34 protein-coding genes and 1 pseudogene (1 of these 35 running past the window's edge) are annotated in these 57,671 nt (G+C 32.4%); 21 read left to right on the forward strand and 14 right to left on the reverse strand.

Annotation, left to right across the window (positions count from 1 at the left end):
• Complete coding sequence (locus tag OXU93_RS00005; RefSeq protein ID WP_267383794.1) at nt 1-2,253, forward strand: ribonuclease R family protein; 2,253 nt, start codon at nt 1-3, stop codon at nt 2,251-2,253.
• A gap of 27 nt (nt 2,254-2,280) precedes the next feature.
• The gene (locus tag OXU93_RS00010) at nt 2,281-3,078 is read left to right on the forward strand and encodes a DUF3153 domain-containing protein (protein WP_267383795.1); all 798 of its coding nucleotides are present in this window, start codon (nt 2,281-2,283) and stop codon (nt 3,076-3,078) included.
• Nucleotides 3,079-3,758: 680 nt separating this feature from the next.
• On the opposite strand, the gene OXU93_RS00015 is transcribed toward OXU93_RS00010, so the two are convergent.
• Nucleotides 3,759-5,243: a site-2 protease family protein gene (locus OXU93_RS00015; RefSeq protein ID WP_267383796.1), complete on the reverse strand. Its 1,485-nt coding sequence runs from the start codon at nt 5,241-5,243 to the stop codon at nt 3,759-3,761.
• 540 nt (nt 5,244-5,783) lie between these two features.
• Here OXU93_RS00015 and OXU93_RS00020 point away from each other — a divergent pair.
• Together OXU93_RS00020 and OXU93_RS00025 are read left to right on the forward strand one after the other, a co-directional pair.
• A complete protein-coding gene (locus OXU93_RS00020; RefSeq protein WP_267383797.1) occupies nt 5,784-6,128 on the forward strand; it encodes a hypothetical protein in 345 nt (114 codons plus the stop codon).
• 135 nt (nt 6,129-6,263) lie between these two features.
• Nucleotides 6,264-6,644 (forward strand): hypothetical protein, encoded by a 381-nt coding sequence (locus OXU93_RS00025; protein ID WP_267383798.1) that lies wholly within the window; start codon nt 6,264-6,266, stop codon nt 6,642-6,644.
• 158 nt (nt 6,645-6,802) lie between these two features.
• Here the strand turns inward: OXU93_RS00025 and OXU93_RS00030 are convergent, their stop codons facing one another.
• Nucleotides 6,803-7,531, reverse strand: coding sequence for a precorrin-2 C(20)-methyltransferase (locus OXU93_RS00030; RefSeq protein ID WP_267383799.1), 729 nt, complete (start codon nt 7,529-7,531; stop codon nt 6,803-6,805).
• 1,590 nt (nt 7,532-9,121) lie between these two features.
• Between OXU93_RS00030 and msrA the strand changes: the two genes are divergently transcribed.
• From msrA to trmFO, 3 genes are all read left to right on the forward strand, one after another.
• Entirely contained in the window at nt 9,122-9,784 is a 663-nt protein-coding gene (msrA, locus tag OXU93_RS00035) for a peptide-methionine (S)-S-oxide reductase MsrA (protein WP_267383800.1), read from the forward strand.
• A 1,451-nt stretch (nt 9,785-11,235) separates the two neighbouring features.
• Nucleotides 11,236-11,766 carry a translation initiation factor IF-3 gene (infC, locus tag OXU93_RS00040; RefSeq protein WP_267383801.1) on the forward strand — a complete coding sequence of 177 codons (531 nt, stop codon included), beginning with the start codon at nt 11,236-11,238 and terminating at the stop codon, nt 11,764-11,766.
• Nucleotides 11,767-12,478: 712 nt separating this feature from the next.
• Entirely contained in the window at nt 12,479-13,825 is a 1,347-nt protein-coding gene (gene trmFO, locus OXU93_RS00045; RefSeq protein WP_267383802.1) for an FADH(2)-oxidizing methylenetetrahydrofolate--tRNA-(uracil(54)-C(5))-methyltransferase TrmFO, read from the forward strand.
• A 323-nt stretch (nt 13,826-14,148) separates the two neighbouring features.
• On the opposite strand, the gene fmt is transcribed toward trmFO, so the two are convergent.
• A complete protein-coding gene (gene fmt / locus OXU93_RS00050) occupies nt 14,149-15,144 on the reverse strand; it encodes a methionyl-tRNA formyltransferase (RefSeq protein ID WP_267383803.1) in 996 nt (331 codons plus the stop codon).
• A 940-nt stretch (nt 15,145-16,084) separates the two neighbouring features.
• Nucleotides 16,085-16,909, reverse strand: a complete 825-nt coding sequence (locus tag OXU93_RS00055; RefSeq protein ID WP_267383804.1) for an acyl-CoA desaturase — start codon at nt 16,907-16,909, stop codon at nt 16,085-16,087.
• Nucleotides 16,910-17,144: 235 nt separating this feature from the next.
• Here OXU93_RS00055 and OXU93_RS00060 point away from each other — a divergent pair, with 235 nt between their 5' ends.
• The 3 genes from OXU93_RS00060 (at nt 17,145) to cimA (ending at nt 23,300) form a co-directional block, all read left to right on the forward strand.
• Nucleotides 17,145-18,368, forward strand: a complete 1,224-nt coding sequence (locus OXU93_RS00060) for an aminotransferase class I/II-fold pyridoxal phosphate-dependent enzyme (RefSeq protein WP_267383805.1) — start codon at nt 17,145-17,147, stop codon at nt 18,366-18,368.
• Between the two features lie 480 nt (nt 18,369-18,848).
• Complete coding sequence (gene nblS, locus OXU93_RS00065) at nt 18,849-20,813, forward strand: two-component system sensor histidine kinase NblS (protein ID WP_267384877.1); 1,965 nt, start codon at nt 18,849-18,851, stop codon at nt 20,811-20,813.
• Nucleotides 20,814-21,707: 894 nt separating this feature from the next.
• Entirely contained in the window at nt 21,708-23,300 is a 1,593-nt protein-coding gene (gene cimA / locus OXU93_RS00070; protein WP_267383806.1) for a citramalate synthase, read from the forward strand.
• Between the two features lie 941 nt (nt 23,301-24,241).
• Here cimA and recN read toward each other — a convergent pair.
• A complete protein-coding gene (gene recN, locus OXU93_RS00075; protein WP_267383807.1) occupies nt 24,242-26,002 on the reverse strand; it encodes a DNA repair protein RecN in 1,761 nt (586 codons plus the stop codon).
• A 1,095-nt stretch (nt 26,003-27,097) separates the two neighbouring features.
• Here recN and OXU93_RS00080 point away from each other — a divergent pair.
• Nucleotides 27,098-27,841: a biotin/lipoate A/B protein ligase family protein gene (locus OXU93_RS00080; RefSeq protein ID WP_267383808.1), complete on the forward strand. Its 744-nt coding sequence runs from the start codon at nt 27,098-27,100 to the stop codon at nt 27,839-27,841.
• A 703-nt stretch (nt 27,842-28,544) separates the two neighbouring features.
• Here OXU93_RS00080 and OXU93_RS00085 read toward each other — a convergent pair.
• A complete protein-coding gene (locus OXU93_RS00085; RefSeq protein WP_267384879.1) occupies nt 28,545-28,733 on the reverse strand; it encodes a hypothetical protein in 189 nt (62 codons plus the stop codon).
• A gap of 963 nt (nt 28,734-29,696) precedes the next feature.
• Between OXU93_RS00085 and OXU93_RS00090 the strand changes: the two genes are divergently transcribed.
• From OXU93_RS00090 to OXU93_RS00105, 4 genes are all read left to right on the forward strand, one after another.
• Nucleotides 29,697-30,230 (forward strand): Fur family transcriptional regulator, encoded by a 534-nt coding sequence (locus OXU93_RS00090; RefSeq protein WP_267383809.1) that lies wholly within the window; start codon nt 29,697-29,699, stop codon nt 30,228-30,230.
• Nucleotides 30,231-31,034: 804 nt separating this feature from the next.
• The gene (locus tag OXU93_RS00095; RefSeq protein ID WP_267383810.1) at nt 31,035-32,597 is read left to right on the forward strand and encodes a glycine betaine ABC transporter substrate-binding protein; all 1,563 of its coding nucleotides are present in this window, start codon (nt 31,035-31,037) and stop codon (nt 32,595-32,597) included.
• 1,084 nt (nt 32,598-33,681) lie between these two features.
• The gene (locus OXU93_RS00100; RefSeq protein ID WP_267383811.1) at nt 33,682-34,350 is read left to right on the forward strand and encodes a glutathione S-transferase family protein; all 669 of its coding nucleotides are present in this window, start codon (nt 33,682-33,684) and stop codon (nt 34,348-34,350) included.
• A 13-nt stretch (nt 34,351-34,363) separates the two neighbouring features.
• The gene (locus tag OXU93_RS00105; protein ID WP_267383812.1) at nt 34,364-34,672 is read left to right on the forward strand and encodes a hypothetical protein; all 309 of its coding nucleotides are present in this window, start codon (nt 34,364-34,366) and stop codon (nt 34,670-34,672) included.
• 1,009 nt (nt 34,673-35,681) lie between these two features.
• Here OXU93_RS00105 and OXU93_RS00110 read toward each other — a convergent pair.
• The 3 genes from OXU93_RS00110 to murC form a co-directional block, all read right to left on the reverse strand.
• The gene (locus OXU93_RS00110) at nt 35,682-36,026 is read right to left on the reverse strand and encodes a YbaB/EbfC family nucleoid-associated protein (RefSeq protein ID WP_267383813.1); all 345 of its coding nucleotides are present in this window, start codon (nt 36,024-36,026) and stop codon (nt 35,682-35,684) included.
• A 96-nt stretch (nt 36,027-36,122) separates the two neighbouring features.
• Nucleotides 36,123-37,049 carry a UDP-N-acetylmuramate dehydrogenase gene (gene murB / locus OXU93_RS00115; RefSeq protein ID WP_267383815.1) on the reverse strand — a complete coding sequence of 309 codons (927 nt, stop codon included), beginning with the start codon at nt 37,047-37,049 and terminating at the stop codon, nt 36,123-36,125.
• Between the two features lie 141 nt (nt 37,050-37,190).
• The gene (murC, locus tag OXU93_RS00120; RefSeq protein ID WP_416378797.1) at nt 37,191-38,618 is read right to left on the reverse strand and encodes a UDP-N-acetylmuramate--L-alanine ligase; all 1,428 of its coding nucleotides are present in this window, start codon (nt 38,616-38,618) and stop codon (nt 37,191-37,193) included.
• A 384-nt stretch (nt 38,619-39,002) separates the two neighbouring features.
• On the opposite strand from murC, the pseudogene gap reads away from it, so the two are divergent.
• Nucleotides 39,003-40,018, forward strand: a pseudogene (gene gap / locus OXU93_RS00125) (type I glyceraldehyde-3-phosphate dehydrogenase).
• Nucleotides 40,019-40,653: 635 nt separating this feature from the next.
• Here the strand turns inward: gap and OXU93_RS00130 are convergent.
• Nucleotides 40,654-41,334, reverse strand: a complete 681-nt coding sequence (locus OXU93_RS00130; RefSeq protein ID WP_267383817.1) for a TIGR04283 family arsenosugar biosynthesis glycosyltransferase — start codon at nt 41,332-41,334, stop codon at nt 40,654-40,656.
• A 66-nt stretch (nt 41,335-41,400) separates the two neighbouring features.
• Nucleotides 41,401-42,141: a hypothetical protein gene (locus OXU93_RS00135; protein WP_267383818.1), complete on the reverse strand. Its 741-nt coding sequence runs from the start codon at nt 42,139-42,141 to the stop codon at nt 41,401-41,403.
• A gap of 1,252 nt (nt 42,142-43,393) precedes the next feature.
• Here OXU93_RS00135 and OXU93_RS00140 point away from each other — a divergent pair.
• Nucleotides 43,394-46,114, forward strand: coding sequence for a CBS domain-containing protein (locus OXU93_RS00140; protein WP_267383819.1), 2,721 nt, complete (start codon nt 43,394-43,396; stop codon nt 46,112-46,114).
• Nucleotides 46,115-46,292: 178 nt separating this feature from the next.
• Here the strand turns inward: OXU93_RS00140 and OXU93_RS00145 are convergent, their stop codons facing one another.
• Both OXU93_RS00145 and clpS read right to left on the reverse strand, forming a co-directional pair.
• Nucleotides 46,293-46,580, reverse strand: coding sequence for a DUF2103 domain-containing protein (locus tag OXU93_RS00145; protein ID WP_267383820.1), 288 nt, complete (start codon nt 46,578-46,580; stop codon nt 46,293-46,295).
• Between the two features lie 4 nt (nt 46,581-46,584).
• Complete coding sequence (clpS, locus tag OXU93_RS00150; RefSeq protein WP_324127513.1) at nt 46,585-46,878, reverse strand: ATP-dependent Clp protease adapter ClpS; 294 nt, start codon at nt 46,876-46,878, stop codon at nt 46,585-46,587.
• Between the two features lie 1,140 nt (nt 46,879-48,018).
• Between clpS and glnA the strand changes: the two genes are divergently transcribed.
• The 3 genes from glnA (at nt 48,019) to gcvT (ending at nt 55,243) form a co-directional block, all read left to right on the forward strand.
• Nucleotides 48,019-49,440: a type I glutamate--ammonia ligase gene (gene glnA, locus OXU93_RS00155; protein ID WP_267383822.1), complete on the forward strand. Its 1,422-nt coding sequence runs from the start codon at nt 48,019-48,021 to the stop codon at nt 49,438-49,440.
• 1,805 nt (nt 49,441-51,245) lie between these two features.
• Entirely contained in the window at nt 51,246-53,192 is a 1,947-nt protein-coding gene (locus OXU93_RS00160) for a cation:proton antiporter (RefSeq protein ID WP_267383823.1), read from the forward strand.
• 923 nt (nt 53,193-54,115) lie between these two features.
• A complete protein-coding gene (gene gcvT / locus OXU93_RS00165; protein WP_267383824.1) occupies nt 54,116-55,243 on the forward strand; it encodes a glycine cleavage system aminomethyltransferase GcvT in 1,128 nt (375 codons plus the stop codon).
• A 1,075-nt stretch (nt 55,244-56,318) separates the two neighbouring features.
• Here gcvT and OXU93_RS00170 read toward each other — a convergent pair.
• On the reverse strand, nt 56,319-57,230 hold the full coding sequence (locus tag OXU93_RS00170) for an ROK family protein (RefSeq protein WP_267383825.1): 912 nt from the start codon (nt 57,228-57,230) through the stop codon (nt 56,319-56,321).
• A gap of 431 nt (nt 57,231-57,661) precedes the next feature.
• Here OXU93_RS00170 and OXU93_RS00175 point away from each other — a divergent pair, with 431 nt between their 5' ends.
• On the forward strand, nt 57,662-57,671 hold the 5' portion of the coding sequence (locus tag OXU93_RS00175; RefSeq protein ID WP_267383826.1) for a CCA tRNA nucleotidyltransferase. Its footprint extends 1,262 nt past the window's final position; the window shows 10 of its 1,272 coding nt (coding positions 1-10); it begins with the start codon at nt 57,662-57,664; the stop codon falls past the right edge of the window.

The raw sequence follows: 57,671 nt of genomic DNA on the forward strand, positions 1-57,671 counted from the left end.
ATGGAATTTTCAATCGCTACACTTTTGTCCAATTTTACAGATGACAAATTGGTCGCGGCTAAATTTCTGGAGAAAAAGTTGGGATGTGAAAACGAAGAAAACATCGAAAAACTCCAAATAATTCTAGATATTTTAGAGAAAGTTGGAATTTTAGTTAAAGAGAGAGGTAAATATCGACGTTTTACAGAGAAAAATCTGGTTGAAGCTAAATTGCGTTGCTCAAGTAAGGGTTTCTGTTTTGCCATTCAAGATGAAGAAGACGCTGATGATATTTATATACGAGAAACCCATCTTAGCAATGCTTGGAACGGTGATCGCGTTCTTGTCAAAGTGATTAAAGAAGGCACTCGTCGTCGTTCCCCAGAAGGAGAAGTAAAACTGATTTTAGAACGGGCAAATCCATCTTTACTTGCTCAAGTGAAAAAAGATGACGGAAATTATAAAGCAATTCCTCTTGATGATCGCCTGTTATTTGAACTTCTACTTAAACAGAATGAAAATAGTTTAGAACAAGCAGTAAATCATTTAGTTCATGTCTCCGTGATACGTTATCCAATTGGGGAACATCCCCCGTGGGGGACTGTCACCCGTATTTTAGGAAGTGATGCAGAAGAAGCTGCTGATACGGATATTGTCTGTTGTAAACACGATTTACCCCAAGCTTTTTCCGAAGAGGTGGAACAACTAGCGGCATCTTTATCACAAACCGTTGATCAGGCTGAGATTGATAAACGAGTTGATTTACGTCAGAAGTTTACGTTCACTTTTGTTGAAGACGAACAACGAGACTACCCTCCTTTTGTTGAAACAGCTTTTACACTTGAGGAAATTGGTGATCAATATTGGCAACTAGGTATTCATATTACTGATGTTGCTCATTATGTTACCCCTGACTCGCTTGTCGATAAAACAGCAAAAAAACGAGGAACGACGATTTATTTAGGAGAGAAAGTTCTTCCCTTATTGCCAGAAGCCTTAATCGACTGTTGTTGTATTGTCCCAAAAAAAGATTGTTTAACAATCTCAGTATTAATTACTTTTGATAAAAACGGTCAAATAACTGAATTTGAAATTCAGCCAACTATTATTAATGTTAACGAGCAACTAACTTATCAAAAAGCTCAAAGGTTATTAGCTAATCTTGATCAAGTACCTACCGAACAAGAAGAGTTAGCCCAATGCCTCAACCAACTGTTTTTTACCCTTAGTCCCTTAGTTAAAGCACAACGTTTGCAAAGAGGAGGATTTGAATTAAAGTTAGAGCCGCGAGCACCTTATCAAGATGAAGGGCGTTTAGGAGTCATTATTGCTTCATCTAAAGTTCCTGTACGCTCATTGTTGATGGAGTTAATAATCCTAGCAGGAAAATCAGTAGCCGATCATCTTTACGCTTTAGGAATTCCCTCCCTTTATTGCGCTCAACCTGAACCAGATTGGGAAGAGTTAGAAGATTTACTGAGACTAGTAGATAATTTGGGAATAGAAGTACAATTATCTTCTGAAGAGGAGATTACCGCTCAAGATTATTACAATTTGACTCAAGGCTTTAATCAATGTTCATCAGTGCGCGTATTAAATTTTCTTCTGAAAGACACGCTGAAATCTGTTAAATATAGTAGTCACTCAGCTCCCCATTTTGGATTAGCCTATCATGACCGTTATACGCATTGTGTTTCTCCTGGTCAACGATATGGAGATTTGTTGGTACAACGTATGATCAAGTTGTTGTTTAGTCAAGGGCGTGATCGTCGTACAAAACAAACTAAAACGGGAGTAGATCTTCACAGCAGTCGTTGTCACATCGGCATTAACTGGAATGTTTTACCTCCTGCGATGCAAGAAAGTCTTGAAGAGGAATTTCACCTCTTAGTTTCCCATCTCAATGATCGTGAAAAACTAGCTGAAGACGCGGAAAAAGATCTCGATGGACTAAAAAAAGCCGAAAAAATGAAAGAACGCACGGGTCAAGTTTTTCGAGGATTAATTACGGGAGTTCAATCTTATGGTTTCTTTGTGGAAATTGAAGATTTATTAGTGGAAGGACTCGTTCATGTTAGTTCTTTAAAAGATGACTGGTATGAATATCGCGCTCGTCATGGTTGTTTAGTTGGGCGAAAAAATCGCATTGCCTATCGTTTAGGAGATGAAGTTGAAGTAGAAGTGAAAAGTGTGGATTATTACCGTCAGCAGATTGATTTAGTAACTGTCGGGGGGGGGAGCTCAGTTAGGAATGATGATTGGGATGATGACTAATGTTAATTAAAAGTTTAATAATTAATCGTGAAAAATAAAGAACATAATTTAAAGCCCAAAAGTTATAAACAGATATTTAAAGGTTTATTTCGGTGTTTTGTAATACCTCTAGCCATTAGTTTGTTAACTCTATTAAGTGGCTGTGTTCATTATGATGTGGGTGTAGATTTTTCTCAACAGCATAGAGGAGAAATTACACAATATATCAGCTTAGCTGAACAGTTAACTAACTTAAGTCAAACAGAAGCCGATAAATGGTTAGACAGTCTTAAAAAACGGGCAGAAAATCTCCACGGACAAGCTAAACGGATATCTCCTGAGGAAATTATGATAAAAATTCCTTTCGGGAATGGAAAGGAACTAACGGAAAAATTCAATAAGTTCTTTAATCCTTCTCCCTCTAGGTTGGCTCGGACTCTTAAAAATAGCAATTCAGATTTAGTAGATCTTAAAGCTAAGATATCTTTAAAACAAAGTAATTGGTTATTTATGGAACATAATTTACTCAATCTAGAAGTTGATTTACGGGCATTAGGAGTTCTATCTAATCAGGGGAATGTTATCTTTAGTACAGGGTCACTGATAGACTTAGAATTTATTTTAAAAGCTCCTTTAGGACTAAAAAATATTGTAAGTAATACTTCTTTTGAGCAAAAAACAAATCAAATTATTTGGAAATTAAAACCTGGTCAAATTAATACTATTGAATCATCTTTTTGGGTTCCAAGTTATTTGGGGATTGGAACTATTGGGATTATTTTGTTAATGTTGATTGGATTCTATATAAAGTATCGACATTTTCCAAAAATACAATTAGTGAAGTAAAGTATATAAATACTTAAATTTTTGTTAACTTATACTTAAGTCATAGTATTGTTGTGAATTATATTTTTTATAATGTTCTAATTTGTCATAGTAATCACAAGCCTGAGAATAAGTATTTATTCTTACTGAATAGACCAATAGACAACCATTAATAGTGATTTATTAACTCATAATTATCTATAAAATAAAAGTAAAGAAAGTAGAAAAACCTTCCTTACTAGCTGGTAAAAAAAGCTAAAAAATTAGTTGATAAGAATGAATAAATATTCATATTATTAATCTAAGTATAGTTTTTAAAAAACAGTAAATTACTAAATTTGGCGTTTAAACAATTATAAAAATATTGTTACTTATAGAGTAGTAATTGTTAGCTTAAAACAAAAATTTTAAATTATCTTCTGAACACAATATTACTGTTATTTCTGTATATTATCTTCTTGGTTAAGAATCACAAAAATGTGTAGTTTTATTACTGGTATGAAAATTTCTATGAGTAGGTTATCTACATATATCAGAAAACCATCAAAAAATATTAAGCTCTCTCGAGATTAATTAATGAATTAACTGTTATAGCCACTAATTTAACTTCTCTGTCTCCTAGCAATAACTTAAAAAAGTTGATTTATTTGAATTTAGTCTAATAAAGTTAATAACTCATTTGTCAATTTATTACAGCTGTACTAGAAAAGCCAAGGAATTAAAGTTGCCAACATAAGAAATAGAATTAACAACCCCAATATAGCGCGCATGTCATCAGGCTCAGTTAATTCATTTAAACTTGGTCTTTCTAAGTCTCGTTGTAGAAAAATGATTATAATTATCCAGTAAAGAGCAAGGGAGTTTTCTGGATTAATTAAAGTTACAATTCCTAAGACAACTAAGGATATAATTGTAGTTTGCTTTGCAATTTTTCGTCCATAAATAGACTGAACAATTCGTCCTCCGTCTAACTGACCTGCAGGTAGTAAATTGAGGGCATTTATAACTAATCCTAACCATCCTATAATCATTAATGGATGAACATTAATTAACGTTTTTTGTAGCTCTTCTCCTAATATCACCTGAGCTAAACTGTTAACTAAAATTGAGCCTTGAAGAAATTGAGTTGGTACTTGAAATAAACTTTCTGGACTGGAAAATACCAACCCTACTATTAGCAACACTAGGGATAAACTCCATCCCGCAGCTGGTCCAGCAAAAGCCACATCAAATAAGGCATTTCGATTAGACAATAAGGATTCAAAGCGAGTAATTGCTCCAAACGATCCAATTTGCCAGGTGGGAAGAAAAAATGGAACACTCAAGTACACATTGTGGCGTTTTGCAAGGAGACGATGGACAATCTCATGGGTTATTAAAATTGTCCAAAATCCTAAACTAAGAGGTATTATTTCCTTATAACGACTCCAATCACTGAATAAATCAAAACCTAATAAAATTCCTGATGCTTCTAAACTAGTTAAAATAGTTCCTATAAACAGAATCAAAGCGATATTTTTTTGCACTAAAGTAGTTTTTTGCGGGTCAACAATGCTTGGGAGAACTATTACTACAGGTTTTTCTTCTGTTCCTTCTACCAAAAAAAGACGGTACTTATCGGAAAAAATATCTTTTAATTTTTCTGAAAGGCTAGTATAAACCTTGTCAGCTTCTCCTCGTAAATTTCCTTTGAAAATTATTCCTTCTTGGTAAGAAATTGTTTCAGTTACAAAAAAAGTATCAATACTAAATATGCTTTGAACAAGTTTCAGCTCTTCTTTCGGAATAGGTAGAGTATCTGTTGTAATCTTTAGGTCAGAGTTAAGAGAAAAGTTTGGTGATTGATAAGTTTTAGACTTCTCAAGTCTACTCTGTTCTTGTAAATGTTTAGCAGTTTTTTTTTGGATAATTACATCTTGACCTTCAGCTTTTAGTTTTTTCCCTAGATATATATATACTGATAATGAAGTGACTAATAATAATAAAATTGCCACTAAATTTATATGAACTCCTGTAGCAAACAAACCGAAAAATACTAGCCAGGGAACCATCAATACCACTGACTGTAACTCAGCAAAAATAACTAATCTACCATATAATTTAGCTCGATTATAACCCCAGGCTAAAATTGCCAAGGCGACTAGAATAATGAAGAATATAGTAGTTGTCTCAGATGGGGTTAACATAATTTTAAGTGCTTATTATGATCGGGGCAGTAGTCTTAGATTTATTAGTTAAAACACCAACTATACTTAATTTATACATTTATTATAGAGTACTCAAGTACACCGCAATACTGCTAATATTTATCAAGTCTTATAGATGAACTTAAGTCAAGTTTTTATGGATCTGGATTGAGCGTAATCTAAACTAATGAAACCTATCAATTTATTATCCTCTTATTTCTTATATTCTGCTTCATTCAATATGTTGTGTTGACAATAAATTGCTTGAGATCTCAATTGAAATGGAAAACGTAAAAAACTTTTATGAACTACGATAGGTTAATCATAATTTATACAGTACGCTAATTTCTCACAAAAATCGTGAACTTTCTTTAAAAAATATAGACAAATAAAGTAGTATATGTTACCATCGCTCCGCGAGGAGGTATGCATAACTTAATCTGATAAAGAATTCATTTTCAATTAAGTAAAATTTACTTTCCCAATTAGAGAATATTCAGTCATTATAAGGGTATTCTTCGTATTATTCGTTTTTTATCAATGGTGCAACTGACATTAAACTTGATACAAGGGTCCGTTAGCTTTAATTTCAGTCTTGAAGCTGCTCGAACTCTCAAGGAAGAGATTAACGGGCTGATGGTGAGACTCAAGGCTGTTTTGGATCAGTCTGCCAGCGGCATTATACCCCGAACTCAAAGGGTTATGGAGTATACTTATAGGGGAGAGGTTTTTGTGGAACTGTTTTGTAATCCTAACATTTATTCAAATCCCTTTGCAGCTAAGGTTTTATTGACAGTCAAAGATGATAATGTCTGTCTGACTACAGAAGCTGAACTGACTCGTGTCATTGAAGATTTGGAACAATATCTTAAACCAATTTGCTAGTACTAAAACGGATTAATCAACAAACGGAAGTACTGACTAGGAAAGTTTAGGAATGATGAATATCGAAAACAGATTAACAATAACCTGTAATTGACTTAATTTAACGAAAACTATTTCTGAGACCATTAACTGTTTATGAATACACATGATATATTACAATTGTTGCGGCAAGGTTTTCAAGTTAGCATAGGTGCTGCTACTTCCCTTATAGAAGTCCTTCAAAATCTTCAAAAAAGTTCAGACAGATTTTCTGAACTCCAGATTCAATTGACACAAAAAGTTCAAGAATTAGCTCAAAAGGGGGAAGTTACTGAACAAGAAGTTTGTCGCTTAATGAACGAATGGTTAAATCAACAACAAGAGGAAAGATCGTCAACTTTTACAAATGAAAATAGTGATGGTAAGTTGACTTTTTCTTCAAATGGTAATAAAAATGCTCCTGAGACAATAAAAAAACTGACAGAACAAGTGATTGCCCTAAGAATAGAGTTAGAAAACTTACGGCAATCTGATTAAAACAATTAGAGCTTCAATTATGATTACATCGCTGACGATTATAGCTTTATAAAGCTACACTAAGACTAATCTGTTTATACACTAGAATATAATTGTGGATTAGTTGTGTAAGAAGTAGTAGTCAATCAATATAATTTTTATTATGGCGAAAGTTGTTATTAATAGAAGTCGGAAGGTGAAACATAAATAATGAGAAGAGAAAAGTAAGAAAATCGCAGGTTTGGCAGCTCTTCTAACTTATTGTAAATTACCTGTTCCGGTTGATTTGCCCGTTCCACTATCCAAGCACGTTTCAATAAATTTAATCGTCGTAAAGTTTCCCATACTTGAGGATAGACTGAACTAACTTTTAGCAAAACTACTACATCAGCCCACCCCAGTGCCTGTTCTAAGTACTCCAAAGAGTAAAGAGCAGGAAGAATAGCTAACCGTTGATTATTAACTGTTAAGGGAAGGTTCAGAATCGAAGTCACAGCCATCGGGGAACAAACGCCGGGAACGGTTTGAATTTTAACTGCAGGATGATGATGGGTGAGCATTTTGGCTAAATAAGTAAAGGTACTGTAAAAGCTGATATCTCCCTCACAAGCAAAAGCTACATCCTTTCCTTGTTTGAGATAATACCAGATCTGTTCAGCCGCCTGCCTCCAAGCTAAATTTAAGTCTGTTTCGTTTTGGATATAAGGAAAAAATAGGGGGCAAGTTTCCTGTTTAGAGGTTAACCATGGAGAGATAATCGTCTGAGCAATTCCAGGTTTATTCTCTATTCCCATAGGGAAAGCAACAACAGATACCTGTTGTAATATACGTAGCCCTTTAACTGTAATTAAGTCAGGATCTCCTGTTCCTACACTGATGCCGTATAAAATTCCGGTTTTCACTACCATTAGTTTACTTTTGTTTTTTAAAAAGCCGACCGTTCCCTAAAAGATAAATTGAGCTTTCATCTCTTAAAAACCATTAGACTTGTCGTGGTATTACAGCAAAAATATTAAATGATGTCTAACTTACTGTAATCCCACGACAAGTCTAACAGGGACTAAAACATGCTAATTAATCATAATTTTTTCTTTAGACAGTTTCACAAATTAAATAAACTTTTTATATTTCTATATATACTCTACATTTACTCATAAATAAAGTTTTAATAAATCTGTTTATAGTTAGTTATTATTGGGTGTTAGTCAATTATATATGGAATATTCTTTACTTATTGAGAATAAATTACTATCATTAATTATAATCATGGGTATTATGGGTAAAATAGAAACCACTTAAAGAACACTTTCTTATTTTATTTGAACTCTATTTTAAAAATGTCTGCCTCAGTATGGGCAGTATATACTTTTGTTTAATGATCAATAAAGAAATAATTTACTTATAAAATTATTTCTTCTAATAGTACTTTGTGAGTATACTTCATCGTGGACATTTTATGTAGAAGCTAATCGTAATTGTTTATAAGTTGATGTAAATAACAGCACTATACAAAAAATCAAAACTATTATGTTAGTATAGCATAAGCTATATTAACATAATAGTTTTGATTTAATAGATGTTAGTGTTTTTTTAACATAAACAAGAAAAAGGGAAAGTTAAAGTATTATATTGTTAGCATATTTATGCCGCAGAATCTAGCATAAGATATATGTAATTTTAGATAAAATTTAAATTTAAGCACATTAAAGAATATCAATTTTTCTAAAAAACAAGATGAGTTAAATTAAAAATTGCACGAGTAATATTTAAATATAGTCATAATTTTAAGTATTTATAAAACAAGATCTTTTTCAAAGAAATAGTTTAGTTGTACATAATTCTCACAAGCTATTTTTAATAATGCTATTAATGTTTACTATATAAATTATAGACAATTAAGTTTTTGAAATTATTTTTATAGTTAAAACCGTCATATCTATTACAAACTAGATAGCAGATATCTTGATCTATAAAATTATTTTATATTTATATAATTTTCAGACTCTCTACTTATAAATAGTAAAGTTTGTGTTTTGAATGAAAATTATATATACTTAGTCAACAAATAAATGTTTAAAATTTTTATTATTTCAGATGTAATTAAATATTTATTTGAAGTTAATTTATATTTATATACATTAATTACTTTCTATTAATTATCATACTTTTATGTGAATAAAATAAATATCGAGGCTAATTTAATAGAATCCTTAAGTTACAATAACTAGTTAAGCTGTATATGTTTTAGTATACTATTGTAGTAAAGGTATACTAAAATATATATAAAATATTATGTAAACAACATTAAAATTAATGATATATTTAATTGTAAAATTTTAATTAAGAGGAAAACTACGTACATAGATACAATATGTTTATTTCCTAATAAGAGAGGAGGATTGAATCATAGCCACAATAGTGATTATTAAACAAAAAGTTGAGGGAGCTATTTTTTTATTTAAGATTAAAAATGAGATATTTGTTTAGAGTAAAAAATTATGAACCTATTTAGAGTTGACAAAGTATTAACTTTACCCACTCCTAAGACAGCATTGCCTGGACGGAAAGAGAAAATGTCTATCTCAGCTTTTCATTACGTTTATGGCAATTCTATTAAACCTCCTTTCCCGAAAGGAATGGAAACTGCAATGTTTGGGTTAGGGTGTTTTTGGGGGGCAGAACGTAAATTTTGGCAAATAGAAGGAGTTTATACTACTGCAGTAGGATATGCAGCTGGTTTAACTCCTAATCCTACTTATAAAGAAGTTTGTACTGGATTTACTGGACATAATGAAGTAGTGCTGGTAGTTTTCACCCCTAAAGTTGTTAATTATAAACAACTGCTAAAGACATTTTGGGAAAGTCATGATCCTACTCAGGGAATGGGTCAGGGGCATGATGTAGGTACCCAGTATCGTTCAGGAATTTATGTTTATTCTCCCGAACAAAAGCAACAGGCAAAAGCCTCTAAAAAAGTTTACCAAAAAGCATTAACTAAAGCAGGATATAGTAACATAACTACAGAAATTTTGGATGCTCCTGAATTTTATTATGCAGAGGTTTATCATCAACAGTATCTTGCTAAAAATCCTGGTGGCTATTGTGGGTTAGGAGGCACTAATGTTAGTTTTACTATTGGGTTAGATATGATGGTTGATTAAATATTAGTTGATTATTTTATCTCAGGTATTAAATAAATATAAAGCTGGATTGAACTATTAAATACTTATTTTTTAAATCAATTGATTAAATAAAAAGATATATTCTACTTTAGAAATAAATATATTTAGGATAAAAAATTATTTTCACTTATCATATTTTAAATAAGTAAAAAATAGTTTTATGCATTGGCAAAGTAAGTTAAATTAATTCCTTTGATTAACAAATCGAGAGGACGAGACTCCTTCGCTATGAGCAGAAATTATTAGAATTTTGACTAACTCATTGGTAGTTGCTGGATACTATTTATAAGCCAATTTAACTAGATAATGAATGAAGCTAAAGTGACGTATTGTCATTAATAATCCCCTAAATTATAAGAAAAAAGTATCAGGTAGATTAATAACAATAATTCTTATTGTCGTACAAATATAGTACACTAATCTAAAAAGGATTGAATGTCCAATTGTAATGACAGGTTCATTAATAAAAGCCGGAGCAAAATAATAGGCTAATTATGTCTACAAATAGACACTGTAGTCTGTAGTTACTTGGTTGAGTTACCAGAATCTAGCTGTTCGGCGAAAGTAAGAATATTATTTTACCAACCACTCCGAATCTATGTAATCAAATTAAATGGGGATATGACTCAGTGCCATTGTTGTCTAATACGTTGCTCTCAAGATTTTATATTAAACACTCAACTTTTATTATTAGAAATATTTATATCTGTGTTATATAAAAAATAAATAGAAAAAGACATTAAACTTATTCTAATTATAATTGTCAGTAGTTTTTATTTAAATTGTTAATAAGTGCTAGAAGTGAGAAGCAAGTATAGAAGTATAGAAATAGTGTTTCTATACTTCTATACTTGCTTCTTGGTCTTAATATTAATGCTATAATTGCTATTACAATCTATTCAAAATTTTACATACTTACAAACTATAAATTTTATATAAAAACATCTAGAACTAGTCGCTTTATTTAAATACTTATTTATATAAAGTGACTATAAACAAAACTTTTTAAAAAATATCAGACGATATATATTTACTTATTTGTTTAGTGTCATATAAGCTTTTATTCAGTTGTAGTTGATAATGGTTCAATGGTTGATAGGTGATTGGTGTTAAAACAAGGAGGAATTTTTTCTTGATATTGACTATAATTTTATTTATAAGCATTTAAGCTAGAATCTAGTGGTTTGTCTATCTGTTCTAGGTAGTACATATTTTATTGAATTTGTCAATGTGTAACTTCTATATTCATCGAATGATAATCTACGTTGGTCAGTTAAAATCTTGTCTCGAGATGAATGATCACGAAACAAAAGTAATATTCATATTTAATATGGAACCTCGTTAAAAATTAGTAAAATAAAAATAGTCACTCTATTCACCTATATTCACTTAAGTTCATCCATCTATTTAAGATACAACAACAAACGCCTGTGATAGATAAAAGACGCTCCCAACGTGATCTCCCCAAAATCAACGAAAGAATTCGCTTTCCTGAAATTCGAGTCATCGATAGCGATGGCGCGCAAGTCGGTCTTCTAACTCCCGATGAAGCGTTAACTATAGCGCAAGAAAAAGAGCTTGATTTAGTCTTGGTGAGTGAAACGGCTAAACCTCCTGTCTGCCGAATTATGGATTATGGCAAATATAAATTTGAACAGGAGAAAAAGGCCCGGGAAGCCAAGAAAAAACAGCATACAGCCGATGTTAAGGAAGTAAAAATGCGCTATAAAATCGGCGAAAGCGATTATATGGTACGTATTAATCAGGCCAAACGCTTTCTTAAGTCTGGTGATAAAGTTAAAGCAACGGTTACATTCCGAGGGCGAGAAATTCAACATTCTAATTTGGCCTTGGACTTACTAGACCGTATGGCTAAAGATCTTAAGGATATTGCTGATATTCAACAAATTCCTAAACGTGAGGGGCGGAATATGATGATGTTCCTAACCCCCAAAAAATAAAGTAAAGACCAAAAAACTATTGATAATTTAGTCAAATTTAGGCAAAAAAATACAACAATCTCCTCAGGTCAAGGGGACTGTTGTATTTTTTGTTATAATTGGTCGAAATTATTATAGATATTTTAATGTCATCGTTAAATAACCGAGAATTATTTTTATTGTTAGATATTAGAGTAATAATTCTTGATTGTTTGGTGTATCTTCCTTGAATAGTTAGCTTTTTCTTTCACTACGAATATTTTTTGATCTTTATTATTTCACATTATTTTTCTGTTTTTTATTATTCTTGTTATTGTAATATTAAATATGTGCAGTATTATTACTTAACATTTCATTATTTCAGTATCCATAACACTTTAAATTTGTTAAATAATAAGATAGCTTTAATATTCTTATTTATAAAATTTTAGATAGCATGAATAGAAAAAGTATTGCGATACATTTTTTGTTTCCTGTTTTGTCAATGGCTTTTTTAATGTCTTAATCTACCGTTAAATCCCCAATTTTACCGTTACAGTAACACTAGAAAGAACAAGGATTCTGTGTGAACTATTTATTATTAATAGTTGACGGTTGAATAGTGTCAAATATGTAGTAATAATAAAAATTAGTCTTTTGAAATTCTTTAATCTTGTAGGGCTAGTAATACTCAGCTCACGATTATCATTTAGTCTTTAAGCCAAACTAAGCGAATCAGTTGGATTTAAAATGTATGCCTATTATTCAAGTTATTGGAGGAGGATTAGCGGGAACCGAAGCGGCCTGGCAAATTGCCCGAGCAGGAGTTCCTGTTATTCTCTACGAAATGCGTCCCAATAAAATAAGTCCAGCACACTATAGTGAAGAATTAGCTGAATTAGTTTGTAGTAACTCTTTTGGGGCAATGTCAGCTGATCGTGCTTCCGGACTTCTTCATGAAGAATTACGCCGTCTAGGATCAATTATCATTCAAACTGCCGATAAAAATTCAGTCCCCGCAGGAGGTGCATTAGCAGTAGATAGGAAAAGTTTTAGCCATGATTTAACTAGTATACTGACTGAAAATCCTCTAATTACTTTAAAAAGACTAGAAATATCTAAAATTCCCTCAGAAGGCATAATTATACTGGCCACTGGTCCGTTAACTACTCCCTCGTTAGCAAGAGATTTACAAAAGTTTACGGGAATGGACTATTTAAGTTTTTTCGATGCAGCTAGTCCTATAATTGTCAGAGACTCTATCGATTATGATATCGTTTTTTTAGCATCCCGTTATGATAAAGGAGAAGCCGCATATCTTAACTGTCCCTTCAATAAAAAACAATATCTGCACTTTAGAGAGGAATTATGCCAAGCAAAACAAATTAAATTAAAGGGATTTGAGGAAAAAACTGCTAAATTCTTTGAAGGCTGTCTTCCTATAGAAGAATTGGCTAAGCGTGGGGAGGATACCATGCGCTATGGGCCGCTAAAACCAGTAGGCTTATTTGATCCCCGCTTAGGAAACTACCGTGATCCTGAAAACACAAAAAAACGTCCTTATGGGGTGGTACAATTGCGACAAGAGGACAAAAACGGTAGTTTGTGGAATATGGTAGGGTTCCAAACTAATTTACATTGGGGGGAGCAAAAACGGATATTTAGATTAATTCCCGGGTTAGAAAGGGCAGAATTTGTTCGCATGGGGGTCATGCACCGCAATACTTTTATTAACTCTCCTCAATTACTTGAACCAACTTTACAGTTTAAATCTCATTCTACCCTATTAGCAGCTGGTCAATTAGTAGGGACAGAGGGATATACAGCGGCTACAGCTGGCGGATGGTTAGCCGGGACGAATGCTGCACGGTTAGCTTTAGGGTCCAATCCTATTACTGTCCCTAAAATGACCATGATGGGAGCATTATTTGAGTTTATTAGTAGTGCGTCTCCTAAATATTTTCAACCAATGCCGCCTAATTTTGGCATTATTCCGGAACTATCAAAAAAAATTCGTAATAAACGAGAGCGCTACCAACAATATCGTGATCGTGCTTTAGAAAACTTAGATCAATGGATCCTAGCCAAATATCAAGTATAGTTTTCTTTTTCTTTTTTGGGTTAAGGAAATTTTATGACTATGATTGAAGTTTAGAAAACAGTTGCTCACTCAAGTTTTGTATTGATCTTTCTCTTTTAGAAAGATCAATATATCGTATATTATCTATACTTAGAATCACTAAATGAATGCTAACAATTTTAAGGGATAACTCTATGTATCAATCCGTCTATTTCCTCTGATTATTGGCAATGAAACCACATACATAACCATGGTGACTATTTGTTGATTAGATATCATGCACTATTTAGTTAACAAAACCGAGAAATATTTTTTTGTGAGTACAGAAAATATCCACAATCCCATTAAAAAAATATTTCTCCCACGTTTACATGAGTTCCATTAAAAAAATCCCATCCTGATTGACGACGTTTTCCTGATAATTGTACTTCTTGTAAAAGAAGAAGTCCTTCTCCAGTCTGTACTACAGGACCCAAGTGTTTAAAGTTACTTAGAATTTCTCCTGGTTTCCCTTGAAGGATTAGTAAATTTTGGGATTGTTGCTGAAGAGGTTGAAACACTGAGGGTAAAGACTCCCAATCAATATCTTTTAATGGAACAGTCGCTATAATTTTCAGGGATTGATCGCGAAAATTAGTTATACAACTAGGATAAAATCCTCGTACTTGGTTATGAATAGCGATCGCCGATCTAGACCAATTAATCTCATAATCAGATTTTTTAATTAACGGAGCGTAAGTAGCTTCTGCTTGATTTTGAGGAGTGGCAATAATATCCCCAGCTTCTAGTTTTTGCAAGGTTTTTAACAATAAATCGGCTCCATTTTTAGATAGTTCCTCAGTTATTTGATGTGAATTCTCTAATAATCCAATAGATTTAACCGATTTTAGCAGTATATCTCCCGTATCCATTCCCTGATTCATCAAAATAGTAGTAATACCTACTTGTTTTTCCCCGTTATATATACTCCACTGAATAGGAGCCGCTCCACGATATTGGGGTAAAGTAGAACCATGAACATTAATACAGCCCAGTTTAGGTATAGATAAAATTTCAAGGGAAAGAATTTGTCCATAAGCCACTACAACAAAAGCATCCACTTGAGCTTCTCTAAGCTTAGATAAAATTTTCTGTGCCTTTTTGATTTTTTCAGGCTGCCAGACGGGTAAATTATGTTGTAGAGCAACTTTTTTAACGGCAGAGGGGATTAATTGATTACCCCGTCCCCGTCGTTTATCAGGTTGAGTGACGACTCCTATAACCTTAAAATCAGGGTGTTCTAGTAATCGTTGCAACGTGGGGACAGCAAATTGAGGAGTTCCAAAAAAAATAACCTGCATATCAAAAGGAATAGAAAAAAAAGGAGAAAAAATACTTCTAGTACAATCTTAAAGCCTATTTATCAGTGGAATGATAAACTTTAAGTGTAGGGTAAGTGAATGATTATTGTTAATTATAATATCTAATTAAAAAATATACTGTAATTTACTAGCTCAAATATTTTATATTGACCTTCAAAATTATTTTATCAATACTTTGCAAAATCAATAAGTTAATAAATATTTTTATCTTTTTAATAAAAAAAAATTTATATATACTAGGTGAAAACTTTAGAAAAGCTATGTATTTTAATTAGTTAATAATCAAATAGTTATTAATAGTTTTAGAACTATATAAATAAAGAATGTACCTCTCAGCTAGTTTTATTAAAAGTAAAATTAATTTAGCTTAATATTACTTAAGTATTTTGAGCTATATTTTGACAGCTTATAAATCATCTATGCAACAACTAAATTAAATCTAACTAAAATTGAGATAATTAAGTTAGACTCTAGATCTAAAGTTAAGGAAACGAAGTATAAAATCCTACTATCTTTTGAGAGTAAAAACTTATAGAACAAAGTATATATACTTAAATCATAACCAATGATTAATTGACTAAAAACATTTAACAACTAAATAGAGCAGCGTAGACTAATCATTACTTATGCGATAATTATTATAGATGTAATAAATAATTACAAACATTTATTGAATAGGCAAACAGTTAATACTTTTCTATTTACTAATACCTAAATTAATCTGGTTCCATTTATAGTTTCTACACTGAATGTTACCCTGTTTGATTTAATTAATTTAAAGTGAAGTTTGTGGGAAGTATCTTAATTAGGAAAATTTAGCAACTCACATTACCTGAAATTTATTATCAAAGACGATCTTGAGTCTTAAAAAACAGGGCAGACAACGTCTACCCTATATAATTTAGATAATCTTTAAAAATTAATGATTTTCCCGACTTGGAGCTAATTTAATGTTAGTTGCTAATCCCAATGTTTGTAACACTCGGATAGTCATCCAAGTGATATCAATTTCCCACCAAGCCAATCCATGTCGGGCGGAACATTGATAGGCATGATGATTATTATGCCAACCTTCTCCAAAAGTCAAAACAGCTACCCACCAACAGTTTTTAGAATTATCGTTAGATTCATAACTTTGATAGCCAAATTTGTGGGTAGCACTGTTGACAAACCAAGTAAAATGGAAAACCATCACTAAACGAACAAAAATACCCCAGATAACGAAAGACCATCCCCCTAAAAAATAAAGAAATAATCCCAACGCCATTTGAATCAAAATCATATACTTTTGGCAAAATTGATAAAAAGGGTCTCCTGCGATATCTTTAGTATAACGAGGGACTTCATTATCAGCAGCAATTTTATGTAGCATCCACCCCATATGACTCCACCAAAAGCCTAAATTGGAATCGTGAGGATCATTTGCGGTATCCGAATATTTGTGATGAAGTCGGTGCAAGCCCACCCATCGAATGGGACCGCCTTGACATGCTAAAGTTCCACAAAGAACAAGTATGTATTCCAGCCATTTTGGGGCTTTAAAACTAGAATGACTAACCATACGATGAAACCCTAAGGTAATTCCCAAAGCCCCTGTTACCCAATATAGAAAAAACGTTAAACCAACTGCTCCCCAACTGAAATTGCTAGGTAACAAAGACAGTAATGCTACTAGATGAATAGCAGCCATGTATATAATAACCGTCCAGTCGAGGGGAAGTTTTCGAGAGGTAGCAACAGTCATGTAGTAACCTAAATGAAACGTATTTAGACAAAATTATGCTAGGGTGCACTTAAAAGGCAACCTTCCAATCATCAAAATAATCAGTTGTGAAAATTGGATTATTAAATTTTTTACGGAAGCGATTATCGTCATATTTTACCACAATCAAATTAGTCTAGCTTTCTCTATTTGACAGAAACAAGCATCAGTAATGGAATTCAATGATCGGTAATAGAATCGTCCCTTTGGAGAACTAATGAACAGCAGAGCAATCATAGAAGAGGCCGAAAAAGCCCTTATACCCATCTTTTCGGAAATTGATGCCAAGGTCAAACATAATCTCAGAAAAGTTCTAAATGCTTTTCATCTTTATCGCGTTGGAGTCCATCATTTTGCTAGTATTAGCGGTTATGGACATAACGACCTAGGACGAGAAACACTAGATAAGGTTTTTGCGAAAATCATGGGGGCTCAAACAGCTATGGTTCGAGTACAATTCGTCTCAGGAACCCATGCGATTGCCTGTGCTTTATTTGGGATTCTTCGTCCGGGGGACGAATTGCTGTCAGTTACTGGTCCCCCTTATGATACTCTGGAAGAGGTTATCGGCTTACGAGGGAATTATCAAGGCTCCTTAAGAGAGTTTAATATTAATTACCGAGAGGTGTCGTTACTTGATTCAGGAACCCTCGACTGGGACACTATTAGAACTATTATTAGTGATAATACCAGACTGGTCCTGATTCAGCGTTCGTGTGGCTATTCTTGGCGTAAAAGCCTTTCAGTTGCAGAAATTAAAGAAATTATTGCCGTAGTTAAACAGCAAAACCCTAATACGATTTGCGTTGTGGATAATTGCTATGGTGAGTTTGTTGATACGATTGAACCTACAGCGGTAGGTGCAGACTTGATAGCAGGTTCTTTAATTAAAAATCCTGGAGGGACTTTAGTCACGACTGGAGGCTATGTTGCAGGGAAAAAAGAGTTGGTAGAAATGGCAGCTTGTCGCTTAACTGCTCCAGGGATTGGCACGGAAGGAGGAGCAACTTTTAATCAAAATAGGTTGTTATTTCAGGGATTATTTTTAGCTCCACAAATAGTGGGAGAAGCAATCAAAGGAAGTCATCTAATTGCCTATGTCTTTAATAAATTAGGATATCCCGTCAATCCGTTGCCATTGGTTCCCCGTTGGGATGTTATCCAAGCCATTCAATTAGGTTCTCCAGAGAAATTAATTGCTTTTTGCAAGGCAATTCAAGGCTGTTCTCCAGTAGATTCTTATCTGGAACCAGTTCCTGCTACCATGTCAGGATATGAAAGTCAGTTAGTGATGGCTGGGGGAACTTTTATTGATGGAAGTACTTTAGAACTTTCCGCTGACGGACCTTTGCGAGAACCTTACACTATTTTTTGTCAGGGGGGAACCCATTGGACCCATGTTTCCATTGCATTAGAGGCAACACTTGGAGCGATAATCTAAAATTTAATATTTTTGAAGAAGTTATTCCGTTTTCTCTTGTCTTAATTGACAATGACTTTATTGTTTCAATGTTTGATAAAAATTATATACTGTTTAACTCCGTATATATTGTTGAAAATAAATGAAGCAACTATTCCATAATAACTAGATTGACTTGAGATCAATTAATAATGATTGATTTTTTAAAAAATAAGAAACTATAATTTTAATTTACCTACAATGAACCTAAAAACAGACAAAGCTATTACCAAAGTTTATAAACTAAACTAAAGACTACTGTCTATAGTAAGAGTTGTTTGATGAAAGTCGATGATTTATAAAAGATAGCAAGTTACCGTTCTCCTAAGCTTAGAAGTCATTTACAATTTAGAATAAGATGGTAAAACTATCCATTTTGAGTCTATCTTGCTAATACTTTTGACGACAATTAAAGAAATTATTAGACGCTGGTGGTCAGAGTTTACCCTGCAAACCCGATTAATGGCAGGAGCTACTCTAGCTGTTTCTTTGTTCATGAGTGGGTTAACCTTTTGGGCAGTCAATAGCATTCAGCAAGAAGCCCAATTGAATGATACTCGCTTTGGCCGGGATTTGGGACTTTTATTAGCATCTAATGTTGCTCAGCTGATTGGAGAAGAGAACTTAACTGATGTTGCCCGCATTTCAAGTCGTTTTTATCACGGTACTTCCAGTGTTCGTTATATAATGTATGCTGATCGTGACGGTAAAATTTTTTTCAGTATCCCTTCTACCCCTAGAGCAGTTCACAATTCCCTAACTATTGAACGATATATTCAGTTACCTGGAACTGATATTGCTAATACTAATTTTCCTATCGTCCGTAAACATCTCAGTCCTAATGGGAAAGTGACTGATGTTTTTGTTCCATTAAAAAATGATGGTAACTATTTAGGAATTCTCGCTATTGGTATTAATCCTAATCCTACAGTAGTGAATTTCTCTAACCTTACTAGGAATGTTACAATTGCAGTCTTCGTCTCTATTTGGGCTATGGTTGTCTTGGGAGCTGTTTTTAACGCTTTAACCATTACCCAGCCAATTAAAGAATTGTTAGTTGGAGTTAAAAATATAGCTGCAGGAAACTTTAAACAACGGATTAATCTGCCTTTTGAAGGAGAATTAGGGGAACTGATTTTCAGTTTCAATGAAATGGCCGAACGTCTTGAATGTTATGAAGAACAGAATATTGAAGAATTAACTGCCGAAAAGGCTAAGCTGGAAACCCTTGTCTCAACTATTGTTGATGGAGCAATTCTTCTTGATTCCAACTTACAATTACTCTTAGTTAATCCACGGGCTAGACGGATGTTGGGTTGGGAAGGAAAAGATGTCATCGGAACCAATATCCTTGAACTTTTGTCCCCAGAATTAACCTGGCAATTGACGGCTCCCCTCCAAGAAATGGCTAAAGAAGATACTCATACAAACGAAGCTCAAAGCTCATACAAAATACTTTCTGAAATCTCTGAGAGCCATCATGGAGGATCTCCATGGGAATTTCGTATTACGCTAACTCAACCTACTCAACATATTATTAGGGTACTCTTAACTCAAGTTTTTGACCAACACCGTGAAACTCTCAAAGGCATTGCAATGACGGTTCAAGATATTACCCGCGAAGTGGAACTAAATGCGGCTAAAAGTCAATTTATTAGTAATGTTTCTCATGAGTTAAGAACCCCTTTATTTAATATCAAATCTTTTATTGAAACATTAAGTGAATTTGGTGAAAATCTAACAGAACACGAACGTAGGGAATTTTTAGAAACTGCCAACAACGAAACTGATCGCCTCACTCGTTTGGTCAACGATGTTCTTGACCTATCTCGCCTAGAATCCTCAAAAATTTATCATCTTGACAGAGTCAATATTAATCAGCTAGTCGAACAAATTCTACGTACTTACCAGCTAAATGCTAAGGATAAACAATTAACATTAACTCAAGAAATAGAACCAAATTTAGCTCCTATTTTGGGACACTATGACCTCTTGCTTCAAGTGATGACAAACTTAGTCGGTAACAGCTTAAAATTTACGGAAGCGGGAGGGCAAATCGTAATTCGAGCGTATCAACTGACAAAAATCTCAACCTCTAATGGACCTACTCATCTCTCTCCTCAGGTAAGAATAGAAATTGCTGATACAGGAATCGGGATTGATCCTGAGGACCAAGAGGCGATTTTTGACCGTTTCTTTCGCGTAGAGAACCGCGTCCACACACTAGAAGGGACAGGACTAGGGCTATCTATTGTCAAAAATATTATTGACAAACATCATAGCCAAATTCATCTAATTAGTGAGGTCGGACTTGGAACAACTTTCTGGTTTGATTTGATGATGTATCAGGAGAGTTGTGTCCTCCCCAATGAGGAACAATATACTGAAGGATCAACAGAGCCAGTCTCAACTTCTCTCGGAACTTAAATCCGTCAAAAATATTATTAAAATTACAATATAAGAGTTAATTTAAATATTTCCATTGAAACGGTTCATAACCCACCCTTACGACCTGGGGTCTATGCCTTAGTTTTATTTGGTTGATGTAGTTAACGTAGTTAACATCTCAGCAGGTGAGTCTATCCTCAACTTAACTGTAAAGGAAATAATCCGCTAGAAAGGTTCCGGCTAAAATAAGGGAAAGAGATATAATCTCCATATGGGTTCTCCTGCTTGAAACTAGACAATAAAAAATAAGAACGAAAGACTTTTATTCGGTGCCATGACCTATCAGTGCTGTTAGATCTCAAGCAGCCCTCACGATAACCAGTTTATAGGTCTAACTGTTTTTACACTTCCCCCAGATAGATCACCCATTTGGGTTAAATTATTAACCCCAGTGAATTTAATTAAACTCATCACCTTAGCTCGTGAGAATCTGTTTTTTTAATATATACAAAATAATCAGCAATATTAGTGCGATTATATAACGTTAACAACTTATGGACCGCTAATAACCCTAATTATAGAAATATCTATAGATCATATGAATGGCAATGTTATTTATCCAAAAAGGCACGAGTTAAATAGTTACATGCAATTCTGAATATAGAGAAACCTGTATCCTACAGTTATGTTATGTATCTGGATAAATATCAATTTAATTTTGATCTTTTCATTGATTAATGACCGAACCTCAACTTTTGGCTTATCATTGTAGGGCGAGGTGTTATGTAGTCCAAAAAACACAGCTGGGGTTATTTTAATATTGTGATCACAGACAAGCTCTTTGTCTTAAACTGTGATGGGTAAAACTAATTTCATTAATTCTGATTTGTTTGAAGTCGATAGATATTTATGGGTAGTAATAATTGTATAGGTATGGCTAATCAGGTTTTGCTTTACGATACCACCCTAAGAGATGGGGCGCAACGGGAAGGAATTGCTTTGTCTTTAGAGGACAAGCTAAAAATTGCCCACCAACTTGATGAGCTAGGAATTCCTTTTATTGAGGGGGGGTGGCCAGGGGCTAATCCAAAGGATGTCCAATTTTTTTGGAAGTTACAGGAAGACCCTCTTACTCAAGCCGAAATCGTTGCTTTTTGTTCGACTCGTCGTCCATACATTCCCTCTGATCGTGATCAGATGCTACAGATGATTTTAGCAGCTGGTACTCGTTGGGTAACTATCTTTGGCAAGTCTTGGGACCTTCATGTTACAGAAGGATTGAAGACTACTCTGGAAGAAAATATAGCAATGATAAAAGATACGATTGAGTATCTTCGCAGTCAGGGAAGAAAAATAATTTATGATGCAGAACATTGGTTTGATGGCTATACACGAAATCCTGATTATGCTTTACAAACCTTGAAGACTGCTAAAAATGCAGGGGCTGCCTGGTTAGTTTTATGTGATACCAACGGTGGAACCTTACCTCAGGAGGTTAGCCAGATTATTAAAAAAGTAGCACAGGAGTTGGATATAGATCCTGATGGAGATACTTTCCCTAAATTAGGTATTCACACTCATAATGACTCGGGAACTGCTGTAGCAAATGGATTAGCTGGAGTGGTAGAAGGAGTAAGAATGATTCATGGGACAATTAATGGATATGGAGAAAGGTGCGGTAATGCTAATTTGTGTACCTTGATTCCCAATTTGCAGTTTAAGATGGGATATTCTTGTTTGACGGATACCCAATTAACGCAGTTAAGCCAAACTAGCCGTTTAATTAGTGAAATTGCAAACTTAGCTCCGGATGATCATGCTCCTTTTGTAGGACGTTCTGCTTTTGCCCATAAAGGAGGAGTTCATGTTTCAGCTGTCCAGAAAAATCCTCTGACTTATGAGCATATTCAACCTGAAAAAGTAGGAAATAAACGACGTATTGTTATTTCAGACCAGTCAGGATTAAGTAATGTTTTATCAAAAGCAAAAGCTTTTGGAATTAAGTTAAAAAAAGAAGATATTGCTTGTCGTGACATTTTAGAACAGATAAAAAGGTTAGAACATGAAGGATATCAATTTGAAGCAGCTGAATCCAGTTTTGAACTTTTAATGCGTCAAGTATTAGGACAACGAAAAACTATGTTTCTACTTAAAGGATTTCAAGTCCATTGTGAAATGTTACAAGGAAAAGAAACGCCTTATAGTAATGCTTTAGCAACTGTTAAAGTTACAGTTAATGGGGAAGATAGATTAGAAGTAGCTGAAGGGAATGGTCCCGTTGCTGCCTTAGATAGTGCTTTACGCAAAGCTTTAGGAAACTTCTATCCAAAAATTGCAAAGTTTTACTTGACAGATTATAAAGTTAGAATTTTGGATGGCGAATCAGGAACATCTTCTAAAACAAGAGTTTTGGTTGAATCAAGTAATGGCAAAGAACGTTGGACTACTGTTGGGGTTTCTCCTAATATTTTAGAAGCCTCCTATGAGGCAGTTACCGAAGGAATTGAGTACGGTCTGCTTTTATAAAAGTCTATAGAAGAAACAGTAAAAATATAAAGTTTGATTAATTGTATGATTTATTCTTGGATTTTTATATAAAAAATTTTAGGATTCGGTGTATCTGTTTTTATTTAACTATAGTTTTATCACTCTAGACCAGTCCTAAAAATTTTATCTTTGCAGTATTACAAAATAATTATTTTGAAAACTTAAAAACATATCTATATTATTACGTTTTGCTTGTTTTATTAACTTAAATCTTTACGCTAAACGACATATAACATCTATTTTTTTATATAGATAAGTTAAGTACTGATTTTTAAGAAGAAGGTTTATTTTAAAACTACAAAAATTATCTCTACATAATAATTTTTGTAATTAAGTGATAAGATTATAAATTTTATTTACTTTTTACGGTATATTTAATTTAAAAATATAAAACATAATTTTTTATAGTTAAAATGAAATTATTTATAACAACTAACTTAAATAGATTAACTAATATTTTTTATTTTTAAAATCAATTACAATTCTTCTTAAGAAAGAGAAAAAACTAAAATATATATTGATAAATCACTTCAAGCATGTATTTTTACATATAAACAAAGTTGTTTTTAAAAATAAATAATTTATTGTCCAACAATAAATATAGTATAAAAAATAAATGAGTAAATAATAAGAGTATTGCAAATTTTTTTTATTTATACAATATAATACTTTCAAAACAAATTTAACTAGTTAACTGGAGCTTGTAATGTAATTAGAATATGATGTTCATCACTTCGCATGCTTTTATCTTTTTTAAAAAAATTAATGTTAACTAACACAATACGAATTGTAAAGATATAAATAATGTCTCTAAGGTCATTGGTATCTAAACACATCTAATTTTTTGTCTTTACTATTCCCTATTCTCTACTCTTAATTATTAGCTTTAATAAAATTATTTAAGTAATATCAAGGCTAGTTTAATCATTTTTTATACGATATGCATCTGCATCAACTAACAATGATTGAGCAAACTCAATCGCTTCTTGTTCTGAATGCCCTACTGTTAATTGAGCTAATTCTTCTTGTCTTGTCTGTCGATTATCTAAACTAGTAACTCGAATAACTGTCCTTATTTCTGGTAAACGTGGCTGTTCATTTTTTGATGTTTCAGTCTTAGAATATTCTTCTATAATTTGTTTAGTAACTCGAAAATGATTATCCGCCATTGCAGCTACTAAAGGTTGATGAGTTACACATAAAACTTTATATTTGCGGCTAAGTTTATGTAATTTTTTACCAATTGCCTGAGCAACTTTTCCTGAAACTCCTGTATCAATTTCATCAAAAATTAAGGTTTGGGGTCTATTTTCTGATTTAGCAAAACAGGTTTTTAAAGCCAATAATAAACGGCTCATTTCTCCACCTGACGCTGTACTAGAAAGAGGTTTTATTTTTTCTCCCTGGTTAGGACTAAAATGAAATACAATTTCATCACTTCCCGTTATTGTTGGTGAACAAGGTGTAATCTGGCAAAGAAAAATAACCTTATCCATTGCCAGTGGTTTTAATTCTTTGACTAATTGTTTTTCTAATTTTATAGCCGCTTCCTGACGTAACTCCGTTAACGTCTTACAAGTTCTATTAAGAGTTTCTCTAGCCGCTAGAGTACGTTGTTCTAACTGTTCAATAGACTGTTGATTTTCAATCAATTCTCCTAGTTCTTGCTTCAATTTGTGATAATAATTAATCACTTCTGCTAAAGAAGGTCCATATTTACGACAAATACGCTTTAATACATTAATCCTTTCTTCTATTCCCATTAATCTTTCGGGGTCAGCTTCCAATTTATCTCCATAGCCATTAATTTGCTGTCCTGCTTCTACTACTTGAGTGAAAGCGGATCTAACCATTTCTAAAATCGGCTCTATTTCCCCATCATATTCTGCTATCTTCGTCACCATGTTTTCAACATCTCCCAGTTGATCAGCGATTGAGGGTTCCCCAGTATCATTTTGATAGAGTAGTTGATAGGTCTGGTAACTTAACTGTTCTAACTCTCCTACGTGGGAAAGACGCTCACTTTCTTGATTAAGTTGTTCAAGTTCATTGTAATTAACTAATTTAGCTTCTTCTAATTCTTTTAGTTGATATTTAAGCATATCAAGATATTGTAGTCTTTCTTTCTCTGATTTACGATATTTATCAAGTACTTTATCCGCTAATTTCCATTTTTTATAATTTGACTCTACTAATTCCCGCTGTTTAAGGAGATTGATTCCTCCATACAAATCTAGTAATTCTCGTTGTCGGATAGAGTCCATCAGTTGAATAGTTTGTCCTTGGGCAGTAATCTCCACAAGGCGATCACGCAGTTTTCTCATGAGTTGTAAGTTCACTACTACTCCATTGATTCGTGAGCGAGATCGTATTGTTTCCCCTGTAAGGGTTAGCTCTCTATAGCATAATAAAGTTTCGTCTTCTAACGGTTCAATTTCTTGTTCTTTTAACCACGTTCGTAATGTATTGTTCATTTCAAAAGTTGCTTCAATAGAAGCTTTTTGCATTCCCTGACGAATTAAACAATGATTAATTTTTCCACCTAAAACAATATCAATAGCATCAAGGATAATAGATTTACCCGATCCAGTTTCTCCTGTAAGGACATTTAATCCTCGACCGAATTCTAAAGTGAGCTGGTCTACCAAAGTAAAGTTTCTAATTTGTAATAGAGAGAGCATTGAATAACCTTAACTTATCAATACTAAATACTTTTGTTTATCTTAACTCAAGGTTAATATTTTAAATATAAAGAATTGAATTTTATGACAAAAATTTTGCCTTAGTCTTTTTACTTCAATTGTCTTATTTTATTAGTAATAAATTTAAATTTTAAAAATATAATATTTTGTTTAAGATATTATATTTTTTTATGTACATAAGTCTTTTGTTTTCAAAATATATTCAAGGCAGTACATTTAAATAATTTGCTATTAATTTAATTTTTTGTTTAACAATCCTTAAAAAGCTAATAACAAAGTTAATAACTATATCTATGTAGATGGACAGAAAAATATTTTCATGCAATATAAATAATTATTAAATGTTTAATGCGATTTAATATTTACATATTATAGAAATTGTTTTTATGTTTAGTTTTGTAAAGCTAATTAAATAGTTATGTAATTGGGCTTTACTATAGCTAATAGATATCAATCGTATCAAATATATTTGCTGTATACAACAAAAGTTAATAATTTTAAAAAATACAAAAAATATAATTCGTGCAATTTGGATTAATAGCTATAAGTTTAGAACTATACAGGACTGTATACAAATTGACTATTTTTTGATATATAAGTAAAAAGTTATAGTAAGTTCAATACTTATGAAGTAGTTATGGAAACCATTAAATTTTTACTTATCAAAATATTATATTAGGTTTGTGGCTAGTGTATGCTAGTATAGGAGTTAACAAACTAGCCTTTTAATCTTTTTCATTATCAATGTTATCTTAATATACTTCAATTACTTAATAATCATAACCTGCTTCATCTTAGAGTCATACCTTTTCTAGCTAGAACATTTTTTGAGATGATTATTAATAAGTATTCTTCATTACTTTTTAAATTAGCTGCTTTTTAATTGTAAAGTAAAAATTTTTAGTGATTTATTAAATAATATTTTCAATTGTACTTATACAATCTAATAGAAAAATATGTTTTTATTAGATTAGCAGTTGAAATTATATTATGAATACTGCGATTAATATATTCTCATTCTATATAAAAATATTAGCGGTATTTTATAATTTTTATGAGGTAACTAAATTAATTATGAAATGGCGTTTGATTCCTCCTCTTGAATCATCAGGAATAATTCAAATGGCTATTGATAATTGGCTATTTATTCAACACGAAAGGGGGCAACATCCTCCCACACTACGCTTTTACACTTGGTCATCACCTACAATTTCTATCGGTCGTTTGCAAAAACAATGGCCTTTATCTTGGCATAATTTGACATGGGAAAAACGTCCTATAGAATTAGTGCGTCGTTCTACAGGAGGACGAGCAGTTCTTCATCAAGGAGATTTAACTTACGGGATAGTGGCCCCTATTGATAATAGGAAAACTTTAGAAATTTATCAACAAATTTGTCAATTTTTAATCAAAGGATGGTCATATTTTGGAATTGAGTTAAATTACGGAACAGCTAAACGTGGTTATATTCATAATCCTAGCTGTTTTAATATAGCTACTGTTTCTGACTTAATTACGTCTGATGGAAGTAAACTTATTGGAAGTGCACAACTAAGGGGAAAGCAGTCTATACTGCAACATGGATCTATGGTTTTATCAACTAATAAGACGTTATTCCAAACTATTTTTAATCAAACTGCACCTTGGGGTCTAGGACTTCTTGAACAATTACCTAAAAATTGTTGTTTAGAAACTATTATTGATATTCTAATTGAAACTGCAAAACAGTGTTTTGATATAGATTTTATTTTTCAACCTCTGTCCTCAGAAGAATGGCAGGATGTAATTAAGTTATCAGACAGCTTGAAAGTACAGTAAATTTAATTTTATTGTTAACTTTTATATCTTAATTAGCTTTACTTTAAATATTTAAAATAAGGATAAATATCAAATATTCAAGACTATATTAGTAAATAAATTATCAAATATTTAATTATTAAAAAATAATCTGTATTATCTCTTCAATTCATTTGAAATAGTTCCTCTGGCTAACCTATATGTCAGTTAAAGAAACTTTAAACCAACAATAATTATAAGTTCATGAACTATTTTTAGGTAAGCTTATGTTTGTTATTAATTGTTCTATGTTTTATCTAAAAATCTTATATTTTAGTATTTTTAAAGTTGAATAAAGAATTTTTTGAGAGATAATCTAGAATATCTTATTATTTTTTCTCTTATATTTTAGTAAGTGGTTTTTGTTTCGATACTTTTTTTTCTATTCCAGGCTTATCTAAGCTCATGTAACTATCAAAGTTACTGTCACTATCAAGAATAACCAGTATTAGAACAAAAAATTCTAAGAGTGGTTAATTTCATTCCTAATTAGATTAAAACCTAAAAAAATCTAAATAAATAACTCGTTAATTTTTGACTAGTTGATGATACATTAAAAGCAGATACAGAACCTGAATCTAAATCTAAATCTAAATCTAAATAGATAAATAGTTTTTTCTATCTCTAAAAAAGACTCTTTCACCTATCCTTAGTCTAATTTGTAACTGGCTTTTGTCTACCAAATTTAGTGATTTGTTTTGTATTTTTCCGAAAAAGTGAGTTCAAATTCATCAACTAACTCATCGAGTTCTTCAATAGCCTGCCTGATATCAACACTCAAAAACCCTAAATCTGGCTTGTTAAGAAGTTGGACTAAAAACTCTCGCTCACCCTCGATAGCTTTAATTTTTTCCCGAATAGTATTTTGATCCATTTGCATTTATTTGGTGTACACTTTTCATTCTAGCATAATTAACTATGTTTTTCCATATAAGTACATTAAATTTCTCCGTTCTACAAAAAGAAAATATTCCATTGGAATTAACCAGATAGTTAATTAATATAGTTTCCATATTTCGTCCCTTTGTTTTTCAACATAAAGATAATCACATTATATATATAATGTGATTATCTTATAAATTTTTCTCTGCATTTAAGTTTAATAATTATTAGTTTATAGCTTATAGCTTAGAGAATATTAGTATCAATTTAGACTGTTTTTATAGTACTTATATTTCTTGTTATGCAACTTTAGTTAAAGGTTATATTTTAATGGTATTTTTTTAGATCAAGACCTCATAACTATGAATATCTAATTACTTTTATTAAAAGCTAATAATAAAAAATAAATTTATAAATAACTATTTATAACTAACTATTAGTCGATCTTAAGCGTGAGGCAAATTCATTTAAAATAAAAAATAATATAATTTTATTCTTAGCTTTAATCCAAATAAAAAACGCAATACCTGACAGTTAAATCACCATATTTCTTGTCTATAAATACTTAAACATAAAGATGTATAATAATTGTTTATTTGATAAATTTATTAAATAAACAGAGATTAGAATTTAAATTAGTAATTAATATTAAAGTTATTTTGTTACATATACAAACTGCTTAAAACTTTCTCTCTTTAGAAAAAAAATTAAGCAAACACAAAGTTGCTATTTTGTAAGTCCAAGAATAAAGTTGAAATTTAAAATTCAACAATCCTTACTTGATAAATATAAATTTTATATTTGTATTTTTTGTTAAACACAATTTAAATTTAAAAAGTTTAACTGTTCCATTGAGAATATAATCTTAGTGATATTTTTAAGGGAATCATTGCTAATTAGAGTTAGAAAAGATTATGATTATGAATTAGAGAACATTATTTAAGAGTAATTTATTATGCATCCCTACACTTCTATATCTCTGAAAGCTGAGTTAAACGCAAGAGGTTGGCGTTTAACTCCCCAACGAGAAAAGATTCTTAATATCTTCCAGAATCTTCCCAAGGGCAATCATTTAAGTGCAGAAGAACTCTACGAACTCCTTGAAAAAAGAAAAGAAGAGATTAGTCTATCAACAATTTATCGTAGTATTAAGTTAATGTCTCGTATGGGAATTTTGCGAGAGTTAGAACTAGCCGAAGGTCATAAACACTATGAATTAAACTATCCTTCTCCTAATTATCATCATCATATGGTATGCATCCAGTGTAATAAAACTATCGAATTTAACGATAAGTCCATCCTGAGACATAGTTTAAAACAATGTGAACAACAAGGATTTCAACTAATAGACTGTCAACTGACAGTAATGACTGTTTGTCCCGAAGCAATTCGCATGGGGTGGCCGTCTTCTCTACCAAGTAATTGGGCTTGTACTCACACTGTTCCTAATAGTCGAGATCTGAGTTGTATCAATGAAAAATCGAAATAAAAATGTGATATTTAGTTTGTATATCGCTAGTGTAAATTTAAATTTTAGTAATACTTAAATTGAGATATTTTCAAGTAAATAAATTTTTATACTGATATATATTTTACTAAATTCAATATAATTCTTACAGCTATACATAAATAAACAAAGTTAGTTGCTCAAAAAATATTGATGAAGTTTGGAGTAAAGATCGTTAAGAAATAATTAACTACACCAATAATATTATCAGAAAAATATATCTATCTACACTATAAATACAACTCAACAGTTTATCCAAATAATTACAGACAAAAAACTTATTATCAATAATAAATAATTTATAAAAATACTGTATCTGAAATAAAAAATACTATATGGTGTTTGTAAAACTAAATCGATAGAAAGTAAAATTTAACTTGGTATATAACAGACCGCCATTTTCTAAAATTTTTATCAACTCAAATCAGGTTTTTGTAAAAAATCGAACTAAAAATCAAGAATGTTAAAATTAGATGATTTAAATAAAAAATGTTTATTACTATCGAGAAGATGTAAAATGTTATATAGATAATTAAATTAACTATTATCTAATATTGACAACAGTTAGTTCAATTATAGAAGAATAGAAGGTATTAATAATATATTTAAATAAGCTAAAATAACAATTTGTATAACTAAAACAATATCAGTTTTTAACTTGAAGAAATTTTTATCTGGATTTTAATTAACTAATTCGATACTATCGGGTGTGGTATCAACTTATTTTTTTGTTATTTTCTTCTTCTCATTAACCCTAAATTGTGTCCAACTACCGATCTATTTACAATGACTAATTTTTCTTTTACTTCCTTTAGTCCAGAACTTCTCCAGCGAATTGGAGAACACTTAATTTTAGTTTTCACTGCTATGAACATAGCAATTTTTATAGGTATTCCTCTCGGTATTTTGAGTACCCGATACCATAAACTAGCAAATTGTATTTTTTTTATTGTCAACGCTATTCAGACAATCCCTAGTTTAGCTATGTTCGGGTTTTTAATTACTGTTCCCGTGATAGGAGGAATTGGCAGAAAACCAGCTATCATTGCCTTAATTCTCTATGCTTTACTACCTATTGTTCGAAATACTTATCTTGGAATAATACAAGTTGATAAAGGAATAACAGAAGCAGGAAAAGCAATGGGGATGACAGGTCAACAAATATTATTTTTGATTGAAATCCCGCTTGCTGTGAGTATGATCTCAACAGGAGTTAGAGTTTCTGTGGTAATTTGTGTGGGAGTTGCCACTATTGCTGCGGCTATTGGAGGAGGAGGATTAGGAGTTTTTATTTTTCGAGGAATTTCAACAATTAATAATCAATTGATTTTATTAGGAGCAATTCCAGCAACTATAATTGCTTTAGTGGCTGACTGGGGAATTAGTTTATTAGAAAAATCTATGACTCAGTATAAAAAATTTCGTTCTAAATCTAAAAAAAATATTTTAACTATATGTACCATCATAATGGTAATTACATTAAGTTTATTGGGGATAATCAATAAACATTTATTTTTAGGAAATCAGGGAAGTAACACAATCGTTATTGGCGCAAAAAATTTCACAGAAAGTCTTATCCTAGGAGAATTTTTAGCTCAAAATATAGAAAAAACAACTAATCTTAAAGTGGAACGTAGATTTAATTTAGGAGGAACTTTTATATGCCATGAAGCAGTAAAAAACAGAAAAATTGACGGCTATGTTGAATATAGTGGAACTGCTTTTACAGCAATTCTTGCTCAAAAACCGATTAGTGATTCTCAAAAAGTTTATCAACAAGTTAAAGCAGCTTACAATGACAAATTTAACTTAGAAGTTATGCCATCTTTAGGATTTAAAAATACCTATGCTGTTTTAATTCGTCAACAAGATGCAGAAAAATATAATATAAGAACTATCTCAGAAGTTAGTAAATATACTCCTCAATGGCAAGCAGGTTTTGACCATGAATTTTTAGCAAGAGAAGATGGTTATCTAGGATTAGCTAAGACTTATAACTTAAATTTTCATCTTCCTCCTAACGTTATGGATCTAGGATTAATATATCGCGTTTTAGCTAATAAAAAAGTGGATCTAGTCGCTGGCAACTCAACTGATGGCTCAATTCCTATTTTAAAATTAACTATGTTAGAAGATGATAAAAATTATTTTCCTCCTTATGAAGCAATTCCTGTTTTTAACAAAGAAACTCTTCAACAATATCCTCAAATAAAAACAGTAGTTCAGCAACTAGCTGGAAAAATTTCTACATCAGCAATGCAGCAATTAAATTATCAAGTAGATTATAGTAGGAAGTCAGTTACTGAAGTAGTAAATAACTTTTTGATTAAAAATAAGTTAGATTCTTAATCTAGTTCTTTAATAATTTAAGTTATACTTACATCTATCGTTTAATACCAAAGTCTTACACACTTTGTTTATAGATTATTTCAGCATTTTCAAATCACTTATTGTTTTAACTACTACCAAATATATTTACTTTAGTAAAAAGTGTGTTTATTAGTCTTGGTATAATAATAATTAATTTAGGGTTATTCTATAGTATTTGTTACAATTTAATTTAAATGTTTTTTAAAATTATTTAAATTAAATTTTTGTTTTTATTGGATATAGACAATTTTTGACATTATTTAAATTTAAGCTATAGAACACCTCTAAAAATAATAATTACTTGTCTAAAGCTAATCTATATTATCAACATATCTGTTTATTAGCTATTAATATTGTAGTTGCCATTTATATGGATTCTTTTAAATCATTAATAAATAAAAAATATATCCTTTTAAAAAAAATAAAGAGAGTAAAGTTTTATGAAATTATTAATGTAAATAAATTATGAATTACCTATAAATTTTAAAAAAATTATCGCATTTTAATACGATTAAAATAAATTTATTAATTATTAATACAGGAAATACAAGTAATATAATTATATATCACATCAAGAATATTGTTTTTTCTTTTAAGTATTTAACTTCTGGAAACATTATTTTAAAACTGACAAAACAATAAAGTATTTATTAGAGTAAATATTTACTCTAATAAATAATATTTTACTACTCTATAGTTCTTTATTCCCCGTCTTTAATTTATAAAATAAAATTTTGTATATGTATAAAATTTTTAATGCTTTAGGGATAAATAATAGGGTATTTAAAAATAGATTGTTTCTGATTTTCAATTACAACTGCATTATCTTAAGTAGTGCAACGTATTATAAACAACAGTTTATAAACAACAGTTTTTTAAACTATGTTATAATGAAGTTTCCAAAATTAAAGTAACTTTAACTATAAAAGTGAAAGCTAAAATTAAAATAATTGTAGTTAATCTTTCTGAGATATTTAATTACCTTGATAGCACTTATTTTTTGCAAAATCAAGTTTTTGTATGGGTTTAATTCTTATATTTAAAATTTGTTACTAATCTATCTATGTTATTGTTACAATTCAGTACCTCTCATTATTGCCGTAAAGTACGATTAGCCTTGGGATACAAAAAAATTCCTTATCAAGTTAAGAACTTAACGCCGGGGTTACATCTCCTGAAGTTAAGATCCCTTACAGGATTAACAACAGTTCCTGTACTATTACCCCAAAAAATGGGAGAACCTCAAGTAGTTGCTGACTCAACTCAGATTTCTCAATACTTAGAAACCTATCAAAAAGATCCTCCATTAATGTTAACTGATACTACTGAACAAAACCAAGCTTTATTATTAGAAGATTGGTTGGATGAAAGTATTGGAACTGCCACTCGTTTTATTTATTATAATTTTCGCGCAGGAAAAGGTAAATCGATTGATGATTCCTTATTTAGTCAAATGCTAATTAATATTGTCCGTCGTCAATACAATATTACCCCTGCTACAGTAAAGTTAGCCTCAAAACGCTTAAACAATGCTATAAATGTGTTATCTTATTGGCGATATCGACCCTATTTAGTGGGAGAGCAATTAAGTATTGCTGATTTAGCAGCATCAGCTTTGTTAAGTCCTTTAGGGTTAATTCCTGAGTATCGTCGTAATTATTCTTGGTTATTTAACAAAATAATTGAAATTCATAAAATATGTGGAGAAAAGTTACCAGCAGGGTTAAGTTAACTTAAAAGTTGCTATGAATCATCATTTATTAAAATGGTCAGTTTTAATCAAAATCCTTGGACTAATATTTAGGTTAAATTTAGCATTTGCTTTACCTCCTCCTGAAGATATACCTGAAGAAATTTTGCGAACAGAGATTATAACTGAAGGAAGATCACCTATTGATGGAAAACCTTTGACTGCTGGAGAGTATGCTGAGATTAAAGCAAAATTAGCTGAAAGTACTTACTATTTTGAACTTAATTCAAAATTAGAGCATATTATATTTTTATTGAAGGTAAGAAAAATGTTAAAAACCTTTTTTCCATTAGAATTTTTTTAAAAGGTTTTACGGTATGAATATCATGAACATTAATAAGTTGACGAAATTTTTGATTTGATGTGCACCATACATTATAGCGATCCCATAGTCTTTTTCTCAAAAATAATATGATCTTTTGCAAGAACTCGTATTATATCAGCATGGGAAGATAAAGCTTATCTACTATACTAATTTTTAGGTATTAAAGTCTTGTTAAATTATGAATATTTCTTGTTTGGTTTGCTATTTCTTCTGACTTTTCTCCCTTTTAATAGGCTACTCTTATTCTGATGCTAGCTTATAAATAGTTAAATAGGCTTGAGAGCGGTTACTAAAGTTTTTTGTAAATACTATAACCATCAGTAATATGTTTGTTAACTTCTCAAGTAAGAACTGTGAAAAACAGTTTTTACTTGAGAAGTTACTTTTTATAGAAATAATTGTAACCAAAATTATTTTTGTAGGTTGGTATCCGGAATCTTGGCACGCGATAAGTATGCGTATAAATAAACGATTTGACTGAGTATTTTACTTTTAAGTCTAGATTAGTGACAATATAGCGTTTATTTTTTTGAAAAAATTCAATACTTTACCTATTATCCATTGACTTCCTTTAACTTATATTTGTTTATTGATTGACTTACTTCTATCAAATAGTTAACTTTGTTGGTAAGGTTTCAAGTTAGCTTAAATAATTATCGTGTTTACACAAAAGTAATAATTCTCAATATTGATAATAGAATTATAAAAAAATATATAACTAAATATTAAAGTTAATAAAAAAAATTACGATAAATTGGCTTCTTATCTTATAGTTGTTCTTAACTTAGTTTTATACTTTAGTAATTTTCATAATACCTTACTTTAATTTTAAGTTTCATTCCATATTCTGAGATGGATAGTAATTAGCTAAACAGTGTATTGTATGCTGTTTAGCTACTTCCAAGTAAAATCCAATAAACAAAAGCAATCACTATTAGAAAATAGAGATTGCTCAGATAGATTTATATAAACTATTGGCTATGAAGAATCACATTCCTGGAAGGTTCAAACCACTTGTGAGTTTTTCCATCTTAGTCCGCATTGTCTCAGCAGACTTAGCATAAGCATCCTTCATTGCCTCAGTAACTAATTGAGAAAGGCTCTCGGCTCCCTTCTCCATGGCATCTGGGGTAATTTCAACACAAAGAGGTTCCTGGTTGCCACTCATGATAACTTTAACCAATTCTCCCCCACAAGCTCCCTCGATCTCCATTTCTTCCAATTGCTTTTGAAGTTCTTGCGCTCCAGCCTGAACTTGTTGTGCTTTTTGGAATGCTTCTTGTAATTCTTTGATTTTACCTAATCCAAATCCAAATCCTTGTCCTTTTGTCATATTTTTTAAGAGTATTGATTCTAATGATAATGAGCTAGAGCCTAATGGAGAACTCCATTAGTTAATCTTAGTATCCCTGTGATATTTTCGATAGCCTTAGGAGGCGGAAAACTCACCTAATATTTTGACTTCTGGTTCAAGTAATAAGGACCAACGGGCTTCTACTTGTTCTTGAGCATGATAAATCAGACGAAAAATATCCTGCGCTTTAGCCTGACCACAGTTAAGAATAAAATTAGCATGACGATGAGAAATTTCTGCATTACCAATACGATATCCTTTTAAACCTAATTGTTCAATTAACCACCCTGCAGCATAAGAAGTTGGATTACGAAACACACTTCCACAACTAGGTTTATCATAGGGCTGAGAGTTTTTGCGTTGTTGGAGATTGTGTTGAGTAGTTGCCATGACGTCTTTACGACTGAATCCTGTCTCTAATTGAAAGGTGGCTTCTAAAACAAGTTTTTTAGCTCCTTGTAAAGAAGAGGTACGATAACTATAATTTAGGTCTTTTGAAGTTAAGGTTTCTACCGTGCCATCAGGAGATACTACCATTGCGCTAACTAAACAATCAGCAGCACACTTACGATGGGCTCCCGCATTCATTACTACAGCTCCTCCTACAGTCCCCGGAATACCTACCGCCCATTCTAAGCCACGCCAACCCCGTTTAGCAGCTTGCCAAGCAATCTTAGCAATAGGATCCCCGGTCGCTACGGTAATACGTCCTGTCTCCGGTTCAAAATTACGATAACGTAAATAGCGGGTGCTTAGCACCAAGCCATCGATTCCTTGATCGCTAATCAAAAGATTAGAACCTGCCCCCAATAGCATCAGAGGAATATCCTGCTTTTGAAACCATTCAAAGGTTGCTTGTAGAGCATCCCAAGTACGAGGAGCGACATACCATTGGGCTTCACCTCCTACACGATAGGAAGTTTGATTAGCTAGAGAGAAATTAGGAAAAATATGACAATCGGTAGCTGACAGTTGGATTGGAGAATATAGAGCTGTAATCATTAGTTTGCTAATTTAATGGGAGGTCAATTGAGAACGGTGAAGTAAAAATTATTTAAATTGTTTCCAAATACAAAGCCTAAAAAATGAAGTCAATACTAAATTTCACAAGAAACTCGAACCCTTAAGTATTGATGGGGTATTTTAAAAGGCGGCAATTACACGGGGAATAATTTGATTAAGATTGCCTGCGCCTAAAAACAGGACTAAATCCCCAGTCCGCAAAAGCTTAGGAAGAGATTCAATTAAAGCTTCTAAAGAAGGTTGATAAATTACCTCAGAATGATGACGTTTTACCTCATTTGCCAAGTCTTGACCTGTAATATTAGCAATATTAGCTTCCCCTGCACTATAAATGTCGGTTAAGACAATAAAATCTGCATCTTGAAAAGCAGTAGTAAATTCTTCTAAAAATGTAGCGGTACGACTATAACGATGAGGCTGAAAAATAGCAACCAGACGAGAGTTTTGTTCAACTTTAGAACGAGCGGCTGAGAGGGTAGCTCGGATTTCGCTAGGATGATGAGCATAATCATCAATAAACGTAATACCATGAGTTTGCCCCCTGTATTCAAAACGCCGTTTTGTTCCGCTAAAGGTGGCTAATGCCTCAGCAATTCTCTCAAACTCTAACCCTAATTTACGTCCTACAGCTAAAGCAGCTAAAGCATTACTAACATTATGCTTGCCCGGAATGGACAAGCATACTTGTCCTAAAAACTGTCCTCTTTCCCAAACTTCAAATGTTGTGTTCTTAACACTATAAGTAATTTCCTTAACTATGTAATCTGCTTTTTGATGAGGATCGAGACTATAGGTAATAGTGGGGTTTAGCTGTGTCCTTACAGTCTCACAGTCAATACAGCCTATTAATGTTTCACATTGAATTTCGAAAGTTTGGAAAGTTTTGATTACGTCTTCTAAACTTTTGTAGTGATCAGGATGATCAAGTTCAATATTGGTAACAATCCCGATGCTGGGGAAATGTTTTACCAAGGAGCCATCAGATTCATCGGCTTCAGCTACTAAGTATTCTCCATAACCAAAGTGAGCGTTACCATTCCAAGCATCTACTTCTCCTCCAATTATAATGGTTGGATCGAGTCCTGCTTTAAGCAGCACGTAACCTAAAAGACTACTGGTAGTGGTTTTACCATGAGTTCCAGCAACCGCGATACTCTTATAATCTTTGATTAAGGCAGCTAAAACATCAGAACGATGAAAAATTGGACACCCTTTTTTCTGGGCAGCTTGATATTCCGAATTATCTTTAGCAATCGCTGTTGAAAATATAACTTGAGGTAACTGTTTGGTTAAAGTTCTTTTTGTCCTCAACTCGCGATCATGTTCATTTTGATTGATCAAAGGTATTGTCGAATTATTGACTGAGGGTGGAACAAGTTCAGTAACCTGTTCATTGCCAGAATGGAAGAATTCTAAGTTAGTTGCTTCTTGACAACTGAAAATATGTGTCCCAACTTCTTGCAATTTTTTTGTAATATGACTTGATCGTAAATCGGAACCAGATACGGGAATCTGACGCTTAGCTAAAACATAAGCTAAAGCCGACATTCCTATACCGCCTATTCCGATGAAATGGAAAGGCCGTCCACTAAAATCAACCGTTTTCACCGTTACATCTCCTGACACACCGCACGATTACGGCAAAACGTCGTTGCTTATTAATTACGGGCTATGATATCAAAAACTGTCCACTTGGTCATTAATTATGATATATGGTGCCGTTTTTTAAAATTAAAGTAGCTAAGAAGGATTTAAAACTAAATTTAGTTTAGATCTTACTATTATTGTCTGAAAGCTTCTTACTCATAGTTAAATTTGTCTAGTTTAAAAAACTTCAATTTAGGTATCGATTTTCTTGGGTTTTGGGGTATGATTAGGTTCATTAATAAACATTTAATATGTTGATATTAAAGCGCAGAAAAAAATACAGTAATTAAAGTAGCTATTAACTGGTTTGGACGTATTGGACGTAACTTTCTGCGGTGCTGGTTAGAACGGGGAAATAGTCAGATAGAATTGGTTGGAATTAATGATATCTCTGATCTTAAAACCAATACCCATTTACTCAAATACGGTTCTATATTAGGTAAATGGGATGCAGATGTTCAATCTGACAAAAACTCCCTTATTGTTGACGGAAAAATCCTTAAATGTGTTTCTGAAAGCAGTCCTCTAAATTTACCTTGGACTGAATGGAAAGTCGATTTGATTATCGAATCTACTGGAGTCTTTATTACCGAAGAAAGTACTTCTAAACACTTGGTGTCAGGAGCTAAAAAAGTCTTGATAACTACTCCTGCTAGGGCTGGTAATGTAGGGACATATGTAGTTGGGATTAATCATAAGGACTATGATCATGATAAACATAATGTGATCAGTAACTCTAGCTGTACCACCAACTGTTTAGCGCCTGTGATAAAAGTCATTAATGATAATTTTGGCATCGTAAAAGGAACTATGACCGCTATCCACAGTTATATGGGAGATCAACGCATTCTTGACGCCAGTCACCGTGATTTACGTCGGGCACGAGCTGCTGCCGTTAATATTATTCCTACGTCCACAGGGGCTGCTAAGGAAATTGCTTTGGTCATTCCTGAGCTAAAAGGTAAGCTTAACGGAATCGCAATGCGTGTTCCTACTCCTAACGTTTCTGTTGTGGACTTAGTCGTACAAGTTAAAAAAAACTATTGCCGAACAGGTAAATGACGTATTAAGAGAAGCTGCTCAGAGTTATATGAAGGATATTATTTCATACAATGATCTACCCTTAGTTTCTTCTGACTATCGAGGAACTAACTATTCTTCTGTCGTCGATTCTAGTTTAACTATGTATGGTAATAGGTGGCGACATAGTAAAAATTGTTGCTTGGTATGACAATGAGTGGATTTACTCTCAACGGGTTTTAGATTTAGCTCAAATTGTTGCTTTAAACTGGAAAAGTTGATTATAGTTAGGCATAAACTAAGGACGTTAAAATTTGTTATTATAGTGCGAGAGAAAGGGAACTATTTGTAGTTTAGAGCACTTTGATCAATAGACGACAAGAATAAAAGTAATCTTTTTAATTTATTAAAACATTAAAATAAAATATAGAATAGTACTATAAACACGTATCAAATATATACAAACAACTTGTTTAAAACAATAAATTTTTATACTTCATGTTATGAATAACATAGTATTTAACTTATTAATCTATAAGTCATATTTATAATAGACAAAACCTATTTTTATTCCGAATTGTTAATATTTTCTCATAAATATTGAACTTTACAAGTGGAATAGCATAGTATTAAATTCTTTGAATACTAATTTCATAAATAAGATAAAAAATTACTTATATCTTAAACTTTTGCTATTGAATCTAACCTTAAATATTTTTTATCTTATTTATAAGATTTTTGTTTGATTTTGAAGAACTAATACTTATAAGACAACAATATTTAGTTTCTTTGTAATTATAATAAATAACAACTATATTATTTTTTGTAAAAAGTTTTTATTCTCCGGTAGTTTCTTTTTAGCAAAATTAATTATTGACAAAAAATTAATTTTGTATATATGTATCTTGTGTACACATCATTTTCCTCGATACCATTGTGCTAATTTTTTTGAAGAAACGCCTAAATAGTATCCTAGAATGATTAGCTGATTAATAAGTGTTGTTTTAACCACTCCTAATTTTTGCCAGCGACGGCCGGAAGTAATAACTTTAGCTGATAAGATAATAATCTTACCCTGTTTATTTAGTCTTTTTATAAAATTAAAATCTTCCATGATAGGTAAGTTAGTAAAGCCTCCCATTTCTCGAAATACTGAGGACCTAACAAAGATTCCTTGATCACCATAAGGAATTGAAAAAAGTTTTGATCGCCAGTTGACTAAAATCTCGATTAAACGAATTGAAAACATAGGAAGATTAATTTTTAATTTAAAGGCTCCTCCAACTATTTTTGAGTCTAAAAAACTGTTAATTATCAGCTCCCTATATCCTTGGGGCAGTAACGTATCTGCATGAAGAAATAAAAGAACACTTCCTGTAGCGAATAATGCTCCCTTATTCATTTGCAATGCTCGGCTAGCTTGAGTAGATATTATTAGTTTTACTCCCATAGTGCGTGCTAATTGAACAGTATTATCTTGACTTCCTCCGTCGACTACAATCACTTCAATAGTATTGTCTTTTTGTAAATTTTTTAGTGTATTTACAATTACAGTTTCTTCATTTAAGACAGGGATTATAATGCTAATTTTGATCATTTAAAAAAATAAAATAATGACTACTTCATATATAAAACTTTATATTATTTACAAATTAGGTAGTTTTTACTTCAGATTAATGGTTGTGTCTTTTCCTAAATTAGGCAATTGTTGCCACTCATTATACTTTGCTAATCCTTCTAAAATTTCTCGACGGATTAATGATTCTGTTTCTTGAGTTAACATTAGATTAAAATAATCTTTAAGTCTATGATGATAGTGATGCTCAAAGCACTGTTTGTACAAAAAATCTACCAGACTTCTAACAGCAATTAATCGTTTAAGAGGATCAGTGTTTGTTAAATCTAACACCAATTGATTAAGTTTATTTTCATCGTTCTTCGCCCGAACTTGGATAGCCTGCCATAGGAACAATCCAAGACTAAATATAGTTCCTATCCCCTGTATAATGAATCCTATAGCTAACCAATAATTCTCGGTAGTAGCCCAGATAGATGCAGCAATATAAACTACTATAGCCCCTAAACCTCCAGCACTAACTGCCAATATTAACTTGCCAGATAACCCGCTGAGAATTTCACGATAATATAACCATCGACTGTGCAAATTGCCTTCCTGAATTTGATATATTAAGACCATTAAAATGACACCAGTAATGGTAGCCAGTACTAGTTTCCAATCCCAAGCAACCATAAAGGTTACACCAGTCGATCCTATTAACCATAATCCTCTTTTTCGCCATCTTTTTTGTCTCATAATAGTCATCATTGAAATACTGAAATGTTTCAATGATGAAGGTGAGAGAAGATATTGAAGTTGTCTATACTGAAATGAAACCTGTGTCACCGAGATAGCCTAACGAAAAATTGTTCTGATGTTTACTATATCGTTATTGGTCAAGTTTTGTCTGACACTTTAAGTATTTTACACTAGCTGTTCCAATATTTTTCAAGGAGCATTTTACAAATAACTTATATTTAACAGAACTGATTTAGTTTTAACACTTTAGTACAAATAAATAGAATTACAAAATAAATTTATTAGTTACAATGGTTATATTATGCTTTTTGAGTGGTGCTATTCTTATCTATTATTTTAATGTATAAACTATAACCTACGTAATAAAGTCATAGATAAATATTCAGTAAATACTCTTGTTAGTTTATCAACATAAATAATTCTTGTCACTATAGATGAGATTCTAACTTTTAATAAAAATATCAATTTTGTATATTAGATATATCTTTTAGTATTTAACTAGATTTTGTTCAATAAGTCACTTTATTATACTGATATAATATTAAGAATCAACCAACAATATAGAATGTCAATATTTTATATATTAAATGACCAGGTAATTGACAGTAAAATACTGTACTATCTCTAATTAAGTAGATGTAAAAATAAAAACATATAAATATTAAAAATATAAAGAAATACCACAAATAGAATTGAATAAATGAATGTAAAATTCATTTATTCAATTCTATTTGTCAACCTATGTATTAGTCAATAATCAAACTTTACTTTATAAAAAAATATTTTGAAGATTAAAAGTATTTTACATAAAATACTTTTTTAAAAAGTTTATTCTCTTTGTGTCTTTATTAATTAATTTTCATAATTATAGAAAACTAAAAAGTAAGGATCAGTTACTAAGTATGACTCGTAGGCAAAGTCAACTAAATTACATTTTTGTTTTAATTACTGCCGAGGTATAATTAGGATTAAGATATTTCGAGAAAAAATATTATTAGTTTTTCTAAGTTGACTGCAACAAAACTAACAAGTACAAGTAAAAAAATAATTAATATCAGTTTAGTTGCCTCTAAATATTATATGTATAATAGTCGAATTTTTAAGAAAATAAAATATAGACACAACAAACTTATTAAAGTTAGTAAATACTGACTTGGTATATATTTTACTAAGTCTAAAAAATATATATTTACACATTTGATATTTTAATCTACTTAAGTTCATTGTTTTGTATTTGAAAATCGATAGCTAAAATAATTAAACTGATTATTGACCTCAATTGTTTAATAGTAGAGAATCTTAACTTATATTGATAAATATAAATATATCCAAGTTAACTATGGACTTAATCCTATGTCATCAAACCGTAGATTTTGACGCACTAGGGGCAGCAGTGGGACTTTCTCTCCTTAGGATAGATAGTCGAATTGTTCTTACCGGGGGTGCACATCCATCAGTTAAAGATTTTTTGTCTCTTTATCGAGATGAACTGGCTTTGATTGAACTGCGTAGCGTTAATATTGAACAAATTCGTTCTTTAACAGTAGTAGATGCTCAACAACGTGAACGGCTGGGAAGGGTTTCTGCCTGGTTTGATCTACCGCACATCACAAATATTGAAATCTATGACCATCACCCCAACACTACATCAGATTCAGATATACCTGCTACCTTCACTAAAATTGAACCTGTTGGGGCAACTACAACTATAATAGTCGAAATAATGCAACGAGAGTGCATTTATCCTAATCCTATCGAAGCAACAGTCATGGCATTAGGTATTCATGTTGATACGGGTTCTTTTACGTTCTCTCAATCCACTCCCCGTGACGTATATGCTCTCGCTTGGTTAATGGAAAGAGGAGTAAATCTGGAAACTGTTGCTGAGTATTGCGATCCTGATTTTTCTCCAAAATTACAACAATTACTGCAAGAATCATTAAACAATATCCAAAAAACTAATATTAAAGGTTACACTGTAACCTCTGTTTTATTAACAACAGAAACTTTTATTTCTGGTTTGTCTAATTTAACTCAACGATTAATGAAATTAACCAAAAGTGACGCTTTGTTATTAGGTCATTCTTATAAGAAACGTCGTAGTAATAAACCATATGAAAAGGGGCGTTTAACAATTATTGGCCGCACCAGGATTAAAGAGACTAATCTTAATCAATTATTTAAAGTTTATGGTGGGGGAGGACATAAACAAGCTGCTTCTTTAATATTACGGGAGGCAGAACCTAGAAAAACTTTAGATAATTTATTGCAAGAATTCATTGCTCAAATTCCTTATCCTCTAACTGCTAGAGATTTAATGTCTTCTCCTGTTAGGACAATTCGCCCAGAAACAACCATAGAACAGGCAAAAAAAATCTTACTCCGTTATGGACATTCTGGATTATTAATTGTCGATGATAGTAAACACTTAGTAGGTATTATTTCTCGTCGAGATCTTGAATTAGCCTTTCATTATGGACTAAGTCATGCCCCAGTCAAAGGATATATGGCACAGCAACTTAAAACCATTACTCCTGATACTACACTGCCTGAAATTGAATCAATAATGGTAACTCACGATCTAGGAAGATTACCTGTCGTCGAAGAAAATGGATTATTAGGAATCATTACAAGGACTGATTTACTACGGCAAATTTATAAAAATCGAAGAGAAAAACAAAATCAAAAAGATAAGAAAATTACTTTAATCTCTTCTTCTCTTTCTTTTATCAGTCAGCGTTTGTCCTCCCCCATTTGGAAGTTTTTACAATTTGCTGCAAAAGAAGCAGAAAAACAGGGCTGGCATTTGTACATAGTTGGTGGAGCAGTTCGAGATTTATTTTTATCGGAAGAAGAGAAATTTTTATTAGTACAGGATATTGATCTAGTCGTCGATGGATTTCGCCATTCAGCTGATGTGGGAGCTGGGGTTAAATTGGCTTCAATTCTGCAAAAAAGTTTTTCAAATACTAAATTATCAGTGCACGGAGAATTCCAAACGGCTACTTTGTTATGGCATAAAGATCCTCAATTAGGTTCCTTATCAGTGGATATTGCAACTTCAAGAACAGAATTTTATCCTTATCCTGCGGCTAATCCTAAAGTTGAAGCGAGTTCTATTCGTCAAGATTTGTATCGTAGAGACTTTACAATTAATTCTCTAGCAATTAGATTAACATCTCCAAGAGCAGGGGACCTATTAGATTTTTTCGGAGGAATGTTAGATTTACAAACTCGTAAAGTTCGAGTACTTCATGCTAATAGTTTTATTGAGGATCCGACCAGAATCTATAGAGCAGTACGTTTTGCAGTGCGGTTAAAATTTGATATCGAAACCCAAACAAAAGTCTATATTAGCAATGCTGTTAAAGGGGGTATTTACGAGCAGTTAATAAACAAAAAGTATGAAGTACCTTCCTTAAAAATTAGATTAAAAACAGAATTAAAATATATTCTAGAAGCTGGTTATTGGAAACCGGCTTTAAGATTATTAGCTGATCTAGATGCTTTAATGTGTCTACATTCTAAATTAGTATTAGATGCTATATCATGGTGGCAAATTCGTTATCTTTCTCGTTGGCTCAGATATATTGATTCTAAAAATAATTTAGAACATTGGTTACTCCGTTTAGAAGCCTTAATTAGTCAGTTAGACATAGCAGAATCAAGTAAAATTGCTCTCAATCTTCAATTGCCAAAAGATAGTATTCGACGCCTAAAAACATTATCAGAAATTGAATTAGACATAAAAGAAAATCTAATAAAATTAGATACAAAAAGTAAAATAACCAGGATGTTTAACTTTTACCAAGAGTCTGATTTAATCCTAATAGCAGTCCGTTCTTCTAAACGTATCCGTTATACAATATGGCAGTATCTCACAAAATGGTCGAAGATTAAGCCGCTATTAAATGGTAATGATTTAATAGCAATGGGTTATAGACCAGGACCTCAATACAAAATTATTTTAGACAGGTTGTTAAATGCTACTTTAGATAGAGAGATTACAACTAAAGAAGAAGCAAGAAAATTAGTCAAACACATGATGAATGATGATTGACTAATTTTTTTGTGTCTACTGATAAATCATACTTAATTATTACCAATCCAGTTTCTATAAACTAAATTACTAATTTTTATATTTATATTAGCTCTAAATTAAATATGGACACCTGCTGTTGCAATCACTAAAATATAATTTTTACCTAATTAATATTGTTCTACTTGATTATTTAATTTTAACTAAGAACTTTATTAATAACAGTTTCTAATTCTTGGCGACTTAACTTCGTAACGATAAAGACCTCTTGAACTGTTTTTCCTTGTCTAGCGATTATCTTATAACCACCGCGAACAGGGACGGAGATCCGTAACTTTAAGTAAGGGTAATGACTCTTGGAACGGCTAATCACACCAGGAGTGACTGTAGAAATTCCAGTATAATTAATCAACTTTTCAAGAACAGGAATTAGTCCTTGAAGATGAGTTGAATGGTTCCACACAAGTCTTCCTTTAGATTTTGGCATAATTTTAAGCCTCCTCTAAAGGAGCCATAGTTAATCCTTCTCTCCGTAATTGCTGGTGATAGAATTCAGCTGGTTCTTGAGGTCCGACCCAGACAATCGCCTGACCTTCATAGTGGACTTGATATGTTAATGTCCAAGCATGATCACTAGTCATCTTCGGTATGTACTTTATTAAACAATTAGAGACATGCTCAAAAGTATTAAAATCGTCATTGAGTACTATGATTTTATAGTTGGGGTAAGCATTATGTATAACCGAAGTTGACCCTTTGGGGGCTACTGGAGAGACAGCCACCATTAGTTTCAATTGAACTTCCACATACGGTCTTATACTCATTACTTTTCAATGCCCAAACTGGGTGCTTATCAAATAATTTCAGTTACGCTAAGTCTACATCCTAACAATCTTTTTTGATTTAGAGAAGTAGAAATAATTTCTGTTTACCAATACAGATGATCCTTTTTAAGAATCTCATTAATTTTCAATAGACTATAACGTAAATTTTACTAAACTCAAGGGCTATGTGTTAATAACTGATGTAAACTGTACAATAGCTTTGAATAGTCTTTAAATTAATCTATCATATTTCAATCTAGATCACAGCCAAATATATCACATTGATCAAACCGTAATGTTGGGCTGGATTAGTAGTCATGTATGACATTAAAGTTGGTTCCCTATAGTAACTGTTTATGGACTATAATTCCGTATTTTTTACTTATATGCTATTATTATCGAGCTAAAACTAAATTAATATTGACTCCTTAAATGATATCAATTATTTACTAAAAAAGTATTAAATAATTAGTATCATTTTTTATGAGTTTTTTATATTTATACATAAATAGTAGGTCAGCACATAAATTAGGTAATATTTTCTTACTATGTATTCCAGGTTTAAGATCAAGTTTAAGATTAATTGCTACAAGTTGAGCTCAAAATAACTTTAAAATTAAAAATGGAGACTATACATTAACTAATACCATCTGTAGTTTAAGATAGTTTCTTCAATGGAAATGAGGAAAAACTTTACTTTGGGTAAAGTAAAGTTTAAAAACCTATCAAAAGACGCAGTACATAGCTTATTGTGATTAGAATGACAGTAATGGAGTAGAAAGTAGAAAAATTATTATTGGATTAAAAAGAGCTCACTTGGTAGTTCGTACAATAATTTGCCAACTGAGTCAATGGTATGACTACGTCTTGTAAAGACATTTCGCAAAATAGAAGGATAATAAAAATATTTTCAAATCTTGTCAGATTCAGGTTAACATAGTGTTGTTCATTTATGTCCGACTACTTAGGTTGCAGAGTAGCTTCAAAACTTTGCATTATCTACAGATTTAAACAAGGATACCTGTATCATGGGATACAAAATATCTTGTGGCCTATCTTTAGGGTTGGTGGTTTGAGGCTGAATAATATAGGAGTCTGTCCATGGCTAAAACCCCTCAAGAAGTCTTGAGAATAATTCAAGACAATAACATTAAAATTATTGATCTGAAATTCATTGATACCCCAGGGATTTGGCAACATTGCTCATTTTATTACAATCAAATTGACGAAAGTTCTTTTATTGATGGGGTTCCCTTCGACGGTTCAAGTATTCGGGGGTGGAAAGCCATCAACGAGTCTGATATGGTCATGATTCCCGATCCGACAACAGCTTGGATCGACCCCTTCTACGAAGAGACTACTCTCAGCATAATTTGTAGTATCAAGGAACCTCGCACAGGAGAATGGTACAGCCGAGACCCTCGTACCATTGCTACTAAAGCGGTTGAATTTCTCAAAACTACGGGAATTGGTGATACTGCTTTTTTTGGACCTGAAGCTGAATTCTTTGTATTCGATGATGTTCGTTTTGACCAAACTGAGAGTAAGGGATATTACTGCATAGACAGTGTGGAAGGACGTTGGAATACGGGACGGAAAGAAGATGGTGGAAACCTCGCCTATAAACCTGGCTACAAACAAGGTTACTTTCCCGTACCTCCAACAGATACCCTACAGGATATGCGTACGGAAATGCTGTTAACTATGGCTAAGTGTGGAGTTCCAATTGAGAAACACCACCACGAAGTAGCTACAGGAGGACAAAACGAATTGGGTTTTCGTTTTGCTACTCTCGTTGAAGCAGCAGATTATTTAATGACCTACAAATATGTCATTAAAAATGTGGCTAAGAAATATGGTAAAACCGTGACGTTTATGCCTAAACCTGTGTTTAATGACAATGGTTCTGGGATGCACACTCACCAGTCTATCTGGAAAGATGGACAGCCATTGTTCTGGGGAGATGGCTACGCAAATTTGAGCAAAATGGCTTTAAACTATATTGGTGGTATCCTTAAACACGCTCCTGCTTTGTTAGCATTTACTAATCCCACCACTAACTCGTATAAGCGTTTAGTTCCTGGTTTTGAAGCTCCCGTAAACTTAGCTTATTCTCAAGGTAACCGCTCTGCTTCTATCCGTATTCCTTTATCGGGACCAAATCCTAAAGCTAAGCGTTTAGAATTCCGATGTCCTGATGCTACATGCAATCCCTATCTAGCGTTTGCAGCAATGCTATGTGCAGGAATTGATGGTATTAAAAATGAAATTGATCCAGGACAGTCTTTAGACGTAGATATCTATGATCTTACCCTTGAAGAGTTAAGTAAAATTCCTTCAACTCCAGGTTCTCTTGAAGCAGCATTAGAAGCTCTAGAAAAAGATCAGGCATTCTTAACAGATACGGGAGTCTTCACTAAAGATTTCGTCGAGAGTTGGATTGAATACAAACTTGATAATGAAGTTAACCCTTTACGATTACGTCCTCATCCTTATGAGTTTGCTTTATACTATGATGTCTAAGCTCTCTTCAAGTAGTTGAATTTTCATAATTGCTAAAAATGAAAATAGCAATATGATTGGGTGTAATAACTAATTTGGTAGGTTACAGTTCGAAAGAAAGCTTATTAGTTTTTATTCAAAAATATATGTAACCTACCCCACTTCGCCACTGCTCAATAAAAGTTCATAAAAAAAGGAATAAATTTTAATTTTTTATCATTATGGTCAATGTAACTTATATACAACTACTTAATTTTGAATTCTGGTAATTAAATACTAAAAAGTGAAGAGGATATATGGTTCAGGTATAGTTTGCCAAGATCGTAAAAAAATTTCAAGAGTTAATATGGCGATCCTGGTATAAGTTTGATTCTTGATTTTTTAGGATAAATCAATGTACACCATTTTGTGGGTAGGAATATTGTTTTCTGACATCTCTGTTAAGGATTGAATGAATTTGTGAGATTGAATTTTTCTATTTCAACAGTGAGAAGTCACTAATAACATCAATGGTAGATCCGTTCCCCAGGACGATATATTTGCAAACTGACGATTGCCGCAAATTATAATAATTTCTATGACTATAAAAGTGGGGGCTAGAGGTTATATTGGTCAAAACTAATATTACAGATAAGCAATGGAATAAATCGCTAGAATTAATAGAAAAATTAAACAAAAGACTTGATAGTCCTAAACTAACTAATTCAGATAAAAGAGTCTGTTTCTTTTATAATACACTTTGGTCACTACTAAGCTGTATGCCAAAGCTATAAAAGGATAAAGAGGCATCAAATAGCCTATTCTAGGCAGGGGTAACATTTTAAGATTAAATAACTGTCCCAAACTCAAATTTACTTTGCCTATTTCTATATAGCTATCATTTAAGGGTTGCGGAGTATCCCGTGCCATAAAAAATAGAAGAGTATACTCATACATGAGTTTATAATTTTTTGAGTAAAGGATAAAGAAGAAAGACTTAAACCCATCCCAATAGACTATTGGTAATCTCTACATGCTCGCAAAACGCACTACATTGTTAGGACTTCAAAACAATGTAGTGCTCTGTCTAACCGAGTAAATCATCCTTGAGGCACCATAGGAAACCAAATTTAAAAAAATAAAGCTGGTATTCGTCTATCAAATGCCTCAGACTCTAAAGAAGAAAGATAGAAAAGACATTCAGTATTTTATCTGATAAACGGGTTGTTTTTTCTCTAATTTCTCCCTAAAGGTAAGTAAGTGCAACAACAAAATACCTACCTAAAAGGGGACTGATGACAGGATTCACCTTAAAGGGTCGTAAAGAGCTATCAACCTTATCAAAAATTATTGTGCGCAATTTCATTTTAATCCTCTGAGCTACTAAACTTTCTTGCTCGTTCAGAAAGGGAGACGCTAAATTTAAAAGAGGGAGAACTGCTAAGAATAATCCAGTACAAACTGATAATTCTCGCCAATGATTTTCTAATAGTTCTCTGTCTTATGATTTCTTCAAATAAATATCAGATGATTCATCTTAGGGGAATATAGGTGATGGATAAGAGATAAAAAAACATTAGTATGATCTAGTGCCTCCTAAAAGCTTAATTAATTATATTTATCGGATTCAATATCTAGTACCAGTCCATCACTTAATTTAAATTGTTGACTGGATGACGGCTTCTAGAATCTAAATGTTAGAATACCCAGAGTGACTATGAAACCGTAAAGTCCTATTATTTTAATATTTAAGGAAAATTTGAAGCTGCAATAAGCTATTAATTTGAAGCCAAAAGTTATCGATAGTAATCGTCCCTTTAAACATTGCCGGCCACTGAAGTAAGCCTATGGAAGGATCGTTTCAACTGACCCTGCAAATTGTCATCGCTGTTCTTGCTGGCATTACTGCCCAAGTGACCGCTGAGTTTTTCAAGGTCCCAAGTATTGTTTTTTTGTTACTATTTGGGATTTTACTTGGCCCTGATGTCTTAAACTTACTCTATCCTCATCAGTTAGGAGTAGGACTAGAAGTTTTGGTTGCCTTATCTGTAGCTATTATTTTATTTGAAGGAGGATTAAGCTTAGAATTACGATATTTAGGAAAAGTATCAGGTAGCTTGCAAAATCTCGTCACTATTGGTATTCTTGTGACCTTAATTGGTGGGGGCATGGCAGCTCATTGGTTAGCGGAATTCCCTTGGTCCATTGCTTTTCTCTACGCGGCATTGGTGGTAGTTACAGGACCTACAGTGATTAGTCCTTTACTTAAGCAGGTGTCAGTAGATCGCCAGGTGGCTACTCTTCTCGAAAGCGAAGGAGTTCTCATTGATCCAGTAGGAGCTATCTTAGCAGTGGTGGTTTTAGATACCATTCTAAACAGCAATGCTAGTCCGGTAGAAATTTTCAGTAGTGTTCTTCTACGATTAGGGATTGGAGCAATTATCGGAGGACTTAGTGGGGCTTTGCTGGGCTTTATCCTCAAGAATACTAGTTTTCTCTCAGAAGACTTAAAAAATCTGGTAGTTTTAGCAGGAGTTTGGGGATTGTTTGGCTTGGCTCAACTCAGTCGCGGTGAATCAGGTTTGATGGCCACTGTAGTTGCCGGGATTGTGGTTAGAGCTTCTTCTATTCCAGAAGAACGTTTGTTACGGCGATTTAAAGAGCAATTAACTGTTCTTTGTGTCTCAGTTCTATTCGTTCTTTTGGCTGCGGATCTTTCCATTGATAGTATTTTTGCTTTGGGATGGGGAAGTGTTTTCACCGTTCTTATTCTAATGTTAGTGGTTAGACCAATCAGTGTTGTTTTATGTACATGGAATAGTGATCTTCATTGGCGACAAAAACTATTTTTAGCTTGGATTGCTCCACGAGGGATTGTTTCAGCCTCTGTTGCCTCTCTATTTGCTATTTTACTGACAGAGAAGGGGATTAATGGTGGAGAATCTATTAAAGCGCTAGTATTTCTAACAATTATGATGACTGTCTTTATTCAAGGATTATCAGCTCGTTGGGTTGCCCAAGCGTTAAAGATTAGTTCTATCGATGCCACAGGAGCAGTCATCGTCGGAGGTAATGATATAGGACGTTTAATTGGAAGACTTTTTCAACAAGAGGGAGAGTCTGTAGTGTTAATTGATACCGATCCTGAAGCATGTCAACAAGCTGAAGCTGAAGGTTTATCAGTATTTCAAAGTAGTGGGCTCGATCCTGACGTTCTAGAACAAGCAGGAATTGACTCAATGGGTAATTTCATGGCTTTGACTAGTAATGGAGAAGTTAATCTTGTCCTGGCTCAGCGAGCGGTAGAAGAATTTAAACCCCCTAGAGTATTTGCAGTCTTTCCAAGTAATACACCCAATAATTCTACAACTAATAAAACTAAAGTTAATGCAGCTTTCATAGACCAACAATTAATTAAGACTTGGAATCAATACTTAAGAGAAGAACAAATGAAATTGGGGAAAACTCAATTTAAAGAACCTGGACTATCTTTACAACAAGCTCATTTTCAGTCCTTGATTCGATCGGGAGAACTCTTACCTCTTTTAATCAAACGACAAGGAAGTTTACAAGTGGTTAAAGCAACCCAGGACTGGCAACAAGATGATGAAATTATTTATCTACTTCATGATCCTCGCCCTAAACTTCTTAAACGCCTGTCTGGTGGTATTAAATCTTCTAAAGAATTAAAGGAGTTGGTCGTAGGACCTTTGCCAGAAGTCGAAGAAGTTCCCATTGCTTCCCCTGTAGATGAACCTAGAGAGAACTTTTGTCAACAGTCCGTGAACTCTTAAGAAAGTTATCATTTTTGAAGGCATTAAAAACATCGACAGCTGTGCTATTTATTGTTTAGGATTAAGAAATTACAGGAAAAAACACTAGATTATTATGGATGTAAAATTAGTTCTAGCAATTTTAACTGCTTTATTTATTGTTTCAAGTCTTTTTTTTGCAACAAAAAATGGATTTTATGACTCCGATGACTACCATGGAAATGGATCTGCTCACTAAAAGACTCTAGCTTAATTTAAGAATGAAGATGAATGACTTCTAAGTCAAATCATTACTTTAAACCTTAAATTCCTTTTCATATGTAGGAGAACCGACTAAAAGAGTTCATGATTACAAAATCTATAACTTCTGTTTCTTATTCAACTGATATATGATGTCATATCTATTTATGTAGAATTGACAAGAGAAGTTATAGTGGTCATGTTACTGCCTTAAGTAGTGCTCACGGATTTAACTATTTGACAATCTGATCCTTGAGTTATTATGTAAAGGTTGCTCACTGAAAGAAGAGGTTTTCTTCATTTTTAGTCGTAACTTTCGGTATCCTTATATATTTGTCTATTGCCTTTTGGCAATAACAATATCTATGAGTTAAGTGCAAGAAAAAATGAGTTGTTACTATTTTTTCCAAAATTAAAGTAAAACAAAATTTAGATATTTAGGTAGATAGAAACATTCTAACGACTTCTTTATTTCTCTTTATTATTTATTGACACTGATAATATAGGGTTATCCCTAATGGGAAAGGTATTTTGCATAAAAGTTTTAGTAAACTTTACTGCAAAAAAACAGTTTGCCTGAGATTTTGGAATTAATGTAATTACTTTAATGGAGGTATTCTCTATACTTTAAAGACTCAAATTAAGAGGACCAGTAAAAGTTGGTTATAATGATGTTCTTTATGTCTTAATATTTTTATCAGATCGTGACTAAATCAGATTCTTCTATTTATCTTCTACGTACCCCTTTATACAATCTGAGCATTCAACAAAAAGCCAAACTAACAGAATTTTCCGGGTGGGAAATGCCACTTCAATTTAGTGGACTTAAGCTTGAACATCAAGCAGTCCGCACTGATGTTGGAATGTTTGATATTTCCCATATGGGTAAATTTATTCTTCAGGGTCCTCAATTGCTCTCATTATTACAACCTCTCGTCTCTTCAGATTTAGAGCGGTTACAACGAGGACAGGCTCAATATACGGTACTCCTAAATCCACAAGGAGGAATTATTGACGACATCATTATCTATAACCAGGGAGAAATTGGAACTGGAAATGAAAAAGTCATTATTATTACGAATGCAATAACAACCCAAAAAGATAAAACCTGGTTTTTAGAGCATTTAAGTAATAAGGCAATTGTTTTTGAAGATTTATCCCGAAAAAAAGTCTTAATTGCTATTCAGGGTCCTAAATCAGTTTTAAAATTACAGTCATTAGTGAAGGAAGATCTTACTCAACTTAATTTTTTTGGACATCTAGAAGGAACAGTTTTAGGCAAATCTGCCTTTATCTCACGCACAGGCTATACGGGAGAAGATGGCTTTGAGATAATGGTTGATCCGGAGGTAGGACAAGAAATTTGGTCATTACTATCCCAAACTGGGGTCACTCCCTGTGGTTTAGGGGCTAGGGATATTCTTCGGTTAGAGGCGGCTATGTCTTTGTATGGACAGGATATTGGAGATAACACAACTCCTCTAGAAGCTGGCTTAGCATGGTTAGTTCATTTTGACACTAAAGGAGAGTTTATGGGAAGGAGAATCCTAGAACAACAAAAAGCTCAAAAAGTTAACCGCAGTTTAGTAGGCTTACAGATGGAAGGGCGACATATTGCTCGTCATGGTTACTCAGTATTTTCAGATGGTAACAAGGTTGGAGAAGTAACCAGTGGAACTTTCTCTCCTACTTTAGAGAAAGCGATTGCTCTGGCTTATGTTCCTCGTATATTAAGTAATATAGGAAATACTCTTGAGGTAGAAGTTAGGGGTAAATTATATCCGGCAAAGGTTGTTAAAAAGCCTTTTTATAGATCTCCTAATCGACCTTAGAATTAAGGCGGTTCCTTATTTGCAGTAATTGATGGAAGATACCGCATTTCAGCAAGGTATGCTGTTGTTGTTCTAGTGGATGTCATTGTATGTTCACAGGTAGTTAATACTATGATATACTCTCACTATTTCGCAGCAGCTCGAAGACTAATTTATTTTGTCTTTAATTATCTGATTTTATGTGGACCTTAGCAGATTAGTTATTAGTTAATGAGTCTTTTAAAAAATTAAATAAAAGTTTTTTTAGTCATTGTCATATATTCAGTCAAGCAAGGAATCAATTAAGACTTAAGCTAATTATAATAGTCCAAATACTTAGTTCTCTAGAAAGATATAGTTGCCAAGTGACGATATCATTAGTTGGTACATATTGATAGTTTGATGGAGATTGTTTTGTAAAATAGTTGCTTTATATAATATCAGTAAAAATAGTATAAATTTTATTTGTTAAAATACAAAAATGATAAATATTAATTTTTAAAAATTAATATAAAGCTGATATACTAACGTCTGTAGGTTTAATAGTAATGATTAATTTACTATATTTTACCTGTTTTAGTTTATATTTAATTACAAATGATTTTAGTTAATATTAACTGTTTTGTTAGTATTTATATAAAACTAGTTTCTTCTGTTGTTAGTAATCAAACAAAAATGAATAATAATTGAAATATTATTCAGTAATATGTTAAATATATCACTAATATTTTTGAGGTTCAGTTTTGAAAAATTATATTTTTTATTAATGAAATATTTTTTTGAATATTTACTTGCTATATTGTTAATATTTAAAATGATAGGATTGACAGTAATATAAGGAGTAATTTATTTAAACATTTATACTTAAATAACTAAATTTTTTAGGTACTAGAATATAAAGCATTAATTGATTTTTGATTTTGACCGATATTTAAAAATAAAAATTAAACAGCATCGCACTTTTGTATTCTATACAGAAAATGATTTTTATTAACAATTTGGGTTAAGTATTTTAATAAACTTATAATATAGTTGCTCAATTGTTTTTGTTTTACAAATTAGAATTGTCAGAAATGTGTAAATTAATATCAACAAATCATGATGAATGATTTGTAAGTTCATCAACTTTATCCCAAGCTAATTTAGCTGCCCCAATCATTCCTGCTTGATTACCCAATTTAGCTCGAATTAGTTGTAATCCCTCTCTATAATTAGGCAAAACTCGCTTTTTAATCTCTGAGAAGGTGGTGGAGAAAAAATAAGGGGTACTTGCACTTACTCCGCCTCCAATAACAATTGCTTCAGGAGTTAGAATATATATCAAATTAGCCAATCCTGCTCCTAATAAACGACCATAATCTTCCCAAAACTTTAAAGCTTCTTGGTTACCCTTTGCAGCTAATTGTCCTAATTCAATTGGTTCTTTTCCTGTCATCCGACGAATCGCTTGAACCGAAGTATATTGTTCCAAAGATCCCTGATTTCCACTATTACATGGAGGCCCATCAAAATTAAGGGTAATCAATCCTAATTCTCCTGCGGATCCTAAACGTCCAGTAAATAGGTGTCCATCAGAGATGATAGCCCCTCCCACGCCAGTTCCTAAAGTTAACAAAATCATATCTTTGAAGTTTTTTCCTGCTCCTAGCCAAGTTTCCCCCAAACCAGCACAATTAGCATCATTGGCAATGATAGTCGGAAGTCCAATTTCTGTTTCCAACCAATCCGCAAACGGGACATCTTGCCATCCAGATAAATTAATAGCTATTTTAGCAATTTTTCCTCGAGCATCAACTGGACCAGGAGTCCCTAGCCCCAAAGCGTTACAGGACTGATGAAATTTAAGCTGCTTTACAGTTTTCACTATCGTTTTTAAAACTGTCTTTGGCGTAGAAGGTTGAGGCGTCGCAACCGTTAAAGACTTTACACAGGTACCATCTCTGAGAAACCGTCCTAATTTGATAGCAGTTCCTCCTAAATCAATTCCAATCACTGATTGCTGTTTCATAAATCAGTAAGCAGTAAATGAGTCATAAATAGTAGAGTCGGCAGTCATTTACCCAACTTCATATCTAACGATGGTATAGATATCTAAAATGGACTAATTTAGGTGGTAACAAGTTCCCCTGAACATAATTTTAGCTTCCTCTCAAATTAAAAACTATCTCAACTAACTACATCCTATTCCATTACTAATGTTAATATTCCCTGGAAGGGAATATTAACATTAGTAATGGGTTCAGTTAGTTTAAAGGTTAAATGACTAATTGACTTTGATTATTTGTGTTCAGATTTCACTGTGTGGTAAGCAGTACCACAATCAATATGATTGCAGTTAACATAAATTATAGCCTCTCTTCTCTATCCGTCTTCTTATCATCAGTCCGAGCCAGACAGACTAAGATCAGTGATTCTCTAAGTTTATCCTTATTAATTTGAATGATTCAGC

It is taken from the genome of Cyanobacterium sp. uoEpiScrs1 (assembly GCF_947331815.1).
Classification (GTDB): Bacteria; Cyanobacteriota; Cyanobacteriia; order Cyanobacteriales; family Microcystaceae; genus Rippkaea.

Coding starts and splice junctions, on each gene's coding strand:
- OXU93_RS00030 (WP_267383799.1), bottom strand. CDS start 7,531: ATGGTAGTGAAAACCGGAATTTTATACGGCATCAGTGTAGGAACAGGA.
- OXU93_RS00100 (WP_267383811.1), top strand. CDS start 33,682: ATGTTATTGTTACAATTCAGTACCTCTCATTATTGCCGTAAAGTACGA.
- OXU93_RS00020 (WP_267383797.1), top strand. CDS start 5,784: ATGGTGCAACTGACATTAAACTTGATACAAGGGTCCGTTAGCTTTAAT.
- recN (WP_267383807.1), bottom strand. CDS start 26,002: ATGCTCTCTCTATTACAAATTAGAAACTTTACTTTGGTAGACCAGCTC.
- glnA (WP_267383822.1), top strand. CDS start 48,019: ATGGCTAAAACCCCTCAAGAAGTCTTGAGAATAATTCAAGACAATAAC.
- nblS (WP_267384877.1), top strand. CDS start 18,849: ATGGCAGGAGCTACTCTAGCTGTTTCTTTGTTCATGAGTGGGTTAACC.
- OXU93_RS00005 (WP_267383794.1), top strand. CDS start 1: ATGGAATTTTCAATCGCTACACTTTTGTCCAATTTTACAGATGACAAA.
- OXU93_RS00085 (WP_267384879.1), bottom strand. CDS start 28,733: ATGGATCAAAATACTATTCGGGAAAAAATTAAAGCTATCGAGGGTGAG.
- OXU93_RS00090 (WP_267383809.1), top strand. CDS start 29,697: ATGCATCCCTACACTTCTATATCTCTGAAAGCTGAGTTAAACGCAAGA.
- OXU93_RS00025 (WP_267383798.1), top strand. CDS start 6,264: ATGAATACACATGATATATTACAATTGTTGCGGCAAGGTTTTCAAGTT.
- clpS (WP_324127513.1), bottom strand. CDS start 46,878: ATGGTGGCTGTCTCTCCAGTAGCCCCCAAAGGGTCAACTTCGGTTATA.
- OXU93_RS00060 (WP_267383805.1), top strand. CDS start 17,145: ATGAACAGCAGAGCAATCATAGAAGAGGCCGAAAAAGCCCTTATACCC.
- OXU93_RS00170 (WP_267383825.1), bottom strand. CDS start 57,230: ATGAAACAGCAATCAGTGATTGGAATTGATTTAGGAGGAACTGCTATC.
- fmt (WP_267383803.1), bottom strand. CDS start 15,144: ATGCAGGTTATTTTTTTTGGAACTCCTCAATTTGCTGTCCCCACGTTG.
- OXU93_RS00145 (WP_267383820.1), bottom strand. CDS start 46,580: ATGCCAAAATCTAAAGGAAGACTTGTGTGGAACCATTCAACTCATCTT.
- murC (WP_416378797.1), bottom strand. CDS start 38,618: ATGTCGGCTTTAGCTTATGTTTTAGCTAAGCGTCAGATTCCCGTATCT.
- OXU93_RS00015 (WP_267383796.1), bottom strand. CDS start 5,243: ATGTTAACCCCATCTGAGACAACTACTATATTCTTCATTATTCTAGTC.
- cimA (WP_267383806.1), top strand. CDS start 21,708: ATGGCTAATCAGGTTTTGCTTTACGATACCACCCTAAGAGATGGGGCG.
- OXU93_RS00055 (WP_267383804.1), bottom strand. CDS start 16,909: ATGACTGTTGCTACCTCTCGAAAACTTCCCCTCGACTGGACGGTTATT.
- OXU93_RS00105 (WP_267383812.1), top strand. CDS start 34,364: ATGAATCATCATTTATTAAAATGGTCAGTTTTAATCAAAATCCTTGGA.
- trmFO (WP_267383802.1), top strand. CDS start 12,479: ATGCCTATTATTCAAGTTATTGGAGGAGGATTAGCGGGAACCGAAGCG.
- OXU93_RS00140 (WP_267383819.1), top strand. CDS start 43,394: ATGGACTTAATCCTATGTCATCAAACCGTAGATTTTGACGCACTAGGG.
- OXU93_RS00110 (WP_267383813.1), bottom strand. CDS start 36,026: ATGACAAAAGGACAAGGATTTGGATTTGGATTAGGTAAAATCAAAGAA.
- OXU93_RS00130 (WP_267383817.1), bottom strand. CDS start 41,334: ATGATCAAAATTAGCATTATAATCCCTGTCTTAAATGAAGAAACTGTA.
- OXU93_RS00095 (WP_267383810.1), top strand. CDS start 31,035: ATGACTAATTTTTCTTTTACTTCCTTTAGTCCAGAACTTCTCCAGCGA.
- OXU93_RS00080 (WP_267383808.1), top strand. CDS start 27,098: ATGAAATGGCGTTTGATTCCTCCTCTTGAATCATCAGGAATAATTCAA.
- OXU93_RS00160 (WP_267383823.1), top strand. CDS start 51,246: ATGGAAGGATCGTTTCAACTGACCCTGCAAATTGTCATCGCTGTTCTT.
- msrA (WP_267383800.1), top strand. CDS start 9,122: ATGAACCTATTTAGAGTTGACAAAGTATTAACTTTACCCACTCCTAAG.
- murB (WP_267383815.1), bottom strand. CDS start 37,049: ATGATTACAGCTCTATATTCTCCAATCCAACTGTCAGCTACCGATTGT.